The organism is Variovorax sp. HJSM1_2 (assembly GCF_049316285.1).
Taxonomy (GTDB): Bacteria; Pseudomonadota; Gammaproteobacteria; order Burkholderiales; family Burkholderiaceae_C; genus Rhodoferax_B.
The window spans coordinates 55597-113009 of the sequence record NZ_JBMOXA010000013.1 but is presented as its reverse complement, the minus strand read 5'-3'; the positions used below and the strand labels follow the sequence as shown (position 1 = coordinate 113009).

At 61.7% G+C, this 57413-nt stretch carries 52 protein-coding genes (2 of these 52 only partly in view); 30 read left to right on the top strand and 22 right to left on the bottom strand.

Annotated features, from left to right (window positions below; genetic code table 11):
* Nucleotides 1-785: the 5' portion of a signal recognition particle protein gene (gene ffh / locus ACFQ95_RS16095; protein WP_422832586.1), read on the bottom strand. It extends 598 nt beyond the left edge of the window; the window shows 785 of its 1383 coding nt (coding positions 1-785); it begins with the start codon at nt 783-785; the stop codon falls past the left edge of the window.
* An 80-nt stretch (nt 786-865) separates the two neighbouring features.
* Here ffh and ACFQ95_RS16090 point away from each other — a divergent pair, with 80 nt between their 5' ends.
* The 8 genes from ACFQ95_RS16090 to ACFQ95_RS16055 all read left to right on the top strand — a co-directional run bounded on the left by ACFQ95_RS16090 (nt 866) and on the right by ACFQ95_RS16055 (nt 11270).
* Complete coding sequence (locus ACFQ95_RS16090) at nt 866-1666, top strand: cytochrome C assembly family protein (RefSeq protein WP_422832585.1); 801 nt, start codon at nt 866-868, stop codon at nt 1664-1666.
* Between the two features lie 28 nt (nt 1667-1694).
* Nucleotides 1695-1931 carry a PP0621 family protein gene (locus tag ACFQ95_RS16085; RefSeq protein WP_422832583.1) on the top strand — a complete coding sequence of 79 codons (237 nt, stop codon included), beginning with the start codon at nt 1695-1697 and terminating at the stop codon, nt 1929-1931.
* Nucleotides 1932-1941: 10 nt separating this feature from the next.
* A complete protein-coding gene (locus ACFQ95_RS16080) occupies nt 1942-3681 on the top strand; it encodes a sensor histidine kinase (protein WP_422832581.1) in 1740 nt (579 codons plus the stop codon).
* A 10-nt stretch (nt 3682-3691) separates the two neighbouring features.
* On the top strand, nt 3692-5242 hold the full coding sequence (locus ACFQ95_RS16075) for a sigma-54-dependent transcriptional regulator (protein ID WP_422832579.1): 1551 nt from the start codon (nt 3692-3694) through the stop codon (nt 5240-5242).
* On the top strand, nt 5235-5825 hold the full coding sequence (gene ampD, locus ACFQ95_RS16070; protein ID WP_422832577.1) for a 1,6-anhydro-N-acetylmuramyl-L-alanine amidase AmpD: 591 nt from the start codon (nt 5235-5237) through the stop codon (nt 5823-5825). Before ACFQ95_RS16075 ends, ampD begins: the two co-directional genes overlap by 8 nt.
* A 379-nt stretch (nt 5826-6204) precedes the next feature.
* Entirely contained in the window at nt 6205-9135 is a 2931-nt protein-coding gene (locus ACFQ95_RS16065) for a ribonucleoside-diphosphate reductase subunit alpha (RefSeq protein ID WP_422832575.1), read from the top strand.
* A gap of 177 nt (nt 9136-9312) precedes the next feature.
* Nucleotides 9313-10488 carry a ribonucleotide-diphosphate reductase subunit beta gene (locus ACFQ95_RS16060; protein WP_422832573.1) on the top strand — a complete coding sequence of 392 codons (1176 nt, stop codon included), beginning with the start codon at nt 9313-9315 and terminating at the stop codon, nt 10486-10488.
* A gap of 176 nt (nt 10489-10664) precedes the next feature.
* Nucleotides 10665-11270, top strand: coding sequence for a histone (locus ACFQ95_RS16055; protein ID WP_422832600.1), 606 nt, complete (start codon nt 10665-10667; stop codon nt 11268-11270).
* Between the two features lie 102 nt (nt 11271-11372).
* Here ACFQ95_RS16055 and ACFQ95_RS16050 read toward each other — a convergent pair whose 3' ends face one another.
* From ACFQ95_RS16050 to ACFQ95_RS16020, 7 genes are all read right to left on the bottom strand, one after another.
* Nucleotides 11373-12275 (bottom strand): carbohydrate kinase family protein, encoded by a 903-nt coding sequence (locus ACFQ95_RS16050; RefSeq protein WP_422832572.1) that lies wholly within the window; start codon nt 12273-12275, stop codon nt 11373-11375.
* Between the two features lie 33 nt (nt 12276-12308).
* Nucleotides 12309-13661, bottom strand: coding sequence for a zinc-ribbon and DUF3426 domain-containing protein (locus ACFQ95_RS16045; RefSeq protein ID WP_422832570.1), 1353 nt, complete (start codon nt 13659-13661; stop codon nt 12309-12311).
* A 64-nt stretch (nt 13662-13725) separates the two neighbouring features.
* Nucleotides 13726-14622: a 50S ribosomal protein L11 methyltransferase gene (gene prmA, locus ACFQ95_RS16040; protein ID WP_422832568.1), complete on the bottom strand. Its 897-nt coding sequence runs from the start codon at nt 14620-14622 to the stop codon at nt 13726-13728.
* A 37-nt stretch (nt 14623-14659) separates the two neighbouring features.
* Complete coding sequence (gene accC, locus ACFQ95_RS16035; RefSeq protein ID WP_422832566.1) at nt 14660-16009, bottom strand: acetyl-CoA carboxylase biotin carboxylase subunit; 1350 nt, start codon at nt 16007-16009, stop codon at nt 14660-14662.
* 116 nt (nt 16010-16125) lie between these two features.
* Nucleotides 16126-16581, bottom strand: coding sequence for an acetyl-CoA carboxylase biotin carboxyl carrier protein (accB, locus tag ACFQ95_RS16030; RefSeq protein ID WP_422832564.1), 456 nt, complete (start codon nt 16579-16581; stop codon nt 16126-16128).
* Nucleotides 16582-16704: 123 nt separating this feature from the next.
* Nucleotides 16705-17265 carry a TlpA family protein disulfide reductase gene (locus ACFQ95_RS16025; RefSeq protein WP_422832562.1) on the bottom strand — a complete coding sequence of 187 codons (561 nt, stop codon included), beginning with the start codon at nt 17263-17265 and terminating at the stop codon, nt 16705-16707.
* Between the two features lie 11 nt (nt 17266-17276).
* Nucleotides 17277-17870: a hypothetical protein gene (locus ACFQ95_RS16020; RefSeq protein ID WP_422832561.1), complete on the bottom strand. Its 594-nt coding sequence runs from the start codon at nt 17868-17870 to the stop codon at nt 17277-17279.
* 94 nt (nt 17871-17964) lie between these two features.
* On the opposite strand from ACFQ95_RS16020, the gene mpl reads away from it, so the two are divergent.
* Complete coding sequence (mpl, locus tag ACFQ95_RS16015; protein ID WP_422832560.1) at nt 17965-19350, top strand: UDP-N-acetylmuramate:L-alanyl-gamma-D-glutamyl-meso-diaminopimelate ligase; 1386 nt, start codon at nt 17965-17967, stop codon at nt 19348-19350.
* Between the two features lie 73 nt (nt 19351-19423).
* Here the strand turns inward: mpl and ACFQ95_RS16010 are convergent, their stop codons facing one another.
* The 7 genes from ACFQ95_RS16010 to ACFQ95_RS15980 form a co-directional block, all read right to left on the bottom strand.
* Nucleotides 19424-19735 carry a hypothetical protein gene (locus ACFQ95_RS16010; protein ID WP_422832559.1) on the bottom strand — a complete coding sequence of 104 codons (312 nt, stop codon included), beginning with the start codon at nt 19733-19735 and terminating at the stop codon, nt 19424-19426.
* Nucleotides 19736-19800: 65 nt separating this feature from the next.
* Nucleotides 19801-20736 carry a hypothetical protein gene (locus tag ACFQ95_RS16005; RefSeq protein WP_422832558.1) on the bottom strand — a complete coding sequence of 312 codons (936 nt, stop codon included), beginning with the start codon at nt 20734-20736 and terminating at the stop codon, nt 19801-19803.
* 138 nt (nt 20737-20874) lie between these two features.
* Nucleotides 20875-22005, bottom strand: a complete 1131-nt coding sequence (locus ACFQ95_RS16000) for a 3-deoxy-7-phosphoheptulonate synthase (protein WP_422832557.1) — start codon at nt 22003-22005, stop codon at nt 20875-20877.
* Between the two features lie 276 nt (nt 22006-22281).
* Entirely contained in the window at nt 22282-23754 is a 1473-nt protein-coding gene (tldD, locus tag ACFQ95_RS15995) for a metalloprotease TldD (protein ID WP_422832556.1), read from the bottom strand.
* A gap of 82 nt (nt 23755-23836) precedes the next feature.
* A complete protein-coding gene (rodA, locus tag ACFQ95_RS15990; protein WP_422832555.1) occupies nt 23837-24991 on the bottom strand; it encodes a rod shape-determining protein RodA in 1155 nt (384 codons plus the stop codon).
* 57 nt (nt 24992-25048) lie between these two features.
* On the bottom strand, nt 25049-26734 hold the full coding sequence (locus ACFQ95_RS15985; RefSeq protein WP_422832554.1) for an HDOD domain-containing protein: 1686 nt from the start codon (nt 26732-26734) through the stop codon (nt 25049-25051).
* Between the two features lie 15 nt (nt 26735-26749).
* On the bottom strand, nt 26750-28276 hold the full coding sequence (locus tag ACFQ95_RS15980) for a GGDEF domain-containing protein (protein WP_422832552.1): 1527 nt from the start codon (nt 28274-28276) through the stop codon (nt 26750-26752).
* 134 nt (nt 28277-28410) lie between these two features.
* On the opposite strand from ACFQ95_RS15980, the gene ACFQ95_RS15975 reads away from it, so the two are divergent.
* Genes ACFQ95_RS15975 through mtgA form a run of 4 tightly spaced genes read left to right on the top strand, consistent with a single transcriptional unit; the run spans nt 28411 to nt 32783 of the window.
* Nucleotides 28411-29010, top strand: coding sequence for a YqiA/YcfP family alpha/beta fold hydrolase (locus ACFQ95_RS15975; RefSeq protein WP_422832551.1), 600 nt, complete (start codon nt 28411-28413; stop codon nt 29008-29010).
* Nucleotides 29011-29038: 28 nt separating this feature from the next.
* Nucleotides 29039-31096, top strand: a complete 2058-nt coding sequence (locus tag ACFQ95_RS15970) for a ribonuclease catalytic domain-containing protein (RefSeq protein ID WP_422832549.1) — start codon at nt 29039-29041, stop codon at nt 31094-31096.
* On the top strand, nt 31093-31974 hold the full coding sequence (locus ACFQ95_RS15965) for an energy transducer TonB (protein ID WP_422832547.1): 882 nt from the start codon (nt 31093-31095) through the stop codon (nt 31972-31974). The genes ACFQ95_RS15970 and ACFQ95_RS15965 overlap by 4 nt, the downstream gene beginning before the upstream one ends.
* Nucleotides 31975-31991: 17 nt before the next feature.
* Nucleotides 31992-32783: a monofunctional biosynthetic peptidoglycan transglycosylase gene (gene mtgA, locus ACFQ95_RS15960; protein WP_422832545.1), complete on the top strand. Its 792-nt coding sequence runs from the start codon at nt 31992-31994 to the stop codon at nt 32781-32783.
* Nucleotides 32784-32795: 12 nt separating this feature from the next.
* Here the strand turns inward: mtgA and ACFQ95_RS15955 are convergent, their stop codons facing one another.
* Nucleotides 32796-33854: an EamA family transporter gene (locus tag ACFQ95_RS15955; RefSeq protein WP_422832543.1), complete on the bottom strand. Its 1059-nt coding sequence runs from the start codon at nt 33852-33854 to the stop codon at nt 32796-32798.
* Nucleotides 33855-34002: 148 nt separating this feature from the next.
* Here ACFQ95_RS15955 and chrA point away from each other — a divergent pair, with 148 nt between their 5' ends.
* Nucleotides 34003-35358, top strand: a complete 1356-nt coding sequence (chrA, locus tag ACFQ95_RS15950) for a chromate efflux transporter (RefSeq protein WP_422832542.1) — start codon at nt 34003-34005, stop codon at nt 35356-35358.
* Nucleotides 35359-35565: 207 nt separating this feature from the next.
* On the top strand, nt 35566-37803 hold the full coding sequence (locus ACFQ95_RS15945; protein ID WP_422832541.1) for an NADP-dependent isocitrate dehydrogenase: 2238 nt from the start codon (nt 35566-35568) through the stop codon (nt 37801-37803).
* Between the two features lie 107 nt (nt 37804-37910).
* On the opposite strand, the gene ACFQ95_RS15940 is transcribed toward ACFQ95_RS15945, so the two are convergent.
* Complete coding sequence (locus ACFQ95_RS15940) at nt 37911-38390, bottom strand: low molecular weight protein-tyrosine-phosphatase (protein ID WP_422832539.1); 480 nt, start codon at nt 38388-38390, stop codon at nt 37911-37913.
* Nucleotides 38391-38457: 67 nt separating this feature from the next.
* Entirely contained in the window at nt 38458-40248 is a 1791-nt protein-coding gene (locus ACFQ95_RS15935) for a methyl-accepting chemotaxis protein (protein WP_422832537.1), read from the bottom strand.
* A 32-nt stretch (nt 40249-40280) separates the two neighbouring features.
* Between ACFQ95_RS15935 and ACFQ95_RS15930 the strand changes: the two genes are divergently transcribed.
* On the top strand, nt 40281-40418 hold the full coding sequence (locus ACFQ95_RS15930; RefSeq protein ID WP_422832535.1) for a hypothetical protein: 138 nt from the start codon (nt 40281-40283) through the stop codon (nt 40416-40418).
* Between the two features lie 129 nt (nt 40419-40547).
* Here ACFQ95_RS15930 and ACFQ95_RS15925 read toward each other — a convergent pair whose 3' ends face one another.
* On the bottom strand, nt 40548-41444 hold the full coding sequence (locus ACFQ95_RS15925) for a LysR family transcriptional regulator (protein ID WP_422832534.1): 897 nt from the start codon (nt 41442-41444) through the stop codon (nt 40548-40550).
* A 153-nt stretch (nt 41445-41597) separates the two neighbouring features.
* Here ACFQ95_RS15925 and ACFQ95_RS15920 point away from each other — a divergent pair, with 153 nt between their 5' ends.
* The 14 genes from ACFQ95_RS15920 (at nt 41598) to otsA (ending at nt 55656) form a co-directional block, all read left to right on the top strand.
* Nucleotides 41598-42596: a Bug family tripartite tricarboxylate transporter substrate binding protein gene (locus ACFQ95_RS15920; RefSeq protein ID WP_422832532.1), complete on the top strand. Its 999-nt coding sequence runs from the start codon at nt 41598-41600 to the stop codon at nt 42594-42596.
* Nucleotides 42597-42691: 95 nt separating this feature from the next.
* On the top strand, nt 42692-43453 hold the full coding sequence (locus tag ACFQ95_RS15915) for an SDR family NAD(P)-dependent oxidoreductase (protein WP_422832530.1): 762 nt from the start codon (nt 42692-42694) through the stop codon (nt 43451-43453).
* A 10-nt stretch (nt 43454-43463) separates the two neighbouring features.
* Nucleotides 43464-45131 carry a (2,3-dihydroxybenzoyl)adenylate synthase gene (locus ACFQ95_RS15910; RefSeq protein WP_422832529.1) on the top strand — a complete coding sequence of 556 codons (1668 nt, stop codon included), beginning with the start codon at nt 43464-43466 and terminating at the stop codon, nt 45129-45131.
* 31 nt (nt 45132-45162) lie between these two features.
* Nucleotides 45163-46005 (top strand): amidohydrolase family protein, encoded by an 843-nt coding sequence (locus ACFQ95_RS15905; protein ID WP_422832528.1) that lies wholly within the window; start codon nt 45163-45165, stop codon nt 46003-46005.
* 66 nt (nt 46006-46071) lie between these two features.
* Entirely contained in the window at nt 46072-47655 is a 1584-nt protein-coding gene (locus ACFQ95_RS15900) for a carboxylesterase/lipase family protein (protein WP_422832526.1), read from the top strand.
* 9 nt (nt 47656-47664) lie between these two features.
* Complete coding sequence (pcaF, locus tag ACFQ95_RS15895; protein ID WP_422832524.1) at nt 47665-48882, top strand: 3-oxoadipyl-CoA thiolase; 1218 nt, start codon at nt 47665-47667, stop codon at nt 48880-48882.
* 7 nt (nt 48883-48889) lie between these two features.
* Nucleotides 48890-49666 (top strand): enoyl-CoA hydratase-related protein, encoded by a 777-nt coding sequence (locus ACFQ95_RS15890; protein WP_422832523.1) that lies wholly within the window; start codon nt 48890-48892, stop codon nt 49664-49666.
* Nucleotides 49667-49789: 123 nt separating this feature from the next.
* On the top strand, nt 49790-50203 hold the full coding sequence (locus ACFQ95_RS15885; RefSeq protein ID WP_422832522.1) for a VOC family protein: 414 nt from the start codon (nt 49790-49792) through the stop codon (nt 50201-50203).
* Nucleotides 50200-50592, top strand: coding sequence for a VOC family protein (locus ACFQ95_RS15880; protein WP_422832520.1), 393 nt, complete (start codon nt 50200-50202; stop codon nt 50590-50592). Before ACFQ95_RS15885 ends, ACFQ95_RS15880 begins: the two co-directional genes overlap by 4 nt.
* A gap of 74 nt (nt 50593-50666) precedes the next feature.
* Nucleotides 50667-51080, top strand: coding sequence for a hypothetical protein (locus ACFQ95_RS15875; protein WP_422832519.1), 414 nt, complete (start codon nt 50667-50669; stop codon nt 51078-51080).
* A 21-nt stretch (nt 51081-51101) separates the two neighbouring features.
* The gene (locus ACFQ95_RS15870) at nt 51102-51353 is read left to right on the top strand and encodes a hypothetical protein (protein ID WP_422832517.1); all 252 of its coding nucleotides are present in this window, start codon (nt 51102-51104) and stop codon (nt 51351-51353) included.
* A 265-nt stretch (nt 51354-51618) separates the two neighbouring features.
* Entirely contained in the window at nt 51619-52386 is a 768-nt protein-coding gene (gene otsB, locus ACFQ95_RS15865; RefSeq protein WP_422832515.1) for a trehalose-phosphatase, read from the top strand.
* Between the two features lie 35 nt (nt 52387-52421).
* The gene (locus tag ACFQ95_RS15860; RefSeq protein ID WP_422832513.1) at nt 52422-54242 is read left to right on the top strand and encodes a glycoside hydrolase family 15 protein; all 1821 of its coding nucleotides are present in this window, start codon (nt 52422-52424) and stop codon (nt 54240-54242) included.
* 25 nt (nt 54243-54267) lie between these two features.
* Nucleotides 54268-55656: an alpha,alpha-trehalose-phosphate synthase (UDP-forming) gene (gene otsA / locus ACFQ95_RS15855; RefSeq protein WP_422832511.1), complete on the top strand. Its 1389-nt coding sequence runs from the start codon at nt 54268-54270 to the stop codon at nt 55654-55656.
* Between the two features lie 155 nt (nt 55657-55811).
* Here otsA and ACFQ95_RS15850 read toward each other — a convergent pair whose 3' ends face one another.
* The 3 genes from ACFQ95_RS15850 to ACFQ95_RS15840 form a co-directional block, all read right to left on the bottom strand.
* The gene (locus ACFQ95_RS15850) at nt 55812-56120 is read right to left on the bottom strand and encodes an H-NS family nucleoid-associated regulatory protein (protein WP_422832509.1); all 309 of its coding nucleotides are present in this window, start codon (nt 56118-56120) and stop codon (nt 55812-55814) included.
* Nucleotides 56121-56286: 166 nt separating this feature from the next.
* A complete protein-coding gene (locus tag ACFQ95_RS15845; protein ID WP_422832507.1) occupies nt 56287-57222 on the bottom strand; it encodes an ROK family protein in 936 nt (311 codons plus the stop codon).
* A gap of 7 nt (nt 57223-57229) precedes the next feature.
* A protein-coding gene (locus ACFQ95_RS15840) for a DUF2905 domain-containing protein (protein WP_422832506.1) crosses the window boundary here: on the bottom strand, nt 57230-57413 show its 3' portion. Its footprint extends 11 nt past the window's final position; the window shows 184 of its 195 coding nt (coding positions 12-195); its start codon lies beyond the right edge, outside the window; its stop codon occupies nt 57230-57232.

Genomic DNA, 57413 nt, shown 5'->3' with positions numbered 1-57413 from the left:
ACCGACAGGGCCGCGCCACCGCGTGAGTCACCGTCGGTCTTGGTCAGCACGATGCCGGTCAGCGGCAGCGCATCCGAGAACGCCTTGGCGGTGTTGACCGCATCCTGACCCTGCATGGCATCGACCACAAACAAGGTCTCCACCGGCTTGAGCAGCGCGTGCAATTCCTTGATTTCGGCCATCAGCACTTCGTCGATGGCCAGGCGGCCGGCGGTGTCGACCAGCAACACGTCGAAGTAGTGGCGGCGCGCGTAGTCGATGGCGGCGCGCGCAATGTCGGCGGGCTTTTGATCGGGCGTGCTCGGAAACCACTCCGCGCCGGCTTGGGCTGTCACGGTTTTCAGCTGTTCAATGGCAGCCGGACGATACACGTCGCCCGATACCGTGAGCACTTTCTTCTTGCGCTTTTCGATCAGCAGCTTGGCCAGCTTGGCGGTAGTGGTGGTTTTACCAGCGCCTTGCAGACCGGCCATCAAGATCACCGCTGGCGGCTGGGCCGACAAATTGATGTCGCTCACGCCCTGGCCCATAGTGGCCGACAACTCGCGGTTGACGATGCCCACCAGCGCCTGGCCTGGCGACAGCGAACCCATCACCTCCTGGCCCAGCGCCTTTTCTTTCACGCGGGCGATAAAGTCGCGCACCACGGGCAGGGCCACGTCGGCCTCGAGCAGCGCCATGCGCACTTCGCGCAACATGTCGGACACGTTGGACTCGGTGATGCGGGCCTGACCGCGGATTTCTTTGACGAGGCGGGAAAGTTTTTCGGTAAGTGCGGAAGCCATGGGGTTTTTCCGCTGACGCGGAGCCTGAAGTTGGGGCCGGCGGGTGCCGCTGATATATAGCAAAAGGCTAAACTGTAGCCATGATTTTAACGACTGCGCCCCTGGCCATCGTGCTGCTGTCCGCAGCCGCTGCCGCCGCCTACGCCGTACCGGCCGCAGGCGCTGCGCGTTTGAGCATGCCGGCCAGCCGCGCTGCGCTGCTGGTGGCTTGGCTGTTGCACGCCGTGGTGTTGGTGGCCACGCTGCTGGACGGCACGCCACGCTTTGGATTTGCGCCGGCCTTGTCGGTCACGGCCTGGCTGGTGCTCACGGTATATGCGGTGGAAAGCCATCTGTTCCCTGAGTTGCGTGCGCGCTGGGCGCTCGCCGGGCTGGGTGCGGCCGCTGTTTTACTGGCGCTGCTGTTTCCCGGTACGCCCATGCACACCAGTGCCTCGCCATGGCTGCCACTGCACTCGGCGCTGGGCATCGCGTCCTATGGTTTGTTCGCGGCGGCCGTGGTGCATGCCTGGCTGATGACCCGGGCCGAACGCCAAATGCGCCAACCGGGCGGCTCCTCGGCCGGTATTCCACTGCTGACGCTGGAGCGCATCACCTTTCGACTGGTCAGCGCGGGCTTCGTGCTGCTGTCGGGCACGCTGCTGGCAGGCTGGTGGTTTGGTGAACAGCTATACGGCCAGGCCACCTGGAAGTGGAGCCACAAGGCCTTCTTTTCGGTGCTGTCATGGATCACCTTCGCCATACTACTTCTGGGTCGCTCGCGCTTCGGCTGGCGTGGCCGCAAGGCCGTACGGGTGCTGTACATAGGAGCGGGACTGCTGCTGCTGTCTTATGTGGGCTCGCGCTTTGTGCTCGAAGTGGTGCTGCACCGCGCCGCCTGACCTCACTTAACAAGACTCTTCTTTGTCTGTGAAACTCATACTTGTTCTGCTGGCGCTGCTGCTGGGTGTCTGGCTCTGGCGCAACGGTCGGGTCGACCACCAGAAAGAGCGCAAAAACGCCGCCGATCAAGCACACAAGCGTTTGCCACAAAACATGGTCAGTTGTGATGTGTGTGGGCTGCATCTGCCCGAAGCCGACGCAGTGCGCGGCGAACACGGCATCTACTGCAGCCAGCAACACCTGCAACAAGCCAAACCTTGGTGACCACCGCCTTATGAGCGTCAACTGGGAAAGCGGCGCGCCGCTGGACGCGCTGGAATCAGAGTTCTTGCCCCTGGCAGCGGGCAATACCGACCACCTGCCACTGGTGCGTGTGTGGTACGGCTTCATGACCGCACGCGTGATGATTGCGCTGGCCATTCTGGGCCTGCAGGCGGCGCTGTTCTTCTTGGGCAGCGCGGTGCCGGTATGGCTGCTGCTATTTTGCGCGGCCTACTTCGTCAGCACCGTTTTTGTGCGCGTCCTGACCACCCCCGACCAAGCCACCAACACACGATCATTGTTCTGGGTCTGGACGGTGGGCGTGGATGCACTGGCCATCGCGGTGCTGCAGGTGGCGCAAACCGGCAACATCAACTTCGCCCCCTTATTGGGCATGCCGGTATTGCTGGCCTCGCTGCTGGGCTCACGCAATATGGCGCTGGGCACCGCCGCCGGCATGACCTTGCTGACCCTGCTGGAAGCCTGGTGGCTGGGCAGCCAAAGCGGTGGTGATCAAACCGCGCGCTTTGCACAGAGCGGCCTGACCGGCCTGGGCTACTTCGCCGCTGCATTTGTGGTGAACCAGCTGGCCGCACGCCTGGTGCGTGAACAGCAGCGTGCGCTGCGCGGCGTGTTGACGGCGCGACTGCAAACCCACGTCAACGAGTTGGTGATGGAAACCCTGACCGACGGCGTGGTGGTGGTCGACACCACCGGTCTCATGCGCGCTGTCAACCCGGCCGCGCGCCAAATGCTGGGGGCCGACAAACCCGGCCCACGCCAGAGCGAATACCTGGGCCAACGCACGGCCTGGCAGCCTCTGCAGGCATTGGCGCGGCAGACCTTTGCTGACGAAACCGCGCAGGCGGCCGATGTGAGCATCGTCTACCCCGGCAAAAGCCCGCGCCGCATACGTGTGCGCACCCGGCTCACCTTGTCGCACGAGGTGCGCGCCGAAAGCTTGTGTGTGATGTTCATGCATGACCTGCGGGAAATCGAAGCCCGGCTGCGCACGGAAAAAATGGCGGCCATGGGGCGTATGTCGGCCGCCGTGGCGCACGAAATCCGCAACCCGCTGGCCGCCATCAGCCAAGCCAATGCCCTGCTTGATGAAGACCTCAGTGACCCGCACCACAAGCAGCTGACCGAGATGGTGCGCCACAACGCACAACGCCTGGCGAAGATTGTCGACGAGGTGCTGGGCATCGCCCGCGTGCAGCACGCCGGGGTACAGCGCACCTCTCCCATTCAGGTGAGGCTGGACGAAGCGGTGGTGACCATCTGCCGCGACTGGGTGCAGCAGGACCCGGCGCAACGCAAGCTGCAGTGGACCATGGGTACACTGGGCCTGCCGGTAGATTTCGACCCCGACCACCTGCAGCGCGTGCTGGTGAACCTGCTGGACAACGCGCAGCGTTATGTAAGCCACCAAGAGGGTTCCATCCAGGTCCAGACACAGCTCTCCAACTACCGGCAATCAATTCTGCGTGTATGGAGCGATGGCGCGCCCATGGAGCAAGCGGTGGAGCAGCATTTGTTCGAACCCTTTTTCACTTCAGAGAGCCGTTCCAGCGGCCTGGGCCTGTATATTTGCCGGGAGCTGTGTGAACGCCACCGCGCCGTGATTGGTTACCAGCGCGCCACACGCAACCTGGCCAACCGTGAAGTGACTGGCAACGAGTTTTATGTGAACTTTCGACCACCCAAACCGTCGGCCGTGACGGGTGATCTGTTCGAACCCCTATTGCCTTGACGCCCTGAACATGCCCATGTCCCCTCAGTCCGCCAGCGCCACTATTCTGGTCGTCGACGACGAGCCCGATCTGCGCACACTGTACGAACTGACCTTGCTGCGCGAAGGCTACCGCATCGACACCGCCGCGGATGTGGCCGAAGCCATGCAGCAGTTGCAGGCCAAACAGTTTGATGTGGTGATCACCGACATGCGCCTGCCCGACGGCACCGGGCTGCAAGTCCTGCAGCAGCTGCGTGCAGCACAGCGGCCCGAACGCTGCATCGTCATGACCGCTTACGGCTCGGCCGAAAACGCCGTCGAAGCGCTGAAGTCCGGCGCCTTTGACTACCTGACCAAGCCCGTAGACCTCAAGCAATTTCGTGCGGTAGTGGCGTCGGCCCTGCGCGACGTGCCCGCCAAGCCGACCCAGAGCAGCGCGCCTGCGGCACTCGGCACGGTGGCCGCCAGCACCACGTCTGCCGTGCCAACGGCCGCCGCTCCTGGCCAGCCGGCGCTGTCGCCGGCTGCGGTGCACGCATTGCAGCGGCTGGTGGGCCATTCGGAACCCATGCAAGGCGTCAAGCGGCGCATCATCAAAGTCGCGCGCAGCATGGCACCGGTGTTGGTGCGCGGTGAATCGGGTACCGGCAAGGAACTGGTGGCCCAGGCCCTGCACGCCAACAGCCACCGCGCGGGCGGCCCATTGATCGCCGTGAACTGCGGCGCCATCCCCGAAAACCTGCTCGAAGCCGAATTCTTTGGGGCGAAAAAAGGTGCCTACACCGGCGCCCTGCAAGACCGCGAGGGCTATTTCGCCGCTGCCCAGGATGGCACGCTGTTTCTCGACGAGATTGGCGACTTGCCGCTGGCCATGCAGTCCAAGCTGCTGCGCGCCATTCAAGAGCGGCGTGTGCGGCCACTCGGCGGCACACATGAAATTGCCGTGGATGTGCGCATCGTCAGCGCCACCCACAAGGACCTGGCACAGGAGGTGAAGGCCGGCCGCTTTAGGCAGGACTTGTATTACCGGCTGAACGTGATCGAAATCGTCATCCCGCCACTGCGCGATCGCCGCGAAGACCTGCCCGCCCTGTGTGATGCCTTGTTGTACCGCATTGCCAGTGAATCAGGTCTGCCGCCGCCCACAGTGTCCGACGAATTGCTGCAGCAATTGGCACGCCATCCGCTGGTCGGCAACGTGCGCGAACTGGAGAACCTGCTGCACCGCGCCATCGCCATGAGCGAGAACGACGGCCTGCATGTGGACTTTGAACCCACGGAAAACCTGAGCCCGCTCACCCGCAGCGATGGCTCGCTGTTTCCAGAAGACGAAGCCCCGCCAGCGGCGCCGGAATGGCCACCCTCGGGCCCGGCCCCACTTTCTGCCGGCTTGCCATCTGATCTGCAAGCCTATCTGGACCAACAGGAACGCGACATCCTGGTGCAAGCGCTACGCGCCACCGGTTTCAACCGCACCGCCACGGCGGCCCGGCTGGGTTTGAGCTTGCGGCAGATTCGCTACCGTATCGAACGCCTGAATATTTCCGCCCCCTCCGAGCAGGAGCCGCAGGATGAATGAGCCGCTGTGGCACAACGGTTGGTACCGCTACGCCCACGCGCAGGCCTCGCCCAACTTCGGGCCGCGCCCCGCAGGCGCGCAGATCGACCTGCTGGTCCTGCATTCCATCAGCCTGCCGCCGGGCCAATACGGTGGTGATGAAGTGTGTGCACTCTTCTGCAACACACTCGACTGGGACGCACACCCCTATTTCCAGGGCATTCGTGGCTTGCAGGTCTCGGCGCATTTCTTTATTCGGCGCGACGGCGCCCTGTGGCAGTTTGTCAGCTGTGACGCCCGCGCCTGGCATGCCGGCGCCTCCCACTACCGGGGTCGCGACAATTGCAACGATGACTCGATTGGCATAGAGCTCGAAGGCCTGGAAGGCGACACCTTCGAAGCCGCCCAGTACGAAACCCTGGTCAGCCTGGTGACGGCCCTGGGCTTGGCCTACCCGATTCGCCACGTCGCGGGACACGAGCACATCGCGCCCGGCCGCAAGTTGGACCCAGGCCCTGGTTTTGACTGGCCTGCGCTGCGCAAAGCCACTGGCTGGTCTGCCGAGGTGTTTCCAATTTGCAGCGAAGACCAGGCAAAAAAATAATTTTTTTTGCTGTGCGCGCCCTGCGTTAGATCGCACCGGCGATCGGTTGCGTGCATGGCTTGCGCCCAATTGGCGCGGCCTGCGAAGGCATAACGGCCTGCAACCAGCATGCAGGCTTGTTTTGCTCAGAAAAACATTGCATTGATCGGTATTGCCGGGCCATCGCATAAGCCCTTTGCCGCAGTGCGGCACCGGCCGCACCACCGAGTCCACCCCCACCGCCCAAGGTACACTACGGGTAGTGGATTGAATTGAATCAACACACCATATATAGTGTTTCCTGCACAGCGAAACCACACTAAATAAGCCCCCATCCGACAGTCGCGCACCGCCAACGGATGGCCTGATTTACACCTAGAAAACCAACGAAAAGGAAACCATGCAAACTGCATTGAATTCACCCGCTGCCGTTCCCCAGAGCCATGTGGCCTCGGCCAGCGCCACCCCAGCCGCAAAAGGCTTGGCGCTTGACGCGTTGGCGCACTACCAGATCATTCGCCGCAACGGTGCCGTGGTGGCCTTCGAGCCGAACAAAATCGCTGTCGCCATGATGAAGGCTTTCCTGGCCGTGCACGGCACGCAAGGTGCAGCCTCGGCCAGCGTGCGCGAAGTGGTGGACAACCTCACGCAGGGTGTGATTCGTGCCATGGTTCGTTCGCGCCCAGGTGGCGGCACGTTCCATATCGAAGACGTGCAAGACCAGGTCGAACTCGGCCTGATGCGTGGTGGCCACCACGAAATCGCGCGCGCTTATGTGCTGTACCGCGAACGCCGCAGCCAAGAGCGCACCAAACAAACCGAAGTTGCCGCCGCTCCCGTGCCGGCACTGCACGTGATCGACGGCGGTGAGCGCGTGGCCTTGGACCTGGGCCGCCTACAGTTGCTGATCCAGCAAGCCTGCGCCGGCCTGAGCGCCAGCGTGACACCGGCCCCCATCGTGTCGGAAACCATGCGCAACCTGTACGACGGTGTGCCGATCGAAGAGGTTTACAAGGCCTCTATCCTGGCCGCCCGTACGCTGATCGAAAAAGACCCCGACTACACCTACGCCACCGCGCGCCTGCTGCTGCACACCATCATCAAGGAAGTGCTGGGCGAAGAGGTCACTCAACCCGAAATGGGCGAGCGTTACGCCGACTACTTCCCGCAATATGTGAAGAAGGGCGTGGAAAACGAGCTGCTTGACGAAAAGCTGCTGCAGTACGACCTGAAGAAGCTGGGCGCCGCCCTGAAAGCCGAGCGCGACCTGCAGTTCGACTACCTGGGCCTGCAAACCCTTTATGACCGCTACTTCCTGCACGTGCGCAAGACGCGCATCGAGCTGCCACAGGCTTTCTTCATGCGTGTGGCCATGGGCCTGGCCATCAACGAAATCGACCGCGAAAGCCGCGCCATCGAGTTCTACGAAGTGCTGTCGTCGTTCGACTTCATGTCGAGCACACCCACGCTGTTCAACGCCGGTACGCTGCGCCCGCAGTTGTCGTCGTGCTACCTGACCACCGTGCCCGACGATCTGGACGGCATCTACGAGTCGATCAAGGAAAACGCCTTGCTGTCGAAGTTTGCCGGCGGCCTGGGCAACGACTGGAGCCGTGTGCGCGCCCTGGGCTCGCACATCAAGGGCACCAACGGCGAATCCCAAGGTGTGGTGCCGTTCCTGAAGGTGGTGAACGACACGGCTGTGGCCGTGAACCAAGGCGGCAAGCGCAAGGGCGCGGTCTGCACCTACCTGGAAACCTGGCACTTGGACATCGAGGAGTTCCTGGAGCTGCGCAAGAACACCGGCGACGACCGCCGCCGTACGCACGACATGAACACCGCCAACTGGATTCCCGACCTGTTCATGCGCCGCGTGATGGAAAAGGGCCAGTGGACCCTGTTCTCGCCCAGCAACACGCCTGACCTGCACGACCTGTTTGGCGCGGCATTCGAGAAGGCCTACGTGGCCTACGAAGAAAAAGCCGCACGCGGCGAGATCAAGCCCGCCAAGACCGTGCAGGCCACCGACCTGTGGCGCAAGATGCTGACGATGCTGTTCGAAACCGGCCACCCCTGGATCACGTTCAAGGACGCCTGCAACGTGCGCTCGCCCCAGCAACACGCTGGTGTGGTGCACTCGTCCAACCTCTGCACCGAGATCACGCTCAACACCAGCGACACCGAAACCGCGGTGTGCAACCTGGGCTCGATCAACCTGCTGCGCCACCTGAAGGACGGCCACGTCGACCACGACAAGCTGAAGAAGACCGTTTCCACCGCCATGCGCATGTTGGACAACGTGATCGACATCAACTACTACGCCGTGAAGAAAGCGCGTGACTCCAACCTGCGTCACCGCCCCGTGGGCATGGGCCTGATGGCCTTCCAGGACAGCCTGTACGAACTGCGCATTCCCTACGCCAGCGAAGCCGCCGTGCAGTTCGCCGACGAGTCTATGGAAGCCATCTGCTACTACGCCTACTGGGCGTCTAGCGAACTGGCCAAGGAACGCGGCAAGTACTCCAGTTACAAGGGCTCGCTGTGGGACAAGGGCGTGCTGCCGCTGGACACCCTCAACATGCTGGCCGAAGCCCGCGGCGGCTATGTGGAAGTGGACCGTTCGTCGACGCTCGACTGGGATGCCCTGCGCCGCAAGATCGCGGCCGACGGCATGCGCAACTCCAACTGCGTGGCCATCGCGCCGACCGCCACCATCTCCAACATCATTGGTGTGGACGCGTCTATCGAACCAAGCTTCGGCAACCTGTCGGTGAAGTCGAACCTGTCGGGCGAATTCACCGTCATCAACAGCTACCTGGTGCGTGACCTGAAGCGCCTGGACCTGTGGGACGACGTGATGGTCATGGACCTGAAGCACTTCGACGGTTCGCTGCAACCCATAGACCGCGTGCCAGAAGAAATCAAGGCGCTGTACGCCACGGCTTTTGAAGTCGAAACCACCTGGTTGGTGGAAGCCGCAGCCCGTCGCCAGAAGTGGATCGACCAAGCGCAATCGCTGAACATCTACATGGCTGGCGCCTCTGGCAAGAAGCTCGACGACACCTACAAACTCGCATGGACGCGCGGCCTCAAAACCACGTACTACCTGCGTACCCGTGGTGCCACCCACGCAGAAAAATCCACGGTGACCGCTGGCCGTATGAACTCGGTGTCTTCGGGCAACGAGACCAACACCAGCAAGATGAACGCAGTCGATGTGGCCGCAGCCGCCGCACGTCAGCAAATGGCACAAGAAGCATCCGTTGATGCACCCGCCACCGACATTCGCTTCTGCGCGATTGACGACCCAGGCTGCGAAGCCTGCCAGTAAGTTCTCTCAGCATCGCGCGACACAACATGTCGCATGCCGTCACGCAGCACATGATGCCGCTCGCGCGATGCTAATGAGCAACAGTCGGACCTCATTCACCTATTAAATCGGCGGCGAAAAAATTGGAAGCTTTCCATTTCGCCTGTCCGCTTTCATAATCCGCACATTGGAAAATTTATGTTGACCTGGGACGAAGAAGTCAAGCCCTCACTGCAGCCGGTAGCCTCTGGCGGTTTAACCACCGACCGCCGGGATCAAGCCTCGCCGACAACTGCCGCATCGGTCTCTTTGCAGCACGCCAAGACCTTGGCGCAAACCGCCGGCGCCACACCTGCACGTCGCGTGAACGCAGCCGACAAACGCATCATCAATGGCCAGACCGACGTCAACCAACTGGTGCCGTTCAAGTACAAGTGGGCTTGGGAAAAATACTTGGCCACGTGTGCCAACCACTGGATGCCGCAAGAGGTCAACATGACCCGCGACATCGCGCTGTGGAAAGACCCGAATGGTTTGACCGAAGACGAGCGTCGCATCGTCAAGCGCAACCTCGGCTTCTTTGTGACCGCCGACTCGCTGGCCGCGAACAACATCGTGCTCGGCACCTACCGCCACATCACGGCGCCCGAGTGCCGCCAGTTCCTGCTGCGCCAAGCGTTTGAAGAAGCCATCCACACCCACGCCTACCAATACATCGTGGAGTCTTTGGGCCTGGACGAAAGCGAGATCTTCAACGCGTACAACGAAGTCCCGTCTATCCGCAACAAAGACCAGTTCCTGATCCCGTTCATCGACGCCATCAGCGATCCGAACTTCCACACCGGCACACACGAAACCGACCAGACGCTGTTGAAGTCGCTGATCGTCTTCGCCTGCCTGATGGAAGGCCTGTTCTTCTACGTCGGCTTCACGCAAATTCTGGCGCTGGGCCGCCAGAACAAGATGACCGGCGCCGCCGAGCAATACCAATACATCCTGCGCGACGAATCGATGCACTGCAATTTCGGCATCGACCTGATCAACCAGTTGAAGCTCGAAAACCCACACCTGTGGACCGCAGAGTTCAAGGAAGAGATCAAGGGCCTGTTCCTGCACGCGGTGGAACTGGAATACCAGTACGCCGAAGACACCATGCCACGTGGCGTGCTGGGCATGAACGCGTCCATGTTCAAGGGCTACTTGCGCTACATCGCGAACCGTCGCGCCACGCAGATCGGCCTGGAAACCCTGTTCCCGAATGAAGAGAATCCGTTCCCTTGGATGAGCGAGATGATCGACCTGAAGAAAGAGCGCAACTTTTTCGAAACCCGCGTCATTGAGTACCAATCGGGCGGCGCGCTCTCGTGGGATTAAGTCCCCGCTACATCTGATGGATTTTCATAATCAACCTTCAGCCGCACACGGCGTAGAACGTGGCATTGAAGGTTTAACCGAGTTCATGGCGCTGGGCATTGGCCCAACGCCATGCATCGCTTGGCGCCGACCAACTGGCGCGAAGTGCTCTTTGTAAATCGATCAAGGAGAGAAAAATGGCAACTGCAAAAAAACCGGCCGCAAAGAAAGCCGCACCAAAGACCGCTGCTAAGAAAGCAGCACCAGCGAAGAAGGCTGTTGTAGCCAAGAAGGCTGCTCCCGCCAAGAAGGCAGCACCAGCGAAGAAAGCTGTTGTAGCCAAGAAGGCTGCACCTGCCAAGAAGGCCGCACCAGCGAAGAAGGCCGTTGTAGCCAAGAAGGCTGCTCCCGCCAAGAAGGCAGCACCAGCAAAGAAAGCTGTTGTAGCCAAGAAGGCTGCGCCTGCCAAGAAGGCCGTTGTAGCCAAGAAGGCCGCTCCCGCCAAGAAGGCAGCACCAGCGAAGAAAGCCGTTGTAGCCAAGAAGGCCGCTCCTGCGAAGAAGGCCGCCGCTCCTGCCAAGAAAGCCGCTCCAGCGAAGAAAGCTGTTGTCGCCAAAAAGGCCGCCCCTGCGAAGAAGGCCGCTGCAGTGAAGAAGGCTCCTGCTGCGAAAAAGGCAGCTCCTGCCGCCAAGAAGGCAGCGCCTGCCAAGAAAGCAGCCAAACCAGCCCCTGCGACCTCGGCCGCACAGACCACGCTGAACCCACAGGCAGCCTGGCCTTTCCCTACCGCAAGCAAGCCTTAATACAGGGCTTACGCTTGTTTTCAAACCCGGCCTTGCGCCGGGTTTTTCATTTTTGGGCACCGGCTTTGCACCGGTGTTTCCGTTGAAGAGGCGTCTGTTACCTTACAGGCCCAGCGCCGCGCGGTCCACGGTGTAGTTTTGCGGGCCACGTTGAGCGATCTTCAAGGACCCCAGTTGGTTGCCCAAAGCCGCACAACGCGCCAGTGACCAGCCTTGTTCCAGGCCGAACAGCAACGCGCCACGGTATGCGTCACCACAACCCGTCGGATCCACCACTTCAGCCGCCTTCACGGGCGGTACCAGGGTCTTCTCACCGCCCACCCACACCTCGGAGCCTTCGCCACCCAAGGTGATGACCAGGCCTTCAACGCGCTTGGACAGCTCGGCTTCGCTCAAGCCCGTACGTTCGCACAACATCTTGCCTTCGTAGTCATTCACCGTGATCCACGAAGCCAGTTCCACAAAACGCAGCAGCTCGGTGCCATTGAACATCGGCAGGCCTTGACCCGGATCGAAGATGAACGGAATCGCGGCGTCCTTGAATTGCTCCGCGTGCTGCAGCATCGCGTCCCGGCCGTCGGGCGCGATGATGCCAATCTTCACATCGGCGCGCGCGGTGATCTTGGTCTGGTGCGCTTCAGACATGGCTCCCGGATGGAAGGCCGTGATCTGGTTGTTCGACATATCGGTCATGATCATGGCCTGCGCGGTGTAGGTGTCGCCAATCTCACGCACGTATTCGGTGCTGATGCCCAAGGTCTTCAGGCGCTGCAGGTAGTCGCCGCCGTCTTGACCCAACGCCGCCATGGGCAGCGCCGTGCCACCGAGTTGCAGCAGGCTGTAGGCGATGTTGCCGGCACAGCCACCGTAGTCACGGCGCAGCGTGGGCACCAGAAAGGAGACGTTCAGGTTGTGCAGTTGGTCGGGCAGGATCTGATCCGAAAAACGCCCTTGGAAGGTCATGATGGTATCGAAGGCCAGAGAGCCGCAAATGATGGCTGCCATAGTGTTTTGTCTTTAAGAAAATAAGAAAAGAAATCAAGGATAGAAAGCCAGCAGCCGGTAGCCAACGATGCGCGTCGCCGCCTCACCATCTGGCACGGCGAGCTCCACCGCCGCGACCAACTCACCATTCGCCGCAATGGCTTCGGCCCGCACACCCAATTCGTGCGGCGGTATCACGCGGCGAATCACCGCTTGCTCCTGTGAGTCAGTCAGTGCCAGCTCAATCGACGGCACGGCCAACGGATAAGGGCTGCGGTTTTTCAACACGACATTCAAGCGATACGCCCCGCGTCGCAAAGATGTGAACGCCGAACTGTCGATGGCAATCGCATCGATGCGACGCAGCGCAGACACGCTGCAACCCAAGGACTCACACACCGACACCAACAAAGCACGGCTCTGCGGCCAATGCGCCGCCACGACTTCGCGTTGAAAAACCAACCACTGCAAGCCCAGCACCAGCAGCAACACGCTGGCCAGGCCCATCAAACCGTACCGCATGGCCGGTTTGCGCCAAATGCTGCTCCGCACGTCGGCACCACGCAAAAATGCGTAATCACCTGCCGACGGAGCCGATGCGGAAGATACAGATGCCGCGGACGGCTTGGCCGGGACAAGCGGCTCGGCCTGGTCATCTACGGCGGTTGAAACCAGCGGAGCGACGAACACGGCGTCTTCACCCATGGATGGCATGTCCGGCACACTGGGCTCTACCGCATCAGCTGCGGCGTCACCCATTTCGTCGATAGCCGACTCTGGCGCCTTCGGCCAAGACTCCCCCACGACAGGGTCCAGAGACCCGCTGCGAGCGGCGAGCTCAGCCGCTGCATCTTCGCTCGTCGAGTCGCCCGTCAACACATCACCATCCACGGCGCCAAGCGGCCCGGAATGTTCGGCATTCAACTCGTCAACAGCGGACTCTTCTTCCAACGCCTGCAACTCGCGATCGAACTCTGCCTCCAAGGCCGCCTGGGTGTTGGACAAAGAGGGCTGGACCGCCAGAGTATTCGCCGAATCACTCATATCGCCATAGCGGTCGCGATCATCGCCCGGCCCCTCGTCGTACTCGGGCAAAACATGCGCGGACTCTGTGACCATAGAAGAATGCTGCGCCGAATCGGGAAACTCTAGATGCAGAACCGGCTCAGGCTCTTCCGCGTCCCTCCAGGGCTGAGGTTCAGGCTGTCCAGCGTCAGCATTCGCCACGGGCAGCGGCGTAGCTGCAGCCGGCAGCAGCGCCTCATTGGGCTGCTGATGCAAATCCACCGAGGCATCAAAAACCTCGTTACAGTGGCCACAACGCACCCAACCCTCGGAGATGCGCAACTGGTCGGGAACGACCTTGAACAGCGTCGCACATTCGGGGCAGCGGGTGACCAGGGCCATAACAGGTGATCGCGTCAGGGAGTTGTGAAGTCGTTGTGTGGTGAAAACGCCCCTGCGCCAAATGCTAGAACCGTGCCGTCATCAGCACCCAGCCGTCTTCTGCATCAGAAACTTCGAGGGCGGCCAAGCCTTGGTAGGCGGTCTTCAGCTCGTCCGCTTGGCGCTCCAAAATACCAGCCAAAACCAGCGAACCGCCGGGCGCCACGTAGCTGCACAACAGCGGCGCCAGCACCTTCAAAGGCGTCGCCAGAATGTTCGCCAGCACCGTTTGATATTGACCGGAGGTTTTGTCGGGCAGGCCAGCCTTTAATTGCACAGCATTGGCTTGCGCGTTGAGTTCAGTGGATTCAACGGCCGCCTCGTCAATGTCGACCGCGTCGATATCGGTGGCGCCAAACTTGGCAGCGCCAATGGCCAGAATGCCGGAGCCGCAACCGTAGTCAAGCACACGGCCCAGCGGATTCACCACACCAGCCGCTTCCTGGCGCGCAATCCAACGCAGGCACATACGCGTGGTGGGGTGTGTGCCAGTGCCAAAAGCCAGGCCCGGGTCCAGGCGGATCACGGTTTTGGCTTGGGCCGGCAGCTCATGCCAGGTCGGCACGATCCAGAAAGTCGGGGTGATATCGACCGGCGCAAACTGCGACTGGGTCAGACGCACCCAGTCTTGCTCGGGCACTTCCTGCACCCCGGTGCACTCACAGTCGGCATAGAAGTCTTGTGCAGACAGCAACTCCAACGCCTCGCGCGCGGCCGCTTCGGTGGCGAACAACGCGCGCAATTGCGAACGCTGCCAGCCGTCTTGTGGCGGCGGCATACCGGGCTCGCCAAACATGGCGCGCTCGGCATCGGTTTGCGCATCTGCGTCCTCCACGCTCACGCTCAGGGCGTCGAGCGCGTCAAGCGCATCGCTGAGGATTTCAACGTGCTCTTGCGGACACAGCAGACAGAGTTCGAACATTCAAGGACCTTCTATTACCGACGCGCTTGGCGCTTTGTTAACGCTTGTGTTGAGCCAACCACTCTTCGAGGTAGTGGATGTTGGTGCCACCGGCCATGAACTTCGCGTCCACCATGAGTTCACGGTGCAGCGGAATATTCGTGTTGATGCCTTCGATCACGGTCTCCAGCAATGCCGTGCGCATGCGAGCCAAGGCTTGCTCACGTGTGTCGCCATGCACGATCACCTTGCCTATCATCGAATCGTAGTTCGGCGGCACGAAGTAGTTCGAGTAGACGTGTGAATCCACGCGCACACCCGGACCACCTGGCGCATGCCAAAGCGTGATACGCCCAGGAGACGGGGTGAACTTATAAGGATCTTCCGCATTCACGCGGCATTCGATGGCGTGGCCCTTGATCTCAATCTGGCGCTGGGTAAACGGCAGTTTTTCGCCGGCTGCCACCATGATCTGGGTACGCACAATGTCGACGCCCGTGATCATCTCGGTCACCGGGTGCTCCACTTGCACACGGGTGTTCATTTCAATGAAATAGAACTCGCCGTTTTCGTACAAGAACTCGAACGTGCCGGCACCGCGGTAGCCGATCTTCTTGCAGGCAGCGGTACAACGCTCGCCGATACGCTCGATCAGCTTGCGTGGAATGCCGGGCGCCGGCGCCTCTTCAATCACCTTCTGGTGGCGGCGCTGCATGGAGCAATCGCGCTCACCCAAGTAGACGGCGCTTTTGTATTTGTCTGCCAGCACCTGAATTTCGATATGGCGCGGGTTCTGCAAGAACTTTTCCATATACACGGCCGCATTGCCAAACGCCGCACCGGCTTCCGCCTTGGTCATTTGCACGGCATTCACCAGCGCAGCCTCGGTGTGCACGACACGCATGCCGCGACCACCACCGCCGCCAGCGGCCTTGATGATCACCGGATAACCAATGGCCTTGGCGATGCGGCGCATCTGAACAGGGTCGTCGGGCAACTCACCTTCAGAGCCCGGCACACACGGCACACCGGCCCTGATCATGGCTTGCTTGGCGGAAACCTTGTCACCCATCATGCGGATGTTTTCCGGCGTCGGGCCAATGAACTGAAAGCCACTCTTCTCTACCCGCTCGGCAAAGTCGGCGTTTTCACTCAAGAAACCATAACCGGGGTGAATCGCTTCCGCATCTGTCACTTCCGCTGCGGAAATGATAGCCGGCATATTCAGATAGCTCAGTGCCGATGGGCCTGGGCCAATACACACGGCTTCTTCAGCCAACTTCACATACTTGGCTTCGCGGTCGGCTTCGGAATAAACCATCACCGCCTTGATGCCCATCTCACGGCACGCCCGCTGAATACGCAGCGCGATTTCACCGCGATTGGCCACCAGAATCTTCTTAAACATGCGCAACTCCGCAGCTCGGCCGCCCCGTGACCGCTTTGACACCACCAAGGGCGCCAAAGCTTAGGAACAGCACCGAACTCTTATTTAACATACGTGATCAGCGATCAGATCGCCAATTACTCGATCACAAACAGCGGTTGCCCATACTCCACGGCCTGACCGTTTTCGCACAAGATCTCTGTCACGGTGCCGGACTTATCGGCCTCGATCTCGTTCAAGATCTTCATGGCCTCAATAATGCAAAGTGTTTCGCCTTCTTTGACAACGCTGCCGACCTCCACAAAGGCTTTTGCGCCTGGGCTGGAAGAACGGTAGAACGTACCCACCATAGGCGACTTCACCGCATGGCCTGCGGCCACTGCCGGGGCTGCGGCCACCGGCGCCGCCGCGGCCGCAGGAGCGGCCTGCGGGGCGGCGACGGGAGCGGCCATCATCATGGGTGTGGCTTGCTGCACCACCACACCACCGCTTTTCACGATACGAACCTTGCCTTCGGCTTCGGTGATCTCCAGTTCTGACACATTGGAGTCAGACACCAGGTCAATCAACGTCTTGAGTTTTCGCAAATCCATACAACCTCCAGCCACTTACAAAAAGTGGCGAAATTTAACCTAATTTCTTCGAAAAAACAGCAATTTCTTTGAAAAAGAAAAAACTTCGCGCCGGAATGTACCCGGCTCAAACCGTTTCCACGACTATGTTTGACGCACCCACAACTCCAGATCGGCTGGCGTGACTTGCCCCATTTTACGATGAAGCACTTTGCCTTCGGCGCCGAGGACCACAGTAAACGGTAAACCGCCACTCGTGTTACCGAGCGTTTTCACCAAATCAGTCCCCCCCAAACCAGCCAAGCCAATCGGAAATGTGACAGGAAGTTTCTGCAAAAACTTCTGTACCGCACTCGGCTGATCAATTGCCAAACCCACCACGATCCACGAATTTGCCGCATTTTGCTTGAAGAAGCGATCCAATAGTGGCAGTTCCTCAACACATGGCGCACACCAGGTAGCCCAGAAGTTCACCAGCAGCGGCTTACCCTTAAAGTCAGCAAGCACCAACTTCTGCCCCCCAGGGGTGTCAAACGAAAGCGACCAGAGCGCGTCACTCAAGGGGTCGCCACTGCCCTCGGGCGGCTGTGCCTGCCACCAGGCAAGGCCGGCACCGGCCGCTGCAGCAATACCTGCCGCGGCCAGCAACAAACCTCGGCGGCTGGGCGCTGGGTTGGCTTCGATGGGGGAGGGGTGTGCGTTCATCGTAAATCGCTTCAAACCGAGGTTTCAAACAACAGCTTGCGTACCGCAGCAACGTCGCCGCGTGGCGTGCGGTTTTTGCTATCGGGCTTCAAAGCGCCGCGAAAATCGTCCAGATCGTAGACCATGAGGTGCACACCAATGGTTTCATTCAGCTCGGGGCTGAGGCTGCTGAAGCTCAACGCCTCAACGGCCAAGCCGTGCAATCCCGAGACCGTCGTTGGCTGGTAATCCACCCGGTGGTCGATCAGCGCAATCTCGGCTGATTTTGAATCATCGCAGAACATCTGTATATAAATGTCTGAAAGCCGTGTCGCCGTGCCATGCCAAACCGCTCCCGAAAGATAGGGGCGAAACTCGGCCATACGCTCCATCCAGGTCAATGCCAGCCGACGCAAGGCCAGTAATTCCTGCGGCTGGGTATCGGCGCAAAACAGTTCTATGTATTCGCGCACCGCATCTTCAACCTCGTCATTTCCAGGCAACTTGCTGCGCAAGGGCAATCCCAGTTGTTTCACGGCGCGCCGCTTGGCGGGGCCGTACTCCAAGCCCTCTTCCACCACGATGCGGGCGGCGGTGGTGGCAATCTCTGCGCTCAATGTGTCCATGACGCCGATTCTGCATGCTTTTGCCGAATGCACAGGGCTTCACCCGCAACCCTGGCACGGGCATAGAGGCGCAGGCGCCCTCTAGAATTGCCCCATGCACATTCATATTCTGGGTATTTGCGGCACCTTCATGGGCGGTTTGGCGGTTCTGGCGCGCGAGGCGGGCCACCGCGTGACGGGTTGCGACACGGGTGTCTATCCGCCCATGAGCGACCAGTTACGGGCTTTGGGCATCGAGCTGATGGAAGGGTATGCCGCTTCCCAGATGGCGCTGCAGCCCGACATGTTTGTGGTGGGCAATGTGGTGTCGCGCGCCCGTCTGGCCGATGGCACACCGAAGTTTCCGCTGATGGAAGCCATATTGGATGCGGGAGCCCGCTACACCAGCGGCCCGCAATGGCTGGCCGAACATGTTCTGCAAGGCCGGCACGTGCTGGCTGTGGCAGGCACCCATGGCAAAACCACCACCACGGCGATGTTGACGTGGATCTTGGAAAGCGCTGGCCAAAAACCTGGATTCTTGGTCGGCGGCGTGCCGCTGAACTTCGGCATTTCGGCCCGCATGGGGGAAGCGGCTACACCGTTTGTGATCGAGGCCGACGAATACGACACCGCATTTTTCGACAAGCGCAGCAAGTTCGTACATTACCGTCCGCGCACCGCGGTGTTGAACAATCTTGAGTTTGACCACGCTGACATCTTTGACGATCTGGCCGCCATCGAACGCCAGTTCCACCACCTGGTACGTACGGTGCCGAGCACCGGCGCGGTGGTGTTCAATGCCACCGAAGACAGCCTGCGCCGCGTCTTGGACAAAGGCTGCTGGAGCCTGCGCGTGGGTTTTGGTGCCGGTGGCGACTGGACAGCCGAAGGCACACCTTCCAGTTTTGACGTGCACCACCAGGGCAAACATGTTTGCCGCGTCGATTGGGAATTGACCGGCCAGCACAACCTGATGAACGCGCTGGCCGCCATCGCCGCCGCCCAGCACGTCGGGGTCTCACCCAGCCAGGCAGCAGAGGCGTTGGCAAGGTTCCAGAACGTCAAGCGCCGCATGGAGGTGCGCGGCGCCGTCGCACACCCAGGCGGCGCCATCACCGTATATGACGACTTTGCGCATCACCCCAGCGCCATCCGCACCACCGTAGACGGTCTGCGCCAGAAGCTCGGCACACAAGCCCGCATCCTGGCGGTGTTTGAACCGCGCAGCAACACCATGAAGTTGGGCGCCATGAAAGCACAACTCCCCTGGAGCCTGGCCAACGTGGACTTGGCGTTTTGTCACGCCGGTGGTCTGGACTGGGATGCGCGGCAGGCCTTGGCCGAAATGGGGCCACGCGCCCAGGTCGCAGATGACATCGCCACGCTGGTACAACAGGTGGCGCAAGCCGCACAAGCCGGAGACCACATTCTGTGCATGAGCAACGGCGGCTTTGGTGGCGTTCACGGAAAACTGCTAGAGGCGCTACAAGTTCAATAGCTGCCACCGCTCACCCAGCAAACAACAGAGGCCAATTTCCTTTATGCCTCTGGCGCCCCCCCCGCGGCCATGCTCAGTAAGAAATTGCCATGGCCGCCACGTCCAGCCGCACCAGGTCTTTGCCCAACGCCGATGCCGAGGCACGCGCAAACTCGCTGAACCATTTGGGGTCCTGCCATGCGTCGCGGCCGGCGGCCTGCGCCACGCTGAGCACCTTGTCTGCAAGCAACACCTTGCCGGACGCTCGCAGCGGCTCACAGCCCAGACGCACAAACTGATCGTCCAACCACCAACGCGCCAAATCGTTGGGCATAGGCGCGGCTGAATCGAGATCGAAACGATACTCGACGCCCAAATTCAACACCACTGAAACTTCACGGCGCATCAGACCACCCTCGGATGAAAGAAAAGCAATAGAAACAAAGAGCCTGCCAGTACATCGAGGACGATTCAGCCCGCACGCAACAGGCCGGGTCGACTGACCACCCCGGAAGCTGGCGCCCAACGCACATCGCCATGCGCAGACGCAATCGCCCCATCGAAATAAAAGCTTGCCAGATCGCGCAGCAACTGCTCGCGGTTAAAACCCTTGTTTTGCAGCAGCAAATCGTCGACCGACAAATCACTCGCATCCAACATGCGAATCAGTGCGCGTTGCGACACCTTCAGCCACGCGTCGGGCACCAAGGGTTTGTAGCGCAGGCGAATCGGCCCGTGCAGAAAACGCTCGGGCAAAAGCTCGACGGCCGCATGTTGCGCAAACTGCCACATGATCAAGGTCATGCTCGCTTCCACCATGCCTTTGGGCACCGTTGCCGGACCATGTTGCGGCTGCAAGATCCACGCGGCCTGCTCCAGCTGCAGCGTACTCACGCCGGTTTTGTAATACACATAACGCCCTGGAAAATCGACCACTCCCAAGGGCACGCCCTGGTGTACCACGGTATAGATGTGCGACTGGAGTGAATCAATATGGTGGTGAATCGCCGCGCCCAATGCAAACTGCGTGCGCAATTCCTGCAGACCAGATTCAAGCTTCTTCAAAGCCAACTGCACGCCGCGCTCCGACTCAGGGTCGACGTGATCCCATGGTGCCAACTCGGGATCGGCCAAGGGCTCGGTAAACATCAGTGGCCGGTCGACCTCGCGCAAATCAAGGTTCAGCGGCGGTCGGCCTTGCCGGCTGTCGGGCACCTGCAAAATGCCCGAGCCCAACAATCGTGCTGCCGAGCCGTTGATGCACAAGGCATCGGCCTCGGTAAATTCAGCCACGCGCCAGGCGGGCAAGCTGCCAGGATCTCGCGGCATGTAAGCCGTAAGCAGCGCGCGCTGCGGGGCTGTTAAACCGGCCAGCCCCAGCCACAAAATCGGACGAGGAAGAAGCATGCACTAAACCTCTAGAAAGCGCCCGGAGTTCAGCCCGCAAGATCGTGCAACAGACAAAGTTGCAGCCTCGGGGCCAGTGGCTCCAAGCCTACCGTGATTGAGGCAAATTTGCACGCTTCATCACCAGCCCGGCAAAAATTAGCGCTTTTTTCTGCGCGCGGCCACGGCCTGGGACAAGATATCGAGCGCTTGCAAGGATTGATCCCAACCCAGGCAGGCATCGGTAATGCTCTTGCCGTACTCCAGCGCATTAACATCATGCTGGCCGGGCGTGAACTTCTGGGCGCCCTCTTGCAGATGGCTTTCCACCATCACACCAAACACCTGGCGCGAACCGGCGGCCAGTTGGGCCGCGATCTCGGACGCAACTTCCAACTGTTTTTCGTGTTTCTTGCTGCTGTTGGCATGGCTGCAGTCCACCATCAACTTCGCGGGAAGCTTGGCTGCCGTCAGTTCGGCACTGGCCGCATCCACACTCGCCGCATCGTAGTTCGGCGCCTTGCCGCCGCGCAGGATCACGTGGCAGTCCGGGTTACCCTTGGTCTGCACGATGGCGACCTGGCCGTTCTTGTGTACCGACAAGAAGTGGTGGCCACGCGCCGCCGCCTGGATGGCGTCGGTGGCGATACGGATGTTGCCGTCGGTACCGTTCTTGAAGCCTATCGGCGCCGACAAGCCCGAGGCCAGTTCACGGTGCACCTGGCTTTCGGTGGTGCGTGCGCCGATGGCACCCCAGGCGATCAGGTCGCCGATGTATTGCGGCGAGATCACATCCAGGAACTCACTGCCAGCGGGCAGGCCGATGCGGTTGATGTCGATCAGCAACTGGCGTGCGATGCGCAGGCCTTCGTCAATGCGGTAGCTTTCATCGAGGTAGGGGTCGTTGATCAGACCCTTCCAGCCCACCGTGGTGCGTGGCTTCTCGAAGTACACCCGCATCACGATCTCCAGCGTGTCGGCGTATTTGAGCCGCTGCTCCTTCAGGCGACGCGCGTATTCCAGCGCCGCAGCCGGATCATGGATGGAGCACGGGCCTATCACCACCAACAGCCGGTCGTCGCTGCCGGCCATGATGTTGGAGATGTTCTTGCGTGTATCGGCAATGAGCGTCTCCACGGGGCTTCCCTGGATAGGGAAGAAGCGGATGAGATGTTCTGGTGGAGGCAACACGTTGATGTCCTGAATGCGTTCGTCGTCGGTTCGGCTGGTTTTCTCGACGGTGCGATACCAGGTGTCGTCACTGCTGGCGGAAGGGATGCTGGCATTCATGGTGGGAACTCCTAGGTGTGTTGCTTGTGTGTTGACCAAAAAACAAAACGGACAAAAATGATGCGCAAAAAAAAAACCGCCGGGGGTCCGGCGGTTTTTTGGAAGATTCAGTACGACTTTTTTCAGGTACGTTCAGATCTCTCTACCGCCGAATGCGCTTGAGAACCAAAAGTAGCCAAAATAAAAGCTTGCGTGATGCATGGGGGCTGAATGTAGCACAGGCTTCTCGGGCTTGTCAGCGCTTTTCTGTACCTTAATTGCCACAAATGTTTGAAGTTAGGCCGTACCGCCGACGGTCAAACCGTCGATACGCAAGGTGGGTTGGCCCACGCCCACAGGGACACTTTGGCCCTCTTTGCCGCAAGTGCCTACACCGGTATCGAGTTTCATATCGTTCCCGATAAGGCTTACGCGCTTCAGGCATTCCGGGCCACTGCCGACAATCGTGGCGCCCTTCACCGGGTACTGGATCTTGCCGTTTTCCACCCAGTAGGCTTCGCTGGCAGAGAACACAAATTTGCCCGACGTGATGTCCACCTGGCCGCCGCCAAAATTGGTGGCGTACAAGCCCTTCTTCAGGCTGGCGACGATTTCTTCCGGCGCCTTGTCGCCGCCTAGCATGTAGGTATTGGTCATGCGCGGCATGGGCACGTGGGCATAACTTTCACGGCGGCCGTTGCCGGTGGGCTGCACGCCCATCAGGCGGGCATTCATCGAATCCTGGATGTAGCCCTTCAAGATGCCGTCTTCGATCAGCACATTGCGTTGGCTGGCATTGCCTTCGTCGTCCACGTTGAGCGAGCCACGGCGATCGGGAATGGTGCCGTCGTCGAGCACCGTCACACCCTTGGCGGCCACACGTTGGCCGATGCGACCGCTGAAGGCGCTGGAGCCCTTGCGGTTGAAGTCGCCTTCCAGCCCGTGGCCAATCGCCTCGTGCAGCAAGATGCCGGGCCAGCCGGCACCCAGCACCACGGTCATCTCACCTGCGGGCGCAGGGCGCGCATCGAGGTTGGTCAATGCGGCGTGTACGGCGGCGTCCACATACTCGTTCAAGATTTCATCGTCGAAATAGGCCAGGCCAAAACGGCCGCCGCCGCCGCCCGAACCCATTTCGCGGCGCACGCTACCGTTGACGGTGGCCTCGGCGATCACCGTCACGCTCAGCCGCACCAGCGGGCGCACATCGGCGGCCATGGTGCCGTCGGCACGGGCCACCAGCACCACGTCGTATTCGCTGGCCAGACCGGCCATGACCTGCGCCACACGTGGATCTTTGGCGCGCGCAAGTTTTTCCACCCGTTCCAGCAACTGCACCTTGGCTGTGCTGTCAAGGCTGGCAATCGGGTCGGCCTGGGCGTAAAGGGCACGGCTTTTTGCTATCTTTTGCGTAGCCACCTTCGCGCGGCGGTTCTGCCTGGCAGCCGAAATAGACCGTACGGTGCGGGCGGCGTCCAGCAATGCCGCTTCAGAGATATCGTCCGAGTAGGCGAAAGCGGTTTTCTCGCCGCTGACGGCGCGCACACCAACCCCTTGGTCTATGCTGAAGGATCCGGTTTTGACTATGCCCTCTTCCAGGCTCCAGCCTTCGCTGCGGGTGTATTGGAAGTAGAGATCGGCGTCGTCGACGTTGTGCGACGTGATCTCTGACAAAGCGCGCCCCAAGTGGGCCGGGGTCAAGCCAAACGGATCCAACAGCAGGGATTGGGCGGTGGCAAGGCGTTCGAGGGTGGGTTCGCGTGAAATCATCGCCTCATTTTAGGCGCGCCATGGGTTTCGCGCGGCGCTCTATTTCGCCCCTGCCCTGCCCATGGACATGGCAGGGGCGACGTTAGCTTTGCGAGGGCCGCCGCGCCTTGGACACCGACATCAAAATCCCCAGTGCCATGCCCAGTGTGACCATGGCCGTGCCACCGTAGCTGATAAACGGCAGCGGCACACCCACCACGGGCAGGATGCCGCTGACCATGCCGATGTTGACGAATGAGTAGGTGAAGAAAATGGTGGTGACCGCGCCGGCCAGCAAACGCGAGAACAGTGTGGGCGCATCCGCCGCGATGAACAGGCCGCGCAGGATCAGGAAGATGAACGAACCTATCAGCAACAGGTTGCCAACCAGGCCAAACTCTTCGGAAAAGGCCGCAAAGATAAAGTCGGTCGTGCGCTCGGGAATGAACTCCAGGTGGGTTTGTGTGCCCTGCATGAAACCCTTGCCGGTGAGCCCGCCCGAGCCGATGGCGATCATGCCCTGGATGATGTGAAAGCCCTTGCCCAGCGGATCCTTGCGCGGGTCGAGCAACGTGCAGATGCGCTGCTGCTGGTAGTCGTGCAACACCACCCAGCGCACACCATCGGCGCACAGCTGCGGCTCGAACGCCACCACCAGGCCAATGCCAACCAGCGCCAGCAACACTGGCGGCAAGATCAGCTTCCAGCTCAGGCCGGCAAAAAAGATCACCGCCAGCCCGGCGGCCAGCACCAACAGCGAGGTGCCCAGGTCGGGCTGCTTCATGATCAAGCCCACTGGCAGCAGCAGCAGCAAGCCGGCCACCACAAAGTCGAGTGAACGCAATTGCCCCTCGCGGCGCTGAAACCACCACGCCAGCATCAGCGGCATGGCAATCTTCAAGATTTCGCTGGGCTGTATCACCACCCCGAGGTTGACCCAGCGCTGAGCGCCTTTTTTGGTGATGCCAAACAGCGCCACCGCGATCAGCAGAGCAACACCCAGGGTGTACAGCGGCACCGCCGCCAGCATCAGCCGCTGCGGCGGCACCTGGGCCACCACAAACATGATGGAGGCCGCGAGCAGCATATTGCGCCCATGGTCAAGAAAACGTGTGCCATGGTCGTAGCCGGACGAATACATGGTCAACAGGCCGGCAAAGGCCAGCATGATGACGGCCAGCGCCAGCGGAATATCAAACCCCTGGAACAACGGCAAGGTGCGGCGCCACAGCGGCGCCTTCTCAAATACGACAGACATTCCGCAATTATCGGCGCTTCATGAAGGCGCGGCGGGCAGCACACGCCCGCCAGCGTATCAATTGGGTAAACGAAAGGCGGCAACCGCCTGGTTACGCAGCGTGCGCAGCAGCGCCAGCTCCTGTTCATCCACCCCGATACCGCCCGGGGCATCCTGGTCGGCGTAAATCAGCGCAAACGGCTTGCCACGCGCCAACAAAGGCAGCAGCAAGAATGATTGCGCCCCCACGTCCTTGCGGTACCAGGTGGGCAGGCGTGTGGCCATACGCGCTTCGGTGGCGTTGGTGATCAAGGTATCGACCCCCTTGGTGCACACCGCCGCAAACAAATCACCCTGGGCTTTCAGGTCAATCTTCATGGCCTGCGCCACCACGTCACAGCCCTCGCCCAGGCCGAAACGGCCGGAGAGGGTGTCGGCCTTGCCGTCACGCAGGCAAAACACAATGCGCCGGAACGCCAAGGCGCGGAACATGGTTTCCAGCACCATGCGCACCACGTCGTTGGTTTGGTAGGGTTCGCTCATCACGGCGGCGATTTCGTGCACACCGGCGGCGAGCAGTTCCAGCACCTCGGGCCCGTTGCGGCGCACCCCTTGTGTACCCGGCATGCCTGGCAACACCGGCGGCGAAGCGCGCAAGGCGAGCTGCGCCAGCGGATCTTCCGCGGCCTGGCTGGCGACCGCATCGGGCGCCAGCAGCAACTGGCGCGCCACGGAGCCAGGCGTGGGCTCTATGACCAGTGCCTCGGCCAAGGCGGTGAGTTTTTCCCGGCCCTTGGTCGCGGCCATGATGATGTCCTTGGGTGCGCGGTTCAGACAGCGCGCATACCGCTCGGCCACCATGCTCAGGTGTCCGCCACCGCCCAGCAGCAGCGAATCAACCACGGCATTGCCCGTGGCGGCCGCCCAGCGCAGGCGCTCCAGCGGCAATTCCGGCGGACGTGGCGGCGGCAAGCCCAGCGGCCTATGCATGCAGCGCTGAATCGATTCCGGCAGGCTCCATAGCCGCGCCACACCAACACCAAAGTCTTCAAAGCTGACGCCCAGCACCTTGATCGAGGCGCCCTCTTCCCCGCTCTCGTAAGTGCCCGAGGCGACCAAGCGGCGTACCTCGCCAGCCTCGCCGGGGAAATAAAACGTGGCCAGCATACGCCCCAGGTTCTGGAACATGGCGCCAATAAACGCCTCTTCACTTTCAGACGCCAGCGTGCACAAGCCACTGGCCACCGAGCCCGCCATCAACGCACGCAAGAACTCGTCTTGCACCAGCGCGGCGTGGCGCGTGTCCTTCATGTGCTCCAGCAGCACCAGGCTCAACGCCAGGTTGCGCACGGCATCAAAACCCACCAGGCTCACCGCGCGTGACACCGTGCTCACCGTGCCACGGTTGGGATGCGCGTAGTTGGCGCTGTTGACCAGGCGCAGCAGGCGCTGCGTCAGCGCCACGTCTTTGAGCACCTCGTTGGTGAGTTCACTGACGCTCTGGTTTTCCGAGTTGGCGGCGCTCTGGATGTTGATGACGGCCGCCGACAACGACGGAAAACTGCCTTGGTGGCGCATACGCCCCACCAGGCGCTCGAACGGGGTATCGGTCGCCGACGTGGACGCGGCAAGCCCCTGCACGACAGGTATCACACGGTCAACTTCGAAATCCAGCGCCTGGGCGAGAGGTGACGGCGTTTTGCCTGAGTCGAGTGGGTCTTTGGGAGGTGGGGTGGGCTCGGGCACGATTTCAGTGGGAAACAATTGTTGTTATAAAAATTAACCGCCCAGCACCCGGTTCTTACCCGAACGCTTGGCGACATACATGGCGTGGTCGGCGCGTCTCAAGCCGTCAGCCGACGACTCTTCGGCCGCCAGTTCGGCCACGCCGGCACTGAAGGTAATCAGCACCTTTTGGTTGTCTCGCAGAAAAAACTGGGTGGTCAGCTCACGTTGCAGCCGCGCCAGCACGGCCACGGCAGCGTCCAGCACAGTGTCTGGCAACAGAATCACAAACTCTTCTCCACCATAACGCGCGAGCGAGTCTTGCGGTCTAAGGCAGCCGCGAATCACACCCGCCAGGTGCGTCAGCGCGGCATCGCCGGCTTCGTGGCCCATGTCGTCGTTGAGCTTTTTGAAGTTGTCGACATCGAGCATGGCAATACACATGATCGTGCCCTTGCGCCGCCCGGTGGAGATTTCGCGCTGAATGGCTTCGTCCAGTCCGCGGCGGTTCAGCGCCCCCGTCAATGTGTCGTGCCGCGCCTGGGCACTGGCGCGGTCCAGCTCGATGTGCAGCTTCACGATCTCGGCTTCGGCCTCCTGGGCCTTGTTGCGTAACGACTGCAGGTCGTTGTGCGACATCATGGTCTCGTGCGCCATTTCGCGCGTTGCCTGGATCACATTTTTCAGCACCGGCCCGAGTTCTTCCATGTTCTGCGCGCTCTCGATCTGGCGTGCGCAGGCTTCTATGGTGGTGTGGAAGTTACTGCTGGACTCGGTGATCAGCGACAAACGCTCGACAAACGTCGCCAGCAACTGGCGCATTTGCTCTTGCGCTTCGTTGGCGCTGCCCTTGGCCTCGGTCTGCTTGAAGATCACGTCTTTCAGCAACACCTGCACCTCATCCAGGCGACGCAGGTTCAGGGGCGCCACGGCTACCGCCTTCAGCGCATCGATCTGCCCTGTCAACCATTGGTCTTCGCTGCTGAGTTCCGCAATATTGTCGAACACCAGGTTCAGCAGTTTCAGCAGGCCGTCGCGGATTTCCATCTGCTCTTCGGCGGCAAACGACACGCGGTGGGTGTAATTGGCCACCGCGACCTTGGCCTTCAACGCGTCCAGGCTCTGGTGGCGCAGCGCCCCCAACACCTCCTTGGTGGCCATGTTGAAGCGCTCGTCGTCCAGACCCAAGGCGGGCTGGACGTTTTCAATCAGCCGCGCGACTTGTTCCATGAATTCAGCCGTCAGCGCCGGATTGGCCCGCCCCACCACCGCGGCATCGGCTTGCGGCGCAGGCGCCATGCCAAAGCCGGCGAAACCGATGAGGGCGTTTTGCACACCGTCCCAGCTGCGCTGGCCTATGGCCGAGGTCAGCAGACCCAGTTGTTTTTGCTGGCCCGGGTTTTTGGCAGGCAACACGGCGGCGATCTTGCGCAGCGGCTCGGACGGGAAAAACGCGGGCGGCAGTGTGCCCGCGATCTCGTGGTAAAGCGTTTGGTAGTTCTCCGGCGTAGGTGCCAACTTCTTGGTCGCCAACTGCTTGAGTGTTTCCCGGGCAATTTCGTTGGGCGATAACTCGGACATGGCGAGAGCAGTAAATGCGGAGAATTTCGGTTTCACAATGTATCTTGAAGAGCAGGCTGGATGCTAGCGATATTGCAGATTTCATCCAATAGCGGCACACCCTTGATCTGTCGCCTCTTTGCTAGCATCGTCTGATGACCACCACACACCTGCTCTACCTCCACGGTTTTCGCTCATCACCACGCTCGGCCAAGGCCCAGCAAATGGCGACTTTTGTGCGGGCGCAGCACCCCGATGTGCACTGGTGGTGTCCGCAATTGCCGCCATCCCCCGCGGATGCGGCGAAGCTGATTGCGCAAGGCACAGCCGGCTGGCCATCGGCCCGCACGGCCGTAGTGGGTTCGTCGCTGGGTGGCTTTTACGCCACGTGGTTCGCCCAGCAAACCGGCTGCAAGGCGGTGCTGGTCAACCCGGCGGTCAACCCGGCGCGCGACCTGGAGCGCTACATCGGCGAGTTGACCAGTTGGCACGACCCGGACCAGGCCTTCTACTTCAGGCCCGAGTACATCGCCGAATTGCGCGCGCTGGAATGCCCTAACCTGCTCCACCCGGCGCGTCTGGCACGTTTCATGGTGCTGGTGGCCAAGGGTGACGAAGTGTTGGATTGGCGCGAAATGGCCGGCCGCTACGCCCACGCTCACCTGAAGCTGCTCGAGGGTGGCGACCACGCGCTGAGCGACTTTGCGCTGTACCTGGACGAAATCTCGGCGTTTCTCGGCTTGGCCAGAAGCTGACGGCTCTGCATAGGGGACAATCCGGCGCATGTTTGCATTATTTGAAGAAGCAGGGAAATTCCAGACCGGACGCATTCTGTCCGAGGCCGAGTCGTCGGCCCAGATCGAGCTGGAAAGCGGTAAACGCGTCAAGGTCAAGTCGGCCAACGTGTTGGTGAAGTTCGAAAAACCGTCTCCATCCGAGTTGGTGAAGGCCGCCCTTGCCGTGGCCCAGAGTATTGAACTCGACCTGGCCTGGGAATTCGCACCCGAAGAAGAATTCGGCTTTGCCGACCTGGCGCGCGACTATTTCAGCGACAAAGCCACGCTGGAGCAGCAAGTCGGGGCCTTGTATTGCCTGTTCGAGGCGCCACATTACTTCCGCCGCGCGGGCAAAGGGCGTTTCCGCAAGGCGCCTGCCGAAATTTTGCAACTGGCGCTGGCCGCCATAGAGAAAAAGCAGCAGATCCAGGCACAGATTGACACCTGGGCCAAGAGCCTGATCGCTGGCGACTGCCCGCCAGCCGTGCGTGAGCAGCTATACAAAATTCTGTTCAAACCGGATAAAAACGCGCCCGAATACAAGGCCGTGGTCGAAGCTTCACGCGCCAGCCACACCGCGCCGCTGGTGCTGCTGCAAAACGCCGGGGCCATAGACTCGGCCTACCAGTTCCACTGGAAGCGCTTCCTGTTCGAGAACTTCCCCAAGGGCACGGGTTTCCCGGCGCTTGCCGCGCCCGCCATCACCGACGAGTTGCCGCTGGCCAGCGTGCGGGCGTTCTCCATCGACGACTCGGCCACCACCGAAATCGACGACGCGCTCTCGGTACAAGGCCTGGGCAGCGGCACGGTGACGGTGGGCATCCACATTGCCGCACCGGGGCTGGCCATCACCCCCGGCAGCGCGCTCGACCAATTGGGCCGTGCACGCCTGTCCACGGTTTACATGCCGGGCTACAAGATCACCATGCTGCCCGATGCCGTGGTGCAGACCTACACGCTGGAAGAAGGCCGCGACTGCCCGGCGGTGTCGCTGTACGTCACGCTGGACGAAGCCACGCTGGAGGTCAAAACCTCCGAGACCAAGCTGGAGTGTGTGCCCATCGTTGCCAATCTGCGCCACGACCAACTCGACACCCTGGTCACCGCCGAATGGCTGGAAGACCCGGCGTTTGAGCATCAAAATGGCGCCTCAAGCCCGCTGGTAGAGCGTGAACAGCTATCCTTTTTGTTCCGCTTGGCGAAACATTTGAAGACTGGGCGCGAAGTCGTGCGTGGCAAGCCAGAGAACTTCAACCGTCCCGACTACACCTTCCGCCTGGTCGGCAACGACGGCGCCGAGCCCACCGGCCACGAAACGGTGCAGATCGGCACACGCCAACGCGGCGCACCACTGGACCTGATCGTCGCCGAAGCCATGATTCTGGCCAACAGCACCTGGGGCAACTGGCTCGCCGAAAACGGCGTGCCCGGCATTTACCGCAGCCAGGCCAGCATGGCGCCCGGCGTGAAAGTGCGCATGGGCACCAAGGCCTTGCCACATGCCGGCATTGGCGTGAAGAGCTACGTGTGGAGCACCTCGCCGCTGCGCCGCTACACCGACCTGGTGAACCAGTGGCAAATCATTGCGGTGGCGCGCCACGGCAAAACCGCTGCGCTGGCCGCGCCGTTCAAGCCCAAGGACGCCGACCTGTTCTCCATCATCTCCATGTTCGACGCCGCCTACTCGGCCTACAACGGCTACCAGGGCGGCATGGAACGCTTCTGGACGCTGAAGTACGTGCAGCAGAACGGCATCACCGAAGTTGAGGGCACGGTCTTCAAAGAAGGCCTGGTGCGCGCCGACAACCTGCCGCTGGTGCTGCCAGTGCTGGGCAGCCAGGACCTGCCGCGCGGCGCACGTGTGCGCGTGAAGCTGGGCGCGATTGACGAGATCACGCTCGACGTGGCCGGCACCGTGCTGGAGCGCCTGGACACCCCCGACCAGTCTGCCGAGGTGGACACACCCGAGGAAGACGAGGACGAGCCATCCGCCGGCCCCATCGCCATTGCGGTCGACATGAGCGACAGCGGCGAAACCGCCACCGCCGAACCACCACAACAGTGAACACCCGCGCCGCCAGCCCCTTCGCCCGGCTTAAAACCCTCAGCACATTGCAGTGGGCGCTGGGGGTGTCGATCCTGGCGCACGCGGTGCTGCTGACGGTGCGTTTTGTCGACCCCGAGGCCTTCAACCGCGTGTTCCAGGACACACCGCTGGAAGTGATACTGGTCAACGCCCGCACCAACGAGCGGCCCGAGAAAGCCATGGCAATTGCCCAGGCCTCGCTCGCCGGCGGCGGTGAAGCCGCCAAGGGCCGTGCCACCACGCCCTTGCCGCCCTCGCCTACGGCCGACCTGGGTGAATCGCTGGAAGAGGCGCAGCGCAAGATGGAAACCATGCAGGAGCAGCAAAACCAGTTGCTCACGCAGTTGAACCAGCAGTTGGCCAACATGCCGCTGCCCGACCCCAAGCAAACCGCGCCCTCGTCCGAACAGCAGGCGCAGGAAGACAAACGCCGCCGCCTGGTCAAGCTACTGGGCGAGATTGAGCGGCGCATCAACGAAGAAAATGCGCGCCCGAAACGCCGCTACGTCAGCCCGGCCACACGCGAAGAGGTCTACGCGCTGTATTACGACAACCTGCGCCGCCATGTGGAAGAACGCGGCACCGACAACTTCCCCGAAGCCGGTGGCAAAAAACTCTACGGCGAACTCACCATGATCATCACCGTCAACTTCGACGGCCAGGTGCTGGGCACACAAGTGGTCGAAAGCTCGGGCAATCGCACACTGGACCGGCGTGCCGAAGCCATCGTCCGTGGCGCCGGCCCGTTTGGTTTCTTCAACGCCGCCATGCGCGCCAAGGCGGACCAGATTCTGGTCGTCTCCAAGTTCCGCTTCACCCGCGAGCAGACCTTGGAGACCAAGGTCGGCAGCAACTAAACGGGCGTCACCTCAGAATGCGCTTCATTGGACGTTGGTTGGTGCTGGTACTGGTCGCGGCGTTGGCCTTGGAGTTGACGTTTCTCGGGCGTATTGCACTGATGGCCGTGGTCGATCCGCAGTCCACTGCGTTCCAGCGCTCCGAGGCTTGGCGGCTGGCCAGCCGTTCGCTAGGCCTGTCGCCCACCGAGCCGACCAGCAACGGCAAAAGCAGCAGCAAACGCACACCACCGCCCTCGACCGACTTCCGCTGGCGCCAGGAATGGGTGGCCTACGGCCAGATTTCCGACAACCTCAAACGCGCGGTGATCGCCTCAGAAGACGGCAGCTTCGTCAACCACGAAGGCGTGGACTGGGAAGCTATGGAAAAAGCCTGGCAGAAAAACGAGAAGGCGCAAGAGAGAGCAATTGCCAACGCCAGCTCGGCCAATAAACCGATCAAGATCGTCGGCGGCTCCACCATTACCCAGCAGTTGGCCAAGAACCTGCTGCTCTCAGGCGAGCGCAGCCTGCTGCGCAAAGGCCAGGAGATCGTGCTGACCTTCATGCTGGAGACGCTGCTGAGCAAGCAGCGCATCCTGGAGATCTACCTCAACAGCGTGGAATGGGGCGAAGGTGTGTTCGGTGCCGAAGCGGCCGCCCAGCATTACTACCGCAAACCCGCCGCCCGCCTCAGCAGCTACGAGGCCGCCCGCTTGGCGGTGATGCTGCCGCGCCCACGTTATTTCGAGAAGCTGCCCAACTCGGGCTACTTATCGCACCGTGCTTCGGTGATCGTGGCGCGTATGCCCAGCGCCGAACTGCCTTAACGCAGCACTCGTTTAATGCCTATGGGCATGCTGGTGGTGGATGTCCGGGTAATGCGGATGTTTGTGCGTCAGCACTTCATGTCGGTGGAAATGGCTATGCGGCTGCACTCCGTCCCAGGCAAATGAATGTGTGTGCTGATGGTGCTCGTCGTGGCGATGCCTGTGGCTGTGCGCCAGTGGCGCGTGGGTATGCTCATGCTCATGCCGTTCGCGCACATGCAGCCACACACCTAGCGCCATCAGCGCCGCCGCCATCCAGAACAGCGGCCCCGGCAGCTCAGGCCACAGCGCCATCGAGATCAACACACCAAAAAGCGGCGCCACCGAAAAGTAGGCGCCCGTGCGCGCCGTGCCCAAAGTACGCAAGGCCACCACAAACAAGCTCAGGCTCAAACCGTAACCGAAGAAGCCGACCACCAGGCTCGCGGCAACGGCAGCAGGGGACGGCCATGCCATGCCGCTGGCCCACGCGATGACCGTGTTGCCCAGGCCCGCCAACAATCCTTTGAGCCCGGCCACCAACATGGCATCGTTGCTGGAAACCTTGCGCGTGAGGTTGTTGTCTATGGCCCAGCACAGGCACGCCCCCAGAATCAGCAACGCACCGCCGGAGAAGCTGCCACCACCCGGCTCCCAGGACAACAACACCCCACCCAACACAATCACCACCATGCCCAAGACGATCTGGCGGTCGGCGTTTTCCTTGAACACCAGCCAGGCGATCACGGCGGTGAGCACGGCCTCGACGTTCAGCAGCAAGGCCGCCGAGGCCCCACTGGTCTGTGCCAAGCCCAGCATCAGCAGCGCCGGCCCCAGCACACCACCAAACACAATCGCGCCCAGCAGCCAGGGCAGTTCAGCCCTGGGAATGCCCAGCCCCTGCAACAAGCCGGCGCCGCGCCACCATTGGCGCAACGCCAGCAGCAGGCACAGCCCCAGGCCGCTACCCAGGTAAAGCAAGCCCGCCAACATCAACGGCGCCACATCGCCCACCAAGGTTTTGGCCAACGGGGTACTGGCGCCAAACAGCAGCGCGGCGGCAAGGGCGGGAGTGGCAGAGCGGATCGACATCTTGGAAGTAAAGCATAAGCTAAGGCGACTTTGAAAAAGTTAGCTCGGATGGCGCGCCCTGACGTGGGAGGGACTTGTTCAGCGTTGCCATCAGCACCGAAGCTACATTCCAGCATTCGCATCGTGGCCTTAACGCCACCAAAACCACATGAGCCCACTCGACACGCCTGCAACACCCGCGCCCCTCTCGTTCCGGGATGCCTTCTTCTACTGGCTCAAGCTGGGCTTTATCAGCTTTGGCGGGCCGGCCGGTCAAATTGCCATCATGCACGAGGAGCTGGTGGAGCGCAGGCGCTGGATCTCAGAGGGCCGCTTCCTGCACGCGCTGAACTACTGCATGCTGCTGCCCGGGCCTGAAGCCCAGCAACTGGCGATCTACATCGGCTGGCTGCTGCACCGCACCTGGGGCGGCATTGTGGCCGGGGTGTTGTTTGTGCTGCCGTCGCTGTTCATCTTGATTGGCCTGTCCTACGTCTACATGGCCTATGGCCACGTGTCGGCGATTGCAGGGGTGTTCTACGGCATCAAGCCCGCCGTGACGGCGCTGGTGGTGCACGCGGCCTACCGCGTGGGTTCAAGGGCACTTAAAAACGGCTGGTTGTGGGGCATTGCAGCGGCGGCGTTTGTGGCGATTTTTGCGCTGGGCCTGCCATTTCCGCTGATTGTGCTGGCGGCCGGACTGATAGGCTATGCCGGTGGCCGCGTGGCACCAGCCAAGTTTGCGGCCGGTGGCGCCCACGGCAAAACGGCCAAGTCGCGAGTCCCGGCGTTGATTGACGACCACACCCCTACGCCCGCCCATGCGGTGTTTGCCTGGAGCCGCTTGTACCGCGTGCTGGTGGTCAGCTTGTTGCTGTGGGTCGCTGGCATTGGCGCGCTGACCGCGCTGTATGGCTGGAACGGCGTGCTCACGCAAATGGCCTGGTTCTTCACCAAGGCCGCGCTGATGACCTTTGGCGGCGCCTACGCCGTGCTGCCCTATGTGTTCCAGGGCGGGGTGGAACACTTCCAATGGCTCACCGCCGCGCAAATGATGGACGGCCTGGCACTAGGCGAAACCACGCCGGGGCCGCTGATCATGGTGGTGTCGTTTGTCGGGTTTGTGGGCGGCTGGGGCAAGGCGTTGTTTGGCCCCGAGGCATTGTTTCTGTCGGGTGCAGTGGCGGCCACGGTGGTCACTTTTTTTACCTTCTTGCCCTCGTTCTTCTTCATCTTGCTGGGTGGGCCGTTCATCGAATCGACCCACGGCAAGCTGAAATTCACCGCGCCACTCACCGGCATCACCGCCGCCGTAGTGGGCGTGATCGTCAACCTGGCGGTGTTTTTTGCTTACCACGTGCTCTGGCCGCAAGGGTTGACCGGGCCGTTTGACGCGGCCTCGGCGGTGATTGGCGTGGCAGCGGCCGTGGCGCTGTTTCGCTTCAAGGTGACGGTGATTCCGGTGCTGCTAGGCGCAGGCCTGGCGGGGTTGGCGTGGACACTTTTGCACCCGCTAGCCGCTTGAAGAAACGGCTATCGTCAAGGAAAAATCCATTAAAACGCCCTACTTATTCGGGCAACTTAATCAGCCGAAATTCTGAAGCGGCGGATTTGGTTGCAAAATTGGCGGGTTTAATTAGAAATCTGCGAAAAAGCAGAACAGACAACACCCGAACCTGGCTACTGGCCGCCAAGGCCTAGACCGGGCATTTTCTACCTCTAGAGAAGAGTTATGAGCACCCAGCAACCGACCATCATCTATACGCTGACCGACGAAGCCCCGCTTCTCGCCACTGGCGCGTTTTTGCCCATCATCCGTACGTTCACCGCACCGGCTGGCATCAACGTCGAGACCGCTGACATCTCGGTGGCCGGTCGCATCCTGGGCCAGTTTCCTGAGCGACTGACCGAAGCGCAACGTGTGCCCGACACCCTGTCCGAACTCGGCAAACTCACGCTCACGCCAGACGCCAACATCATCAAGCTGCCCAACATCAGCGCCTCGGTGGCCCAGCTCAAGGCGGCCATCAAGGAACTGCAGGAAAAGGGCTACAACATTCCCGACTACCCCGAGAACCCCACGACCGACGAGGACAAGGACATCCGCGCGCGCTACAACAAGTGCACCGGCAGCGCCGTGAACCCGGTTCTGCGTGAAGGTAACTCCGACCGCCGCGCACCCGCCGCCGTCAAGAACTACGCCCGCAAGAACCCACACAGCATGGCCGAATGGAGCCAGGCTTCGCGCTCACACGTCTCGCACATGCACGCTGGCGACTTTTACCATGGTGAAAAGTCCATGACGCTGGACAAGGCGCGCGACGTGAAGATGGAACTGGTCACCAAGAGTGGCAAGGCCATCGTGCTCAAGCCAAAGGTGTCGCTCAAGGACGGCGAGATCATCGACAGCATGTTCATGAGCAAGAAAGCCCTGCTGGCTTTCTACGAGAAGGAAATCGAAGACGCACACAAGACCGGCGTGATGTTCTCGCTGCACGTCAAGGCCACCATGATGAAGGTCTCGCACCCCATCGTGTTCGGCCACTGCGTGAAGATCTTCTACAAACAAGCCTTCGAGAAACACGGCAAGCTGTTTGAAGAACTGGGCGTGAACGTCAACAACGGCATGGTCGACCTGTACAACAAGATCGCCACGCTGCCACAAAGCAAGCAGGACGAGATCAAGCGCGATCTGCACGCCTGCCACGAAGGCCGCCCCGAGCTGGCCATGGTGGACTCGGCCAAGGGCATCACCAACTTCCACTCGCCCAACGACATCATCGTCGACGCTTCCATGCCCGCGATGATCCGCAACGGCGGCAAGATGTGGGGTGCCGACGGCCGCCTGAAGGACGTGAAGGCCGTGATGCCCGAGTCGACCTTTGCGCGCATCTACCAAGAAATCATCAACTTCTGCAAGTGGCACGGCGCCTTCGACCCCAAGACCATGGGCACGGTGCCCAACGTCGGCCTGATGGCGCAGCAAGCCGAGGAATACGGCTCGCACGACAAGACCTTTGAAGTGGCCGAAGACGGCGTGGCCAACATCGTCGACCTGGCCACGGGCGAAGTGCTGCTGAGCGAAAACGTCGAAGCCGGCGACATCTGGCGCATGTGCCAGGTCAAGGACGCCGCGATCCGTGACTGGGTCAAGCTGGCCGTGACCCGCGCGCGCAACTCCGGCATGCCTGCCGTGTTCTGGCTCGACCCGTACCGCCCACACGAAAACGAAGTCATCAAGAAGGTCAAGACCTACTTGAAGGAACACGACACGACCGGCCTGGACATCCAGATCATGTCGCAAGTGCGCGCCATGCGCTACACGCTGGAGCGTGTCGCCCGTGGCCTGGACACCATCTCGGTGACCGGCAACATCCTGCGCGACTACCTGACCGACCTGTTCCCCATCATGGAACTCGGCACCAGCGCCAAGATGCTGTCCATCGTGCCTTTGATGGCCGGTGGCGGCATGTACGAAACCGGTGCCGGTGGCTCCGCGCCCAAACACGTGCAGCAACTGGTGGAAGAAAACCACCTGCGCTGGGACTCGCTGGGTGAATTCCTGGCGCTGGCCGTGTCGCTCGAAGAACTGGGCATCAAGACCGGCAACAACAAGGCCAAGATCCTGGCCAAGACGCTGGACGCGGCCACGGGCCAGTTGCTGGACAACAACCGCAACCCCTCGCCCAAGACCGGCCAGTTGGACAACCGTGGCAGCCAGTTCTACCTGGCCATGTACTGGGCCCAGGAATTGGCCGCACAAAAGGACGACGCCGCGTTCGCCGCGCAGTTCGCACCGCTGGCCAAGGAGCTGACCGACAAGGAAGCCACCATCGTCAATGAACTGACCGTGGTGCAAGGCACGCCAACCGACATCGGTGGCTACTACAAGCCCGACTTCGCCAAGCTCGACAAGGTGATGCGCCCGAGCAAGACGCTCAACGCCGCACTGGAAACGGTCAAGGCCTAAGACGGTTCTGGCGCTGCTTTGCCAGCGCCTGACACCGGCTCAAAAAAGCCGCTTGCACATCGTGTGTGTGCAAGCGGCTTTTGTTTTGGCGCGGAACAGGCCGGGGCTCAGTCCAGCTGGGCTTTGACGTGTTTCAGCAGACCGTCACACGCGTCTTCAATCAGGTCCAACACCGATTCAAAACCCTGGGCACCGCCGTAATAAGGATCGGGCACCACGGCGCTGTTGTGGCGCTCACAAAACTCGGTGAGCCGCCGAATCTTGGGGTGATGGCGCTGCGCGCTTTGGCCTTGCACCAGCGCGAGGTTGTCCCAGTCCATCACCAGAATCAGGTCGTGCGTCTCGAAGTCGGCATCGACAATCTGCCGCGCCCTGAGGGCTGACAAGTCGTAGCCACGTCGCACCGCATGCGCTTGTGAGCGCGTATCGGGCGGACTGCCCGGATGGTAGTTGTGCGTACCAGCGGAATCGACGCGGATGCGGCCTGCCAAACCGGCTGCAGCCGCCTTGTGCTGCAACACGCCGTGTGCCGTGGGGCTGCGGCAGATATTGCCCATGCAGACCAAAAGAATGGAGAAGTTTTTCATCGTCAACCCATTCTGAGCGGCTGCAGCAACACGCGCCGCAGCCTCTGCTTTAAACCGACTCAAACGATCAGAACGACTCCCAATCGTCGTCCGCGGCGGGTCGGCTCACGAGCTTGGGCGCGGCCATTTTTTCCGCTGGTGCGGCCTTTGGCGCCGCAGCGGCAGGTGTCTTCAACGGCGCACGCACGGCCGGCTTCGGGCTATTGACGCTGGCCGCAGCCGCAGCTGCCGGTTTCACGGCACTGGCCTGAGGCGCGGCAGCGGGGGCGCTGGCAAAAGAAGCTGCAGCTTTGGCGGGCGCACGAATCGCCGCCTTCTGGTCCAGCTTAAAGATGGCCACGGCATCCACCAGTTGCTGCGCCTGGCCTTTGAGGCTGTTGGCGGCGGCCGCGCTTTCTTCCACCAGCGCGGCGTTTTGCTGCGTCGCCTGGTCCATCTGTGTGACGGCTTCGCCCACTTGGCTTACACCCTGTGATTGTTCGCTGCTGGCGGCGCTGATCTCGCCCATGATGTCGGTCACGCGGCGGATCGAGGTCACCACTTCCTGCATGGTGACACCGGCCTGGTCCACCAGGGTGGTGCCCTGCTCCACACGGTCCACGCTGGCGGAGATCAGGTTCTTGATCTCCTTGGCGGCATCGGCACTGCGCTGCGCCAGGCTGCGCACCTCGGAGGCCACCACCGCAAAGCCACGGCCTTGTTCACCCGCACGTGCGGCTTCCACCGCTGCATTCAATGCCAGGATATTGGTCTGGAAGGCAATGCCGTCGATCACGCTGATGATGTCGGCAATCTTCTTGCTGCTGTCGTTGATGCCCTTCATGGTCTCGACCACCTGGCCCACCACATCGCCGCCACGCACCGCCACGGTCGACGCGCTTTGCGCCAGCTGGTTGGCCTGGCGCGCGTTGTCGGCGTTTTGCTTGACGGTGCTGGAGAGTTCTTCCATGGACGCAGCGGTTTCTTCCAGTGCGCTGGCTTGTTGCTCGGTGCGCGCGCTCAGGTCGTTGTTGCCCTGCGAGATCTGCGAGCTGGCCGTGGCCACACTCTCGGCGCTTTGGCGCACATTGCCCACCACGCTGGCCAGGCTGTCCTGCATGGCTTTCAGCGCCGCCAGCAGCTGCGCGGTTTCGTTTTTGCCTTGGGCGTCAAAGTGCAGGCTCAGGTCACCTGCGGCTACGGCACGCGAGATATTCACCGCCTGGTTCAGCGGACCGGTGATGGAACGCACCAGCAGCCAGCCAAGCACCGACAGCAAGGCCACGGCGCCCACACCCAAGCCAATCAGCAACATACGCGCAGACGCAGCCGCCTCGAAGGCTTTGACCTTTTCTGCTTCGCCTTGCTTGATTTGCAAATCGGCAAACGCATCTGCGGCGTCGCTGGCAGCGGTTTGCAAGGGCGACAACAGCTTCAGCGCCTGGTTGGCTTCAGCGTTTTTGTCGGCGTTGCCTAGTTCAACCACCTTGTCTGTGGGCACACGCAGATCCGCGATAGCGGCCTCGAGTTTGGCCAATGCGGCTTTGCCCTCAGGCGTGACCACGGCCGCCTTGAGCGGCGCCAGGATTTTTTCGTAATCGGCGCGTACCGAGGCTATGCGTTGCCCCGTGCGCCTATTCGTTTCCTCGTCTTCTTCCAGCACGATGTTGCGCGCCAGGATCGCGCGTAGTCGCAGGTTGTCCTTGATGTCCTTGGCAGCCATGATTTTTGGCATGCGGTCTTCAAACGCCTTGTCCAGGTTGGCTTGAATCCGTCCCATGCTGGACAGGCCAATCCACACCATCAGGGTTAAAAGCAGGGCCGAAAGCGCGATACCAATGCTCAGGCGCGCACCAATTTTGAGGTCTTTGAGATTCATGTAGTTTTGCGGTCTAAGGGAAAGATTCAAAGATGGCGCGCGTCGGCAAGGCCGATGCGCGGGGCGGAGGATTGAAGAAAGTGATCTCGCAAGGTATCTCTTTATTCGTCAACACAGGGACGAAACTTGAGCGCTTTGTGTGGCAAGCAGCACTGCAGCGGTCGATTTAATGTAACTTAGGCGACAAAAAAGGCTTTTCACACCCCTGAATCTAGGGTATTTGCGCATTCTCAAACCATCGAATAGAGCTGCATTTTGGGCATGCTTTTGCGCGTTCCAAGTCTGGCAAGGCGAAGGCGTCAAGCCGAGGGAGTGGGCAAATGGCGCCGCATCACGTCGCACAAATACTCCGCCGCAGGTGTCAGCGGCAACTCGGCGCGGCGCATCAGCACAATGTCCGGCGCGGGCAGGCGCTCACTGATCTTGATGCTCATCAGCGCGTGCTGTGTAAGTTCAAACTCACCCAGTTGCACCGGCAGCAGCGCCAGCAGGTCGGTGCTGGCCAGCCCCACCATCATCGACAGCGCGGTGCGTGCCTGCAGCACCACACGCGGTGCGGGCAAGCCGTGTTGGGCGAACAGCCGCGCGAAGTCTTCCTGTGTGTCGAAGTCTATGGAAGGCAGTGCCCAGTCGCATTTCACCAGGGCTTTGAGCGAACGGACACGCGCCAGCGGGTGGCCTTTGCGGCCCACCACGGCGCGGGTGTTGGTGAACAAGGTTTCGGTCACAAAACCGGCGGGCACTTCGCGCGGCGTGGCGCCCAGGTAGAAGTCGATGTCGCCAGCGCGCAGTTGCTGCTCCAGATCGGGGAACAGGCCTTCGATGAACTGCAGCCGCACATCGGGGTAACGTTGGCGGAAGACCGGCAACGCACGAGGCAACAAGCCTATGTGCGGCATGATGGACAAGCCTGCAATCACCGTGCCCTGGTTGTCGCCCTGCGCTTGGGCCAACTCGTCCCGCGCGCGCCGCAGCTCGTTCACCATGCTGCGCGCCCGCTCGTGGAACAGCCGCCCCATAGGGGTGAGCACCATGCCGCGTGCCTGGCGTTCAAACAACGGTGTACCCAGTTCTTTTTCCAGCGCCCGCACGCTGCGCGTGAGCAGCGGCTGGGCGACATCCAGTCGCCGTGCGGCGGCGCGCAGACCACCGTTTTCGACTATGGCCGTCAGGTCGCGTAGCTGGGTCAGCTTCATGGCTTGTCTCCGGTATTTTTGTCTTTACCCGAATAGATTCCCTAGATATCAAAATCGAATCACTCAGGGAATTTTGCCATCTTTCGGTGTCAATCAAGCCCACTTACATTGGCCCTGCGACAGAACAAAAAAGATCCAAAACGGAGACAAGACATGACGATTGATATGCCCACACGGCGGCTTAGGCGCAGCCTGCTCGCCCTTGCCGCCACCGCACTCAGCCTGGCCTTTGGCGCGGCCCCGGCCCACGCAGACACCTGGCCCAGCAAACCCGTGCGCTTGGTCGTGCCCTTCCCTGCAGGCGCAGCACCCGACGTGGTGGCCCGCCTGGTGGCCGACCGCCTGGCACGTAGCTGGGGCCAATCCGTCTACATTGAAAACAAGCCGGGCGCGGGCGGCATTCCGGGCATGTCGACGCTGGCGCGTGCGCCAGCCGACGGCTACACCATAGGTTTTGTGCCGGCGGCTGCGGCCACGCTGACGCCACTGCTTTACAAAAACCCGCAGTTCAACATCGACAGCGACATCGTGCCCGTGGCCAACATCGGCATCAGCCCGATGATGGTGGCGGTGAACAGCAGCTCCAACATCTACACCGTGGCGGATCTGGTACGCGAAGCCAAGGCCCAGCCGGGCAAGCTGAACTTTGCGGCGGCACAAGCCAACTCGGTGCCGCACCTCACCGGCGAAATGCTCAGCCGCGCGGGCGAGCTGCAGCTCTTCACCGTGCCCTATTCGGGCTCCCCCACGGCCACGAATGCGCTACTGGCGGGCGACGCCAAGCTGACGGTGGACGGCCTGCCTGCGCTGGTACAACACGTCAAAGGTGGCAAGCTGCGCGCCATCGCCGTCACCTCCGCACAACGCCTGCCGGGATTTGAAAACGTGCCCACCGTGGGCGAAACCTTCAAGGGTTTTGAGTCTGTGGGCTGGTTTGCCTTGTTTGTGCCCGCCGGCACCCCCGTGGCAGTGGTGGACCAGATCAACCGCGAAACCAACAAGCTGTTGCAGCAGCCCGACCTGGTCGCGCAACTGGCCGACCTGGGCGTTTACCCACGCCCCGGCCCTCCGGCGGCGATGGGCCAGTTCCTCGCCGAACAACGTGCGCTCGCGCGTAACACCGTGCGTGACCTGGGCTTGCAAGCCCAGTAGCCGACACCTCACCCCCCATTGACTTCTCAAGCTGCGCAACACGCGCGGCGGGGATCAACACAGCCCAAGCATTTCTGCCATTGAAAGGAAATCCCATGAGCGATCGACTCAAAGCCCTGGTCACCGGCGGCGCCACCGGCATAGGCCGCAGCGCCGTGCTGGCCCTGGCCCGCGCAGGCTACGACGTGGCCATCAACTACGGCTCCAGCGCCCAGGCCGCTGCCGCCACGGCCGAAGAGGCTCGTGCACTCGGCGCTCAAATCCTGCTGCTGCAATGCGACGTGAGCGACGACGCAGCGGTGCGCCAAATGATGGCCACCATCGATGCCGCCTTTGGCCGGCTCGACGCCCTGGTCAACAACGCCGGCACCACCGCCACCTGGAAGGTGAAGGACCTGGAGAGCCTGGACATGGCCGAATGGGACCGCACGTTTGCGGTCAACGTGCGCGGCACGTTCCAGGTGTCGCGCGCAGCCGTGCCGCTGCTGAAGAAGGGACGCAAGCCGTCCATCGTCAACACCGCCAGCATCGTAGGCCTGCGCCCCGGCCCGCAACCCCTGCCCTATGCGGCAAGCAAAGCGGCGGTGGTCAACCTCACCAAAACCCTGGCCTGGAACCTGGGGCCAGACATACGTGTGAACGCCGTCGCCCCGGGCTGGATGGAGGGTGACTGGATGGAGCGCATGTTGGGTGACAAATACGACGAGCTGATGGGCAAACGCGCCAAGGCCACACCGCTGCGCCGCTGCGTCACGGCCGACGACGTGGCCGAGACCATGCTCAACCTCCTGCAATCCAACCGCTTTGTGACCGGCGAGATCGTGGTCATCGACGGCGGCTTCACCAGCTCGACCTGAGGAACTGACCATGACCACCCACATGCTTGAAGGCTTCGTTCCCTTCCCACCGGAGTACGCCGCGCGCTACCGCGCCCAAGGCTACTGGCAAGACCAATCGCTGGCCCAGGAGTTCGCCACGGTCTTCCAGAAGTTTGCCGCACGCACGGCCCTGGTCGACGGCGCGCGCAGCTTCAGCTATGCCGACATCGACCGCTTGAGCGACAACCTGGCGCTGAACCTGCTGGACCTGGGGCTGAAGCCACAAGACCGCGTGATCCCTACGCTGCCGAATGTGGCCGAGTTTGTGATCCTGTACTTCGCGCTGCAGAAGATTGGCGCGATTCCGATCGCGGCTTTGGTGACACACCGCTTTGCCGAGATCAACCAGTTCACCCAGTTGTCGCAAGCGCGCTGTTGTGTGTACCCCGAGCAGTTGGGCGACTTCGCCTTCAGCCCCATGATAGAGCGCGTGCAGCAGGCACACCCCTGCCTGCAATTGCGTTTGGTGCTGGGCCAGGCCAAGCCGGGTGAACACTCACTGGAAGAACTCATCCACACACCCAGCAAGCTGCCACGCAGCGTGTTGACGCAGCAGAAGATCGAGCCCACGGCGCCGTGCATCTTCCAGCTGTCGGGTGGCACCACCGGCATCCCTAAGCTGATTCCGCGCACCAACAACGACTACGCCTACAACTCCAAGGTGGCCTCCGAGGTAGTGGGCGTGGATGCTGAATCGGTGCTGTTGCTGGTGCTGCCCATCGCCCACAACCTGCCGCTGGCCTGCCCCGGCATCCAGGGTTTTATGTTCCAGGGCGCGAAGGTGGTGTTGCACGCCAACACCCGCCCCGCCGAGATGTTTGCGCTGATACAGCAGCACAAGGTCACGCATTTAAAAGTGGTGCCAGCGCTGTTGATCAGGTTGATCAACGACCCCAGCATTGCCAACTTCAACCTCGACTCGGTGCGGCTGATCCAGAGCGGCGGCCAACGCATGCAACCCGAGGTGCGGCTGCGCACACGCCAACTCTTTCGCAACGCCTTTGTGCAGGAAAACTTTGGCATGAGCGAAGGCCTGCTGATGTTTGTGCGCGAGAGCGACCCTGAAGACGTGAAGTTGGAGACCTGCGGCCGCCCGGTGTGCCCGGACGACGAAGTGATGTTGATCGACGACGAAGGCCGCATCGTGCCCGATGGCGAGGTCGGCGAACTCGCCTGTCGCGGCCCGTACACGTTACGCGGCTACTACGGCGTGCCCGAATACAACGCGCGCCAGTTCACGGCCGATGGTTTTTACCGCTCCGGCGACCTGATGCGCAAACACCCCTCGGGCAACTACATCGTCGAAGGCCGCAAGAAAGACCTGATCAACCGCGGCGGCGAAAAGATCAGCGCCGAAGAAGTCGAGAACCTGATCCTGATGCACCCCGCCGTGCAGAACGTCGCCTGTGTGCCCATGCCCGATGCCGCCATGGGCGAAAAGATGTGTGCTTGCGTGGTGCCCAAGCAGGGCCAGACACTCACGCTGGCAGCGCTCGTGGCCTTTTTGCAGACTCACGAGATCGCCAAGTTCAAGTTGCCCGAGCGGCTGGAGTTATTGCCGGACTTTCCTGTCTCCACCTTCGGCAAGGTGTCGAAAAAAGCACTTGGCGAAATGGTGGCCGCAAAGCTTTCGGCCAGCAGCACTGCCACCGTCTGAAATTCATCTACAAAAATAAAAGGAACGCGCCATGCGCATCATCGACCTGCATTGCTACCCCGGCACCCAAACCTGGATCGACGCCCAGGGCCCCTACCCCGAAGCGCTGGCCAGCTACTGGAAACGCGACTGGGTGGCCAAGTCTGAAGAGGACGTGATTGCCGAATTCACCAGCGCCGGAGTGGAGGCCTGCCTGGTGGCGCTGGACCTGGAAACCACGGTGGCCACACCACCCTGCAGCAACGAATACGTGCACGCCATGTGGCAACGCCACCCCCAGCGCATCTTGCAATGCTGGGGCGCGGTGGAGCCGGCCAAGGGTGAAATCGCCATTCGCCAAGTGCGCAAGGCGGTGCAGGAACTGGGCTTCATCGGCTTTCACTTCCACCCCATCATGCAGCACTTCGCGGTGAACGACAGGCGCTACTACCCGCTGTTTGAAGAGATCAACGCGCTCGGTGCGGCGGTGATGATAGACGTCGGCACCACCGGCATGGGCGCCGGCATGCCCGGCGGCAACGGTGCACGTGTGCGCCATGCCCACCCCTCGCACATCGATGACCTGGCGGCTGACTTTCCCAAGCTGAAGATTCTGATGGCTCACCCCGGCTGGCCGTGGGTCGAAGAAACCACCGCCGTGGCGCTGCACAAGGGCAATGTGTTCTGGGAGATGTCGGGCTGGGCGCCGAAACACTTCCCCGGCAACCTCAAGGTCGACATCCGCGGCCGCCTGCAAGACAAGATCATGTTTGGCAGCGACTACCCCAGCCTGCCTTACGAACGCATCCTGCGTGAGTGGTCGGAGCTAGGCTACTCGGACGTGGTGATGGAGAAGGTCATGCACGGCAACGCCGAACGTGTGTTGGGCCTGTAAAAAAATCAAAGACAAGTGCAGATGAAACCCCTTCTCCACACAGGTTGCGCCATATTCCTTTGCGCCATGATGAGCGCCTGCTCGGGTGGTGGCGACAGCTACAGCGCGACACAAGACATCGTCAACGTGACCGGCGGCAAAGTTGCCGCCACCAGCGGCTCGACCGAGGCCCTGCGCGTGTTCAAAGCCATACCGTTTGCCGCACCGCCCGTAGGTGATTTACGCTGGAAGGCGCCGCAGCCCGTAGCCGCCTGGAGCGGCGTGCGGCAGAACGACAACTTCTCCAACGCCTGCATGATGGGCAACCGCCCGGCCGGCTTGCCCGGCGCCATACTCTACCAAGCCGCACCGGCGCAAAGCGAGGACTGCCTGTACCTCAATGTCTGGACCGGGGCCAGCCACAACGGCAGCATCGGCTCCACCAAACGCCCGGTGATGTTGCTGCTGCACGGCGGTGGCTACCTGCTGGGCTCGGGCGCACAGGCCAACTACGACGGCACGGGTCTGGCCGCCAAGGGGGCCGTGGTCGTCACACTCAACTACCGCCTGGGCGCGCTGGGCTTCATGGCGCACCCCGAGCTCACGGCCGAATCGGCCAACCATGCCTCGGGCAACTACGCGCTGCTCGACGCGATTGCCGCGCTGCAATGGGTCAAGACCAACATCGCCGCTTTTGGCGGCGACCCGGCCAACGTCACGCTCTACAGCGAATCGGCGGGTGCCGGGCTGGCGAGTGTGTTGCTGGCCTCGCCACCGGCCAGTGGTTTGTTTCACCGCATGGTGACCGAGAGTTTGGCCGCCTTGCCCAGCTCCAGCGCCAACCCCACGCTGGCCCAGGCCGAGGCTTCTGGCACCGCGCTCGGCAGCACGCTGGGCGCCAGCACACTCGCCGCGTTACGCGCCAAATCCGCCACCGAGGTGATGGCGGCCGCCGGTGCGCTGGTCGGCCCCATCGTGGATGGCTACGTGCTGCCCGACCAATTGGACTTGCTGCTGAAACGTGGTGCGGTGAACGACGTGCCGCTGCTGGCCGGATGGAACGCAGACGAAGGCACGCCCTACCCCGCGTTCGCCACCACACTGGCCGCCTACAACAGCACCGCCGCCGCGCGTTATGGCACGCTGGCCAGTGACTTCAAGGCCACCTACCCCGTGACCAGCGATGCCGATGTATTGGCCATGGCCTACGCGCCCATGCGCGACAGCCTGTTTGCCTGGCAGCCGTGGACGTTGGCGCGCGCCCATGCACGCTTGGCCAAGGCCAAGACCTTTCTCTACTTCTTCAACCGCCGCCCCAACTACTTTGCCGGCCAGACCTTCACCGAACTGGACCCGCCCTCACGCTACGGCGCCTACCACTCGCTGGAGCAGGTCTACTTCTACAACAACCTCGCGCGCAGCGTGCCCACACGCGACTACAACGCCACCGACGCGGCCATCGCCGATGCGGCCTCGACCTACCTGGTCAACTTTGCGCGCAATGGCGACCCGAACGGCACGGGCCTCGCCACCTGGCCCGCCTTCACCAGTGCGGCCAGCCAGACGATGTATATCGGCGATGAGATCAAAGCCAGCGACGTGCCCTTCCGCACTGCGCTCGACTTCTATGACCGTTTCTACACCCAGGCCCTGGGCCGAGCGCCGTTTTAAGACTCGTACATGAACACAGCTTTGAAACATGCCTTCATCTGCGACGGCATCCGCACCCCCATTGGCCGCTACGGCGGCGCGCTAGCGAGCGTGCGCACCGATGACCTGGCGGCCCACCCGCTGCAGGTGTTGATGCAGCGCCACCCGCAGCTTGATTGGGCGCAACTGGAAGAGGTCTATTACGGCTGCGTGAACCAGGCCGGTGAAGACAACCGCAACGTGGCGCGCATGGCCACGTTGCTGGCGGGCCTGCCCATCACCGTGGCGGCGGCCACCGTCAACCGGCTGTGTGGCTCGGGGCTGGAGGCCATCACCAGTGCCGCGCGCGGCATTGCCACCGGCCAACTCGACCTGGCCGTCGCCGGTGGTGTGGAGAGCATGAGCCGCGCACCGCTGGTGATGCCCAAGGCCACGGCCGCCTTTTCGCGCCATGCCGAAATCCACGACAGCACCATAGGCTGGCGCTTCGTCAACCCGCGCATGGAAGCGCTCTACGGCATAGACGCCATGGGCGAAACGGCAGAAAACGTGGCGCAGGAACACCACATCTCGCGCGCCGACCAGGATGCGTTTGCGCTGCGCAGCCAACAGCGCGCCACACGTGCCATGCAGGCCGGGTGGCTGGCCGAAGAGATTGCGCCGCTGACCGTGCCCGGAGCCAAAGGCAGCAGCACGGTGATCACAGAAGACGAGCACCCACGCGCCGATACCACGGCCGAAAGCCTGGCCAAACTGCGCCCCGCGTTCCGCCCCGGCGGTAGCGTGACCGCTGGCAATGCATCCGGGGTGAACGATGGCGCGGCCGCCCTGCTGCTGGCCAGCGAGACCGGTGCCGCGCGCGCCAGCCTGCGGCCGCTGGCGCGTGTGCTGGGCGTTGCGACGGCGGGTGTAGCGCCACGCGTGATGGGCATAGGCCCGGTGCCCGCCGTGCAAAAGCTGCTGGCGCAAACCGGCCTCGCCATTGGTGACTTTGATGTGATCGAACTCAACGAAGCCTTCGCCGCCCAAGGCCTGGCGGTGTTGCGCAGCCTGGGCCTGCCGGACGACGGCGAACACATCAACCCCTTTGGTGGCGCCATCGCGTTTGGCCACCCGCTGGGCATGTCGGGCATACGCCTGGCGTTGACGGCCGTGCGCCAACTGCAGCGCACCGGTGGCCGCTACGCTTTATGCACCATGTGTATTGGCGTGGGGCAAGGCATTGCGGTGGCGTTTGAGCGGGTTTAACCAGACCATGGAGAGCCCAAACACCGTCTTGCTGGAAGAGCGCCCCGCACCACATGTCGCCCTGCTGCGTTTACACAGGCCAGCACAACTCAATGCGCTGAACCTGGCACTGCGCCACGCGCTCGCAAATGCCTTCACACGGCTGGAAGCCGATGCCGAGGTGCGCGTCATCGTGTTGGCCGGCAGTGAGCGCGCCTTCTGTGCCGGCGCCGATTTGACCGAATACGTGGACGCCAGCGCCATAATGGTGGCCGAGCGCCACATGGGCCGCCTGTGGGACAACATCGCGCAATGCCGCAAACCGGTGATCGCCGCCGTGCGTGGTTTCGCCTTGGGCGGCGGCTGCGAGCTGGCGCAACATACCGACATCATCGTCGCCGGCGAAGGTGCACGGCTGGCCCAGCCCGAAGTGAGCATAGGCCTGATGCCCGGCGGCGGCGCCACACAACGGCTGACCAAGGCCCTTGGCAAGTTTCGTGCGATGCAGTTGCTGCTCACCGGCGCGCCAGTCACCGCAGCAGAAGCCTTGGCACTGGGCATGGTCAGCGAGGTGCAGCCGGATGTGATGGTGGAACCGCGCGCCATCACGCTTGCCACGCAGTTGGCAGCGGGCCCACAACTCGCCATACAACTCATCAAGGAAGCCGTGCTCGCTGCAGACAGCCAAGCCTTGGAACAAGGCTTGTTGCTGGAGCGGCGCATGTTTCAGTTGCTGTTTGCCACGGCCGATAAAACCGAAGGCATCCGCGCCCGGTTGGAAAAGAGACCCGCAGTCTTTAAGTAAAAAGGGCTTCCACGGCTTATGGTTCTGGCGAGAGCAGCTATGGTTTTGATAGACGGCAAAACCTGACCTCAGGCCACGCTTTACGCGGCTAAGATGGCTGGCTCACCCACTCAGAGCCACACTATGCCCCAGTTCCTCGGCCAGGTTTCCGTCTTGGTGCGCGACTACGACGAAGCCATTGCCTTCTACGTCGGCAAACTCGGCTTCAGATTGGTCGAAGACCGCACCATGCCTGCGCAAAACAAGCGCTGGGTGCTGGTCAGCCCGCCCGGAGCGCGCGAAGCTGGCTTGGTGTTGGCACGCGCCACGACCGCGGAGCAGCTGCAGCACATTGGCAACCAGGCCGGCGGCCGTGTATTTCTGTTCCTCTACACCGACAACTTCGCACGCGACTTTGCCCACTACACAGCCCAAGGCGTGAAGTTTGTGCGCGGCCCCAAAGAAGAACCGCACGGTACCGTGGCGGTGTTCCAAGACCTGTATGGCAATCTGTGGGATCTGATCCAACCCAAACCAACAACCGGAGACACACCATGAAGTTTGGCTACACCATCGTCTACGTGCCCAACGTAGCCGCATCACTCAAGTTTTTTGAGGCGGCGTTTGGCATCAGCACACGCTTCCTGCACGAGTCTGGCACCTATGGCGAACTGGAAACTGGCGCCACCGCCCTGGCCTTTGCCGCACACGCGCTGGGCGACGACAACTTTCCTGGTGGGCATGTGGCGGCCCACACTTCGGTGCAGCCGCTGGGGTTTGAAGTGGCCTTGGTCACAGAGGACGTGGCGACAGCACACACTAAAGCCCTTGGCGCCGGCGCCAGAGAACTGGCCGCCCCCAAGACCAAGCCCTGGGGCCAAGTGGTGTCGTATGTGCGCTGTCCCGATGGAGTGTTGGTGGAATTGTGTTCGCCCATGGGCGGCTGAAGTGCAGGCTTGGCGAAAGCGAACCTGGTGGAGACAATCCACCACTCTTCTGCAAACAGGGAGTATCGCCTTCTATGGACATCGAATTTGGCAACGCCGGTGAACTCGACACCCACGGCACCGGCTGGTTTGTCGGCTTCAGCGATTGGGCCCAGGACGGTAAAGCCAATCTGCGCCACATGCCCACCGACACGGCTGCCAGCGGCCTGTGTGCCAAGTGGTACATGCATCCCGCGGGTCATCCCAATGGCGAGGAAAAACCCATCAGCGAAGGCCGCACACTGGCGTTGTTGGCCGGTCCGCCAGCAGCGTTCAAGATCGAGTTCAGCCTGTCGCCCAATTTTGCAGCGGAGCAAACCGAGACTTATGTGCTGCGCCGCACCGGTGACTTTGTGGCCTGGGGCGCGGGCATCTACCACCGCTCTTTTGGGCTGGAGCCGAGTTGCATTCTGACGCTGCGCTGGCTGCCAGAGACACCGCGCAATTGATGTTCACACCAAGGAGCTGCCATGCGATATCTGTTGACCAGTCTGTTCGCTGCCCTGCTGTTGAGCGCCTGCGCCACACCCCCCGGTTCCTACCGGTTCACGGCCACCACGCAAGACGGCAAACCGGTCACCGGTAGCATCACCACCGACCCTGGTGGCCTGTCGGATACACGCACCGCCCTTTGCCTGCAGCACCCGGGTGCCACCATCAAGGTGGTGGAGGCCACGACCGGACAGGAAGTCGCGGGTGTGAGCCCGTATAAATGTCCATGAGATGCGCGTGATGGCGCCACACCAGTAGCCAACCATCACCAGGCTCCGAACGCCGCAGCCTGGCTGGCAAGCCCTCCCAGGGCGAGGAAGGCTTTTCCCTTTTCCCTTTTTCCGCCCACCTGTGGCGCTGCATCGTCCAGTGCTTTGTACAGGCTCAAGGTATGCCTTGAAAGCAGGTTTTTGCATCGCTGGGGCAGCACATCCACGCGTGTGCACATCATTTTCCGGTCCCGTCCTACACGTCGGCCTGCTATGGTTTAGCCACATGCAAACACTGCCTCGCCTCTCTCAACCGATCGCCCTGTTTCTGGATTTCGATGGCTCACTGGTGGAGTTGGCCGACCAGCCCGAGTTGGTCCACGTGCCGGCCTCTCTGGTGCCGTTATTGACACAACTGCAACAGCGGCTCAACGGTGCACTGGCCATCATCACCGGCAGGCGCATCGTCGATCTCGATGCGTTTCTGGCGCCGCTCACGCTCCCCGCGGCCGGCGAACACGGCGCACGCCGCCGCAATGCGGCAGGGCGGCTGTTTGCCGCGGCCGCACCCGACCTGAACAGCGTCATCGACCGCTTGCTGCCGCTGGCCGAGCGCTACCCGGCCCTGCGCCTGGAACGCAAGGAAACCGGCGTGTCGCTGCACTACCGCAACGCACCCGAGTTGGAAGCCCTGTGCCGCGAAACCATCACCAACGCCATACATGACCAGCCCGGCCTGTCGTTGCTACACGGCAAGCGGGTATTCGAGGCCAAGCCGGTTGGCGTCAACAAGGGCCGTGCGCTTGAAGCCTTCATGCAGGAGGCGCCGTTTGCCGGGCGCCAGCCCGTGTTTGTCGGCGACGACGTGACCGACGAAGCCGGCTTTGAAGTCGCGCAGAACCTGCAGGGGCTGGGCATCAAGGTCGGCGTGGGCCCCAGCCAGGCCTTGCACCGTTGCCCGGGTCCGGCAGCGGTGCTGGCATGGCTGGAACAACTGGCCCGCCCGGGCACGCCAGAACACATGCGAGAAGACCTTCCGCAAGCCCCCCATTAACCGCGCCTGCCGCAGCCAGCAAAGAGGAGCCTCACATGCCGATTCATGAATCAACCCTGGGCTTTGCTGCACCGCTGCCGGCCTCACTCTCCATGGGTGTGATCGGCAACTGCGCCTTCAGCGCCTTGGTGGACCAACAGGCGCGTATCGTGTGGTGCTGCCTGCCACGCTTCGACAGCCCGCCAGTGTTCAACGCCTTGCTCGAACCCGGCGAAGACGCCAGCGCGTTTGGCATCGAGATCGAAAACCTTGCCAGCAGCCGCCAGTGGTACGAGCCGAATACCGCGGTGCTGCGCACCCAGTTGTTCGACACCAATGGCCACGGCCTGGAGATCACCGACTTTGCGCCGCGTTTCTTCAGCCGCTCGCGCTACTTTCGCCCCACCTGCATCGTGCGGCGCATTCGCCCCATAGCGGGCGCCCCGCGCATACGTGTGAATCTGGAGCTGCGCTACGACTGGGGTGTGGACGCGCCCGAAGTCACACGCGGCAGCAACCATCTGCGTTTTGTCGGCGACGCGCAGACCCTGCGTTTGAGCACCGACGTGCCGGTGTCCTACGTGCTCGACAAAACACCTTTTCTGCTGACGCGCGAACACAATTTCCTGCTCGGCGCCGATGAGTCCCTGGAAACCGGCCTGGGCGACACCGCAAGGCTGTTTGAGCAGGAGACCATCTCCTACTGGAAGAAGTGGAGCCAGCGTTTGGCCGTGCCGCTGGAGTGGCAGGACGTGGTGATCCGCGCGGCCATCACGCTCAAGTTGTCGCTGTTTGAAGAAACCGGCGCGATTGTTGCCGCCATGACCACCAGCGTGCCCGAAGCGCCCGACAGCCAGCGTACCTGGGATTACCGCTACTGCTGGTTGCGCGACGCATTTTTTGTGGTGCGGGCACTCAACAGCCTGTCGGAAGTGGGCACCATGGAGGACTACCTGCGCTGGTTGTCCAACGTGGTGGCAGGGTCCAAGGGCGCGCATATCCAGCCGCTGTATGGCATTGGGCTGGAACGCGAGCTGCCCGAGAGTTTCATAGACCACCTGCAAGGCTTTCGCGGCATGGGCCCGGTGCGCCAGGGCAACCAGGCACAAGAGCATTTTCAGCACGACGTCTACGGCAACATCGTCCTCGGTGCGGCGCAGGCGTTTCACGACCAGCGCCTGCTGCACAGGGCTGGCCAAGCGGAGTTCGAACACCTGGAAGCCGTGGGTGAACAAGCGATACGCGTCTACGGCCAACCCGATGCCGGCATGTGGGAGCTGCGCACCCGGGCGCGTGTGCATACCTCTTCGGCGCTGATGAGCTGGGCCGCTTGTGACCGGCTGGCCAAGATTGCCCATGTGCTTGGCTTGACGGAACGCACGGCCTACTGGCAGGAGCATGCTGTGCGTATGCGCGATGAAATCCTGGCCAAGTCGTGGAGTGAAGAGCGCCAGGCCTTTGCGGAAAGTTTTGGCGGCCGCGACCTCGACGCGAGTGTGCTGCTGATGGCCGAGGTCGGTTTCATAGACCCGCGTGATGCGCGTTTTGTGGCCACCGTGGAGGCCATGGAAAAGTCGCTGTGCGACGGCCCCTACATGCGGCGTTACGAGGCTGCCGACGACTTCGGCAAGCCCGAGACGGCTTTCAACATCTGCACCTTCTGGCGCATAGACGCTTTGGCGCGCATCGGCCGCATCGACGAGGCGCGTGCCATTTTTGAGGCCATGCTGGCAGTACGCAACCACCTGGGGCTGCTGTCGGAAGACACACACCCGGTCACGGGCGAGATGTGGGGCAACTTTCCGCAGACCTATTCGATGGTGGGGCTGATCAATGCCGCGATGCGTTTGTCCGCGCCGTGGGACAGCCAGATCTAAAAACATCAAAAAAGGGAGTTGCAGCATGGGCCGTCTGGTGGTTGTATCGAACCGAATTGCCGATCCGCGCAAAGCCGCCGCCGGGGGATTGGCTGTCGCGCTGGGCGAAGCCTTGCGTTCCACGGGCGGGCTGTGGTTTGGCTGGAGCGGCAACATCAAGGCCGAGGGCACACCCGGCGAAGGAGAATTACACGTGCGCCAGGCCGGCACCGTCACGCTGGCCACCGTGGACCTGTGCCAGGAAGACCACGACGGTTTTTACCTGGGCTACAGCAACGGCGTGTTGTGGCCGGTGTTCCACTACCGGCTCGACCTGGCGAACTTCGACACCGGCCTGGTCAACGCCTACCGCCGCGTCAACCAGATGTTTGCGCGCAAGCTGATGTCCTTGTTGAAGCCCGACGACGTGATCTGGATACACGACTACCAGTTGATCCCGCTGGGCGCGGAGCTGCGCGCCATGGGGTGCAGCAACCGGATCGGCTTTTTCCTGCACATTCCCCTGCCGCCTGCGCAAATCATGAGCGCACTGCCGCAGCATGCCTGGCTGGTGCGCTCGCTGTTTGCTTACGACCTGGTGGGCTTTCAGAGCGAGGCCGACGTTTCACACTTCGCGGCCTACCTGCAGCAGGAGGTGCCTGTGGAAACACCTGCGCCCGGGCTTTACAAGGCCTTTGGGCGCACCTTGCGTGCCGGGGCGTTCCCGATTGGCATTGACGTCAACGAATTCCAGGACCTGGCCAACGCGCGCGAGGGGCTGGACATGGCGCAACGCATGCGCGAGGAGTATGCGCGCCGCCGTTTGCTGCTGGGCATAGACCGGCTCGACTACTCCAAAGGCCTGCCGCACCGGGTGCGTGCGTTTCGCCAACTGCTGGCCAACTACCCGGAAAACCGCAACAGCGCCACCTTGATCCAGGTGGCCTCACCGTCGCGCGAGACGGTGGACGCCTATGCCGACATCCGCCAGGAACTGGAGCACCTGTGCGGTGCCATCAATGGCGACTATGGCGAATTGGATTGGATGCCGGTGCGCTACATCCACCGCACCGTGGCGCGCCACCGCTTGCCCGGCCTGTACCGCGCGGCACACGTGGGCCTGGTGACACCGTTGCGTGACGGCATGAATCTCGTGGCCAAGGAATATGTGGTGGCGCAAGATCCAGAAGATCCTGGCGTTTTGGTCTTATCGCGCTTTGCCGGTGCCGCCGAGCAATTAAAAGAGGCTTTAATGGTTAATCCATACGATGAACATGGTACTGCCGAGGTTATTCAACAAGCGCTTCAAATGCCGTTGGCAGAACGAATCGATCGTCATCAAAATCTAATCAAGCAAATCAGTGTATACGATGTTCATTGGTGGCAACATCGTTTTCTAGAAGCACTTTCCGAAACAAAATCCACACTCGTTTGAATTCCGGGTCATTTGTAAAGTATTACAAAGTAGATTCGTTCGGATTTCGAACTAGTTATTCAAAAAGAAAAGGCCGGAAATTCCGGCCTTTTCTTTCGTATGGATACGCGTTAACGCGTAGCGCCGTTGGACGGCATTGGATGTAATCGGCAGCTTTATTGCGCGATCAAAAACTGGCTGCGATCCTGGTCTTGAATCCAGCGCGGCGGCTTGCCGCGGCCGGTCCAGGTGTCCCCGGTGGCGGGATTGCGGTACTTAGGTGCAACGCGGGTACCGCCAGCCTTGGTTTCACCCTTGGGCGCACGCGTTTTGCCACTGGAGAAAACGTCTTCCGGCGTCAAGCCGAAATCGGCCACCAGCGCACGCACTTGGGCCAGAGCAGCTGCATTTTCGCGTTGGCGAGCTTCGCTGATCTGCGCATCCAATTCCGCACGTTGCTGGAGAAGTTCTTTATAAGTGGTCATATGGTTTGATCAAGATGAATGACAGATAGGCAATATTATATTCACAGAATCAAACCCAGGCATTACTAACTGAAATGAAGCCGATGTTTCTCACCCAAACGCATTAACATCCATATACCGGCCCACACCTGCCAGCAGCACTTTCACTGATGCTATTGCTTACGATTTAGTTTGCCTCCAACAAGGCCAATGCGGCGAAATCACCGACTTTATCTTCCAAACCCGCAGGAACGCAGCTGAAGCCTATAGTCAATGCGGGAATACGGCCTGCTATCTGCGCTTGCAAGCGCGGCAATAACAACTCACGGTTATGCCAAAACACGCTGCCGCCCAAGCTAATGCGTTGTAAATCGAGCGTCACCACTAGGTTGTACAGGGCGCGGCCCAATACACGGCAGAGTTCATCCACGATGGCCAAAGCGGCCGCATCACCGGCGCCGGCACTTTTGAACAGGGGCGCGGCCTCCACGCCAAAGCGGCGCGCAATCGCATTGCCCGCCACCATGCCCTCGATATCGCCCACATTGCCACAGCCGCACAACGCGTCGTCGTTGTCGACCACAAACATATGGCCGGCGTGGCCGGCATTGCCGTTTTTGCCGCGCAGCACGTGGCCATCCACACACAAGCCCATGCCTATGCCGGTGCTCCAGGTGACGTAGGCGCAGTGATCCAGCCCGCGCAACGCGCCCCAGCGGCGTTCGGCTTCCAGCGCGGCGATGCAGTCGTTCTCGACCCGCACCTTGCCGAACTTGGCGCGCAGCGGCGCCTCCAGCAGCGCCGACATCCAGTCGTTGGGCAGGCCGCGCGCCGGGCCGGCCAAGCCGCCGCAGATGTTGGGCGCGGCCAGTTCCACCAGGCCGTCATTCAGCACAAAAGGACCGCAGGACGACACGCCCACTTCGGTGATGCTCGCCACATCCACCCCCAGCTCGGCAGCGGATTCGCCGATCAAGCGGATGATCTGCACGGCCAGCGCGTCGTTGGCGCCGGTTTTGGCCGTGGGTTCGGCTCGACGGGCCTTGAGTTCCGGCGTGCCAGCGCCGCCCTGCGTCAGGCTGACAGCAACCTTGGTACCGCCAATATCAACACAAGCTTTCATAGGAATATCAGATTAGTTTTGAAACAACGCCGGCAATCACGCTCAGCACAATGGTGGAGGCAAATGGAATAAACCATTCACGCCCGAAAAGCTTGAACCGCAGGTCTCCAGGCAGCCTGCCGAAGCCCAGTTTCCCCAGCAACGGGGTAAACCAGTTGATCAGCAGCAACGCCAGAAAAACGACGATGAGC

Coding starts and splice junctions, on each gene's coding strand:
- ACFQ95_RS16090 (WP_422832585.1), top strand. CDS start 866: ATGATTTTAACGACTGCGCCCCTGGCCATCGTGCTGCTGTCCGCAGCC.
- ACFQ95_RS16080 (WP_422832581.1), top strand. CDS start 1,942: ATGAGCGTCAACTGGGAAAGCGGCGCGCCGCTGGACGCGCTGGAATCA.
- ACFQ95_RS16075 (WP_422832579.1), top strand. CDS start 3,692: ATGCCCATGTCCCCTCAGTCCGCCAGCGCCACTATTCTGGTCGTCGAC.
- ampD (WP_422832577.1), top strand. CDS start 5,235: ATGAATGAGCCGCTGTGGCACAACGGTTGGTACCGCTACGCCCACGCG.
- ACFQ95_RS16065 (WP_422832575.1), top strand. CDS start 6,205: ATGCAAACTGCATTGAATTCACCCGCTGCCGTTCCCCAGAGCCATGTG.
- ACFQ95_RS16060 (WP_422832573.1), top strand. CDS start 9,313: ATGTTGACCTGGGACGAAGAAGTCAAGCCCTCACTGCAGCCGGTAGCC.
- ACFQ95_RS16055 (WP_422832600.1), top strand. CDS start 10,665: ATGGCAACTGCAAAAAAACCGGCCGCAAAGAAAGCCGCACCAAAGACC.
- ACFQ95_RS16050 (WP_422832572.1), bottom strand. CDS start 12,275: ATGGCAGCCATCATTTGCGGCTCTCTGGCCTTCGATACCATCATGACC.
- ACFQ95_RS16045 (WP_422832570.1), bottom strand. CDS start 13,661: ATGGCCCTGGTCACCCGCTGCCCCGAATGTGCGACGCTGTTCAAGGTC.
- prmA (WP_422832568.1), bottom strand. CDS start 14,622: ATGTTCGAACTCTGTCTGCTGTGTCCGCAAGAGCACGTTGAAATCCTC.
- accC (WP_422832566.1), bottom strand. CDS start 16,009: ATGTTTAAGAAGATTCTGGTGGCCAATCGCGGTGAAATCGCGCTGCGT.
- accB (WP_422832564.1), bottom strand. CDS start 16,581: ATGGATTTGCGAAAACTCAAGACGTTGATTGACCTGGTGTCTGACTCC.
- ACFQ95_RS16025 (WP_422832562.1), bottom strand. CDS start 17,265: ATGAACGCACACCCCTCCCCCATCGAAGCCAACCCAGCGCCCAGCCGC.
- ACFQ95_RS16020 (WP_422832561.1), bottom strand. CDS start 17,870: ATGGACACATTGAGCGCAGAGATTGCCACCACCGCCGCCCGCATCGTG.
- mpl (WP_422832560.1), top strand. CDS start 17,965: ATGCACATTCATATTCTGGGTATTTGCGGCACCTTCATGGGCGGTTTG.
- ACFQ95_RS16010 (WP_422832559.1), bottom strand. CDS start 19,735: ATGCGCCGTGAAGTTTCAGTGGTGTTGAATTTGGGCGTCGAGTATCGT.
- ACFQ95_RS16005 (WP_422832558.1), bottom strand. CDS start 20,736: ATGCTTCTTCCTCGTCCGATTTTGTGGCTGGGGCTGGCCGGTTTAACA.
- ACFQ95_RS16000 (WP_422832557.1), bottom strand. CDS start 22,005: ATGAATGCCAGCATCCCTTCCGCCAGCAGTGACGACACCTGGTATCGC.
- tldD (WP_422832556.1), bottom strand. CDS start 23,754: ATGATTTCACGCGAACCCACCCTCGAACGCCTTGCCACCGCCCAATCC.
- rodA (WP_422832555.1), bottom strand. CDS start 24,991: ATGTCTGTCGTATTTGAGAAGGCGCCGCTGTGGCGCCGCACCTTGCCG.
- ACFQ95_RS15980 (WP_422832552.1), bottom strand. CDS start 28,276: ATGTCCGAGTTATCGCCCAACGAAATTGCCCGGGAAACACTCAAGCAG.
- ACFQ95_RS15975 (WP_422832551.1), top strand. CDS start 28,411: ATGACCACCACACACCTGCTCTACCTCCACGGTTTTCGCTCATCACCA.
- ACFQ95_RS15970 (WP_422832549.1), top strand. CDS start 29,039: ATGTTTGCATTATTTGAAGAAGCAGGGAAATTCCAGACCGGACGCATT.
- mtgA (WP_422832545.1), top strand. CDS start 31,992: ATGCGCTTCATTGGACGTTGGTTGGTGCTGGTACTGGTCGCGGCGTTG.
- ACFQ95_RS15955 (WP_422832543.1), bottom strand. CDS start 33,854: ATGTCGATCCGCTCTGCCACTCCCGCCCTTGCCGCCGCGCTGCTGTTT.
- chrA (WP_422832542.1), top strand. CDS start 34,003: ATGAGCCCACTCGACACGCCTGCAACACCCGCGCCCCTCTCGTTCCGG.
- ACFQ95_RS15945 (WP_422832541.1), top strand. CDS start 35,566: ATGAGCACCCAGCAACCGACCATCATCTATACGCTGACCGACGAAGCC.
- ACFQ95_RS15940 (WP_422832539.1), bottom strand. CDS start 38,390: ATGAAAAACTTCTCCATTCTTTTGGTCTGCATGGGCAATATCTGCCGC.
- ACFQ95_RS15935 (WP_422832537.1), bottom strand. CDS start 40,248: ATGAATCTCAAAGACCTCAAAATTGGTGCGCGCCTGAGCATTGGTATC.
- ACFQ95_RS15930 (WP_422832535.1), top strand. CDS start 40,281: ATGGCGCGCGTCGGCAAGGCCGATGCGCGGGGCGGAGGATTGAAGAAA.
- ACFQ95_RS15925 (WP_422832534.1), bottom strand. CDS start 41,444: ATGAAGCTGACCCAGCTACGCGACCTGACGGCCATAGTCGAAAACGGT.
- ACFQ95_RS15920 (WP_422832532.1), top strand. CDS start 41,598: ATGACGATTGATATGCCCACACGGCGGCTTAGGCGCAGCCTGCTCGCC.
- ACFQ95_RS15915 (WP_422832530.1), top strand. CDS start 42,692: ATGAGCGATCGACTCAAAGCCCTGGTCACCGGCGGCGCCACCGGCATA.
- ACFQ95_RS15910 (WP_422832529.1), top strand. CDS start 43,464: ATGACCACCCACATGCTTGAAGGCTTCGTTCCCTTCCCACCGGAGTAC.
- ACFQ95_RS15905 (WP_422832528.1), top strand. CDS start 45,163: ATGCGCATCATCGACCTGCATTGCTACCCCGGCACCCAAACCTGGATC.
- ACFQ95_RS15900 (WP_422832526.1), top strand. CDS start 46,072: ATGATGAGCGCCTGCTCGGGTGGTGGCGACAGCTACAGCGCGACACAA.
- pcaF (WP_422832524.1), top strand. CDS start 47,665: ATGAACACAGCTTTGAAACATGCCTTCATCTGCGACGGCATCCGCACC.
- ACFQ95_RS15890 (WP_422832523.1), top strand. CDS start 48,890: ATGGAGAGCCCAAACACCGTCTTGCTGGAAGAGCGCCCCGCACCACAT.
- ACFQ95_RS15885 (WP_422832522.1), top strand. CDS start 49,790: ATGCCCCAGTTCCTCGGCCAGGTTTCCGTCTTGGTGCGCGACTACGAC.
- ACFQ95_RS15880 (WP_422832520.1), top strand. CDS start 50,200: ATGAAGTTTGGCTACACCATCGTCTACGTGCCCAACGTAGCCGCATCA.
- ACFQ95_RS15875 (WP_422832519.1), top strand. CDS start 50,667: ATGGACATCGAATTTGGCAACGCCGGTGAACTCGACACCCACGGCACC.
- ACFQ95_RS15870 (WP_422832517.1), top strand. CDS start 51,102: ATGCGATATCTGTTGACCAGTCTGTTCGCTGCCCTGCTGTTGAGCGCC.
- otsB (WP_422832515.1), top strand. CDS start 51,619: ATGCAAACACTGCCTCGCCTCTCTCAACCGATCGCCCTGTTTCTGGAT.
- ACFQ95_RS15860 (WP_422832513.1), top strand. CDS start 52,422: ATGCCGATTCATGAATCAACCCTGGGCTTTGCTGCACCGCTGCCGGCC.
- otsA (WP_422832511.1), top strand. CDS start 54,268: ATGGGCCGTCTGGTGGTTGTATCGAACCGAATTGCCGATCCGCGCAAA.
- ACFQ95_RS15850 (WP_422832509.1), bottom strand. CDS start 56,120: ATGACCACTTATAAAGAACTTCTCCAGCAACGTGCGGAATTGGATGCG.
- ACFQ95_RS15845 (WP_422832507.1), bottom strand. CDS start 57,222: ATGAAAGCTTGTGTTGATATTGGCGGTACCAAGGTTGCTGTCAGCCTG.